This window comes from Pseudomonas sp. NPDC089392 (genome assembly GCF_044749595.1).
Taxonomy (GTDB): Bacteria; Pseudomonadota; Gammaproteobacteria; order Pseudomonadales; family Pseudomonadaceae; genus Aquipseudomonas.
The window spans coordinates 4,148-58,615 of sequence record NZ_JBIVIF010000040.1 but is presented as its reverse complement, the minus strand read 5'-3'; the positions used below and the strand labels follow the sequence as shown (position 1 = coordinate 58,615).

At 62.4% G+C, this 54,468-nt stretch carries 46 protein-coding genes; 20 read left to right on the top strand and 26 right to left on the bottom strand.

Features of this window, described 5'->3' with window-relative positions:
* The first annotated feature begins 286 nt into the window (after nucleotides 1-286).
* The 3 genes from ACIP1G_RS25585 to ACIP1G_RS25575 all read left to right on the top strand — a co-directional run bounded on the left by ACIP1G_RS25585 (nucleotide 287) and on the right by ACIP1G_RS25575 (nucleotide 2,639).
* Nucleotides 287-1,225: a 2-hydroxyacid dehydrogenase gene (locus ACIP1G_RS25585; protein ID WP_400741984.1), complete on the top strand. Its 939-nt coding sequence runs from the start codon at nucleotides 287-289 to the stop codon at nucleotides 1,223-1,225.
* Between the two features lie 50 nt (nucleotides 1,226-1,275).
* The gene (locus ACIP1G_RS25580; protein ID WP_400741981.1) at nucleotides 1,276-2,064 is read left to right on the top strand and encodes a PhzF family phenazine biosynthesis protein; all 789 of its coding nucleotides are present in this window, start codon (nucleotides 1,276-1,278) and stop codon (nucleotides 2,062-2,064) included.
* A gap of 167 nt (nucleotides 2,065-2,231) precedes the next feature.
* Nucleotides 2,232-2,639 (top strand): GFA family protein, encoded by a 408-nt coding sequence (locus ACIP1G_RS25575; protein WP_400741978.1) that lies wholly within the window; start codon nucleotides 2,232-2,234, stop codon nucleotides 2,637-2,639.
* A gap of 1 nt (nucleotide 2,640) precedes the next feature.
* Here the strand turns inward: ACIP1G_RS25575 and ACIP1G_RS25570 are convergent, their stop codons facing one another.
* Nucleotides 2,641-3,534, bottom strand: coding sequence for a LysR substrate-binding domain-containing protein (locus tag ACIP1G_RS25570; RefSeq protein WP_400741976.1), 894 nt, complete (start codon nucleotides 3,532-3,534; stop codon nucleotides 2,641-2,643).
* A gap of 165 nt (nucleotides 3,535-3,699) precedes the next feature.
* On the opposite strand from ACIP1G_RS25570, the gene ACIP1G_RS25565 reads away from it, so the two are divergent.
* From ACIP1G_RS25565 to ACIP1G_RS25550, 4 genes are all read left to right on the top strand, one after another.
* On the top strand, nucleotides 3,700-4,641 hold the full coding sequence (locus ACIP1G_RS25565; protein WP_400741973.1) for a DMT family transporter: 942 nt from the start codon (nucleotides 3,700-3,702) through the stop codon (nucleotides 4,639-4,641).
* A gap of 39 nt (nucleotides 4,642-4,680) precedes the next feature.
* A complete protein-coding gene (locus ACIP1G_RS25560) occupies nucleotides 4,681-5,019 on the top strand; it encodes an FKBP-type peptidyl-prolyl cis-trans isomerase (protein WP_019099528.1) in 339 nt (112 codons plus the stop codon).
* Nucleotides 5,020-5,615: 596 nt separating this feature from the next.
* On the top strand, nucleotides 5,616-6,278 hold the full coding sequence (locus ACIP1G_RS25555) for a histidine phosphatase family protein (protein WP_400741970.1): 663 nt from the start codon (nucleotides 5,616-5,618) through the stop codon (nucleotides 6,276-6,278).
* A 44-nt stretch (nucleotides 6,279-6,322) separates the two neighbouring features.
* Nucleotides 6,323-7,516, top strand: coding sequence for a D-amino acid dehydrogenase (locus tag ACIP1G_RS25550; protein WP_400741968.1), 1,194 nt, complete (start codon nucleotides 6,323-6,325; stop codon nucleotides 7,514-7,516).
* 121 nt (nucleotides 7,517-7,637) lie between these two features.
* Here the strand turns inward: ACIP1G_RS25550 and ACIP1G_RS25545 are convergent, their stop codons facing one another.
* The 3 genes from ACIP1G_RS25545 to ACIP1G_RS25535 all read right to left on the bottom strand — a co-directional run bounded on the left by ACIP1G_RS25545 (nucleotide 7,638) and on the right by ACIP1G_RS25535 (nucleotide 10,895).
* Nucleotides 7,638-8,366, bottom strand: coding sequence for an aspartate/glutamate racemase family protein (locus ACIP1G_RS25545; RefSeq protein WP_400741965.1), 729 nt, complete (start codon nucleotides 8,364-8,366; stop codon nucleotides 7,638-7,640).
* A gap of 16 nt (nucleotides 8,367-8,382) precedes the next feature.
* On the bottom strand, nucleotides 8,383-9,915 hold the full coding sequence (locus ACIP1G_RS25540) for an NCS1 family nucleobase:cation symporter-1 (protein WP_400741962.1): 1,533 nt from the start codon (nucleotides 9,913-9,915) through the stop codon (nucleotides 8,383-8,385).
* Between the two features lie 542 nt (nucleotides 9,916-10,457).
* The gene (locus ACIP1G_RS25535) at nucleotides 10,458-10,895 is read right to left on the bottom strand and encodes an Lrp/AsnC family transcriptional regulator (protein ID WP_400741960.1); all 438 of its coding nucleotides are present in this window, start codon (nucleotides 10,893-10,895) and stop codon (nucleotides 10,458-10,460) included.
* A gap of 133 nt (nucleotides 10,896-11,028) precedes the next feature.
* Between ACIP1G_RS25535 and ACIP1G_RS25530 the strand changes: the two genes are divergently transcribed.
* Both ACIP1G_RS25530 and ACIP1G_RS25525 read left to right on the top strand, forming a co-directional pair.
* Nucleotides 11,029-11,925 carry a DMT family transporter gene (locus ACIP1G_RS25530; protein ID WP_400741957.1) on the top strand — a complete coding sequence of 299 codons (897 nt, stop codon included), beginning with the start codon at nucleotides 11,029-11,031 and terminating at the stop codon, nucleotides 11,923-11,925.
* A 146-nt stretch (nucleotides 11,926-12,071) separates the two neighbouring features.
* Nucleotides 12,072-12,998: a class I SAM-dependent methyltransferase gene (locus ACIP1G_RS25525; protein ID WP_400741955.1), complete on the top strand. Its 927-nt coding sequence runs from the start codon at nucleotides 12,072-12,074 to the stop codon at nucleotides 12,996-12,998.
* A 123-nt stretch (nucleotides 12,999-13,121) separates the two neighbouring features.
* Here ACIP1G_RS25525 and ACIP1G_RS25520 read toward each other — a convergent pair whose 3' ends face one another.
* From ACIP1G_RS25520 to gcl, 8 genes are all read right to left on the bottom strand, one after another.
* Nucleotides 13,122-14,120 (bottom strand): sulfate ABC transporter substrate-binding protein, encoded by a 999-nt coding sequence (locus tag ACIP1G_RS25520; RefSeq protein ID WP_400741952.1) that lies wholly within the window; start codon nucleotides 14,118-14,120, stop codon nucleotides 13,122-13,124.
* A gap of 205 nt (nucleotides 14,121-14,325) precedes the next feature.
* Entirely contained in the window at nucleotides 14,326-15,147 is an 822-nt protein-coding gene (locus ACIP1G_RS25515; protein WP_400741951.1) for an ion transporter, read from the bottom strand.
* A 44-nt stretch (nucleotides 15,148-15,191) separates the two neighbouring features.
* Entirely contained in the window at nucleotides 15,192-16,064 is an 873-nt protein-coding gene (locus ACIP1G_RS25510) for an urea transporter (protein ID WP_400741949.1), read from the bottom strand.
* 191 nt (nucleotides 16,065-16,255) lie between these two features.
* Nucleotides 16,256-17,671 (bottom strand): pyruvate kinase, encoded by a 1,416-nt coding sequence (gene pyk / locus ACIP1G_RS25505; protein WP_400741946.1) that lies wholly within the window; start codon nucleotides 17,669-17,671, stop codon nucleotides 16,256-16,258.
* A complete protein-coding gene (locus ACIP1G_RS25500) occupies nucleotides 17,668-18,942 on the bottom strand; it encodes a glycerate kinase (protein ID WP_400741944.1) in 1,275 nt (424 codons plus the stop codon). The genes pyk and ACIP1G_RS25500 overlap by 4 nt, the downstream gene beginning before the upstream one ends.
* Before the next feature lie 244 nt (nucleotides 18,943-19,186).
* Complete coding sequence (locus ACIP1G_RS25495) at nucleotides 19,187-20,080, bottom strand: 2-hydroxy-3-oxopropionate reductase (protein ID WP_346645360.1); 894 nt, start codon at nucleotides 20,078-20,080, stop codon at nucleotides 19,187-19,189.
* A gap of 177 nt (nucleotides 20,081-20,257) precedes the next feature.
* Nucleotides 20,258-21,040 (bottom strand): hydroxypyruvate isomerase, encoded by a 783-nt coding sequence (gene hyi, locus ACIP1G_RS25490; RefSeq protein ID WP_400741942.1) that lies wholly within the window; start codon nucleotides 21,038-21,040, stop codon nucleotides 20,258-20,260.
* A 68-nt stretch (nucleotides 21,041-21,108) separates the two neighbouring features.
* Nucleotides 21,109-22,884 (bottom strand): glyoxylate carboligase, encoded by a 1,776-nt coding sequence (gene gcl, locus ACIP1G_RS25485; RefSeq protein ID WP_400741939.1) that lies wholly within the window; start codon nucleotides 22,882-22,884, stop codon nucleotides 21,109-21,111.
* A 256-nt stretch (nucleotides 22,885-23,140) separates the two neighbouring features.
* On the opposite strand from gcl, the gene ACIP1G_RS25480 reads away from it, so the two are divergent.
* Entirely contained in the window at nucleotides 23,141-23,581 is a 441-nt protein-coding gene (locus ACIP1G_RS25480; protein WP_325980097.1) for a heme-binding protein, read from the top strand.
* Nucleotides 23,582-23,704: 123 nt separating this feature from the next.
* On the opposite strand, the gene ACIP1G_RS25475 is transcribed toward ACIP1G_RS25480, so the two are convergent.
* Nucleotides 23,705-24,316, bottom strand: coding sequence for a TetR/AcrR family transcriptional regulator (locus ACIP1G_RS25475; protein WP_013973538.1), 612 nt, complete (start codon nucleotides 24,314-24,316; stop codon nucleotides 23,705-23,707).
* 132 nt (nucleotides 24,317-24,448) lie between these two features.
* Here ACIP1G_RS25475 and ACIP1G_RS25470 point away from each other — a divergent pair, with 132 nt between their 5' ends.
* On the top strand, nucleotides 24,449-25,363 hold the full coding sequence (locus tag ACIP1G_RS25470) for a DUF808 domain-containing protein (RefSeq protein ID WP_400741936.1): 915 nt from the start codon (nucleotides 24,449-24,451) through the stop codon (nucleotides 25,361-25,363).
* 153 nt (nucleotides 25,364-25,516) lie between these two features.
* Here ACIP1G_RS25470 and ACIP1G_RS25465 read toward each other — a convergent pair whose 3' ends face one another.
* A complete protein-coding gene (locus ACIP1G_RS25465; protein WP_400741933.1) occupies nucleotides 25,517-27,460 on the bottom strand; it encodes an LTA synthase family protein in 1,944 nt (647 codons plus the stop codon).
* Nucleotides 27,461-27,612: 152 nt separating this feature from the next.
* Between ACIP1G_RS25465 and ACIP1G_RS25460 the strand changes: the two genes are divergently transcribed.
* A complete protein-coding gene (locus tag ACIP1G_RS25460; RefSeq protein WP_400741930.1) occupies nucleotides 27,613-27,927 on the top strand; it encodes a hypothetical protein in 315 nt (104 codons plus the stop codon).
* 67 nt (nucleotides 27,928-27,994) lie between these two features.
* On the opposite strand, the gene ACIP1G_RS25455 is transcribed toward ACIP1G_RS25460, so the two are convergent.
* The 7 genes from ACIP1G_RS25455 to puuE form a co-directional block, all read right to left on the bottom strand.
* The gene (locus ACIP1G_RS25455; RefSeq protein ID WP_400741928.1) at nucleotides 27,995-28,777 is read right to left on the bottom strand and encodes an outer membrane protein OmpK; all 783 of its coding nucleotides are present in this window, start codon (nucleotides 28,775-28,777) and stop codon (nucleotides 27,995-27,997) included.
* 352 nt (nucleotides 28,778-29,129) lie between these two features.
* Complete coding sequence (locus ACIP1G_RS25450; RefSeq protein WP_400741926.1) at nucleotides 29,130-29,915, bottom strand: outer membrane protein OmpK; 786 nt, start codon at nucleotides 29,913-29,915, stop codon at nucleotides 29,130-29,132.
* 138 nt (nucleotides 29,916-30,053) lie between these two features.
* Entirely contained in the window at nucleotides 30,054-31,409 is a 1,356-nt protein-coding gene (locus ACIP1G_RS25445) for a nucleobase:cation symporter-2 family protein (protein ID WP_400741924.1), read from the bottom strand.
* Nucleotides 31,410-31,621: 212 nt separating this feature from the next.
* Entirely contained in the window at nucleotides 31,622-32,950 is a 1,329-nt protein-coding gene (locus ACIP1G_RS25440) for a urate hydroxylase PuuD (RefSeq protein WP_400741922.1), read from the bottom strand.
* Nucleotides 32,951-32,995: 45 nt separating this feature from the next.
* Nucleotides 32,996-33,499, bottom strand: a complete 504-nt coding sequence (locus ACIP1G_RS25435) for an ureidoglycolate lyase (RefSeq protein ID WP_346645350.1) — start codon at nucleotides 33,497-33,499, stop codon at nucleotides 32,996-32,998.
* 49 nt (nucleotides 33,500-33,548) lie between these two features.
* Nucleotides 33,549-34,064, bottom strand: a complete 516-nt coding sequence (gene uraD, locus ACIP1G_RS25430) for a 2-oxo-4-hydroxy-4-carboxy-5-ureidoimidazoline decarboxylase (RefSeq protein WP_400741920.1) — start codon at nucleotides 34,062-34,064, stop codon at nucleotides 33,549-33,551.
* Nucleotides 34,064-34,990 (bottom strand): allantoinase PuuE, encoded by a 927-nt coding sequence (puuE, locus tag ACIP1G_RS25425; protein ID WP_400741917.1) that lies wholly within the window; start codon nucleotides 34,988-34,990, stop codon nucleotides 34,064-34,066. The genes uraD and puuE overlap by 1 nt, the downstream gene beginning before the upstream one ends.
* Nucleotides 34,991-35,389: 399 nt before the next feature.
* Here puuE and uraH point away from each other — a divergent pair, with 399 nt between their 5' ends.
* Entirely contained in the window at nucleotides 35,390-35,743 is a 354-nt protein-coding gene (uraH, locus tag ACIP1G_RS25420) for a hydroxyisourate hydrolase (RefSeq protein ID WP_198749790.1), read from the top strand.
* A gap of 183 nt (nucleotides 35,744-35,926) precedes the next feature.
* A complete protein-coding gene (locus ACIP1G_RS25415; protein WP_400741914.1) occupies nucleotides 35,927-36,709 on the top strand; it encodes an RHS repeat-associated core domain-containing protein in 783 nt (260 codons plus the stop codon).
* Between the two features lie 109 nt (nucleotides 36,710-36,818).
* Here ACIP1G_RS25415 and ACIP1G_RS25410 read toward each other — a convergent pair whose 3' ends face one another.
* Nucleotides 36,819-38,168, bottom strand: coding sequence for an NCS2 family permease (locus ACIP1G_RS25410; RefSeq protein ID WP_400741911.1), 1,350 nt, complete (start codon nucleotides 38,166-38,168; stop codon nucleotides 36,819-36,821).
* 283 nt (nucleotides 38,169-38,451) lie between these two features.
* On the opposite strand from ACIP1G_RS25410, the gene ACIP1G_RS25405 reads away from it, so the two are divergent.
* Together ACIP1G_RS25405 and aqpZ are read left to right on the top strand one after the other, a co-directional pair.
* Complete coding sequence (locus ACIP1G_RS25405) at nucleotides 38,452-39,207, top strand: GntR family transcriptional regulator (protein ID WP_400741908.1); 756 nt, start codon at nucleotides 38,452-38,454, stop codon at nucleotides 39,205-39,207.
* A gap of 236 nt (nucleotides 39,208-39,443) precedes the next feature.
* The gene (gene aqpZ / locus ACIP1G_RS25400; RefSeq protein ID WP_400741905.1) at nucleotides 39,444-40,142 is read left to right on the top strand and encodes an aquaporin Z; all 699 of its coding nucleotides are present in this window, start codon (nucleotides 39,444-39,446) and stop codon (nucleotides 40,140-40,142) included.
* On the opposite strand, the gene guaD is transcribed toward aqpZ, so the two are convergent.
* The 4 genes from guaD to xdhA all read right to left on the bottom strand — a co-directional run bounded on the left by guaD (nucleotide 40,139) and on the right by xdhA (nucleotide 46,263).
* The gene (guaD, locus tag ACIP1G_RS25395) at nucleotides 40,139-41,443 is read right to left on the bottom strand and encodes a guanine deaminase (protein WP_400741902.1); all 1,305 of its coding nucleotides are present in this window, start codon (nucleotides 41,441-41,443) and stop codon (nucleotides 40,139-40,141) included. The two genes, aqpZ and guaD, sit on opposite strands and share 4 nt — an antisense overlap.
* Before the next feature lie 10 nt (nucleotides 41,444-41,453).
* Complete coding sequence (gene xdhC, locus ACIP1G_RS25390; protein WP_400741900.1) at nucleotides 41,454-42,299, bottom strand: xanthine dehydrogenase accessory protein XdhC; 846 nt, start codon at nucleotides 42,297-42,299, stop codon at nucleotides 41,454-41,456.
* A 117-nt stretch (nucleotides 42,300-42,416) separates the two neighbouring features.
* On the bottom strand, nucleotides 42,417-44,816 hold the full coding sequence (xdhB, locus tag ACIP1G_RS25385; protein ID WP_400741897.1) for a xanthine dehydrogenase molybdopterin binding subunit: 2,400 nt from the start codon (nucleotides 44,814-44,816) through the stop codon (nucleotides 42,417-42,419).
* On the bottom strand, nucleotides 44,809-46,263 hold the full coding sequence (xdhA, locus tag ACIP1G_RS25380; protein WP_400741894.1) for a xanthine dehydrogenase small subunit: 1,455 nt from the start codon (nucleotides 46,261-46,263) through the stop codon (nucleotides 44,809-44,811). Before xdhA ends, xdhB begins: the two co-directional genes overlap by 8 nt.
* 268 nt (nucleotides 46,264-46,531) lie before the next feature.
* On the opposite strand from xdhA, the gene ACIP1G_RS25375 reads away from it, so the two are divergent.
* The 4 genes from ACIP1G_RS25375 (at nucleotide 46,532) to ligA (ending at nucleotide 54,347) form a co-directional block, all read left to right on the top strand.
* Nucleotides 46,532-47,191 carry a GntR family transcriptional regulator gene (locus ACIP1G_RS25375; RefSeq protein ID WP_400741892.1) on the top strand — a complete coding sequence of 220 codons (660 nt, stop codon included), beginning with the start codon at nucleotides 46,532-46,534 and terminating at the stop codon, nucleotides 47,189-47,191.
* A gap of 3 nt (nucleotides 47,192-47,194) precedes the next feature.
* On the top strand, nucleotides 47,195-50,683 hold the full coding sequence (smc, locus tag ACIP1G_RS25370) for a chromosome segregation protein SMC (RefSeq protein WP_400741889.1): 3,489 nt from the start codon (nucleotides 47,195-47,197) through the stop codon (nucleotides 50,681-50,683).
* 205 nt (nucleotides 50,684-50,888) lie between these two features.
* Entirely contained in the window at nucleotides 50,889-51,776 is an 888-nt protein-coding gene (gene zipA / locus ACIP1G_RS25365) for a cell division protein ZipA (protein ID WP_400741887.1), read from the top strand.
* Nucleotides 51,777-52,016: 240 nt separating this feature from the next.
* A complete protein-coding gene (gene ligA, locus ACIP1G_RS25360) occupies nucleotides 52,017-54,347 on the top strand; it encodes an NAD-dependent DNA ligase LigA (protein WP_400741886.1) in 2,331 nt (776 codons plus the stop codon).
* Nucleotides 54,348-54,468 lie beyond the last annotated feature (121 nt).

Genomic DNA, 54,468 nt, shown 5'->3' with positions numbered 1-54,468 from the left:
CGGGCTTGCTCCCGGGAGTACGCGCTGCAGGCCCCATCCATGGGGCCTCAGCGCTTGACGGGCATCCATGCCCGTCACCTCCCTCCGCAAGCCCTGCGCTCGGCCTCCTGAAGTCGCAATCTGCGTCGCCTGGAATATCGCGCGCTTAGAAGCAAAAACAAAAGCCGGGCAAGAGCAAAAGCAAGAGCAAGAGCAACGGTACAGTACAGTTATGCCTCGTTTACTCTGTTGACTGTACTGACCAGTAACTCTGCATAATGCCCCCTCGAATTGACTCGGAGGTGGCATGCACAAGACAGTCCTGGTACTGGTGGAAACCGTCGATGATTACCTGCCCATGCTGGAGCAGGCCGGTTACCGCCTGATCCGTGCCCCCTCACCGCAATTGCGGGCCGATGCCATTCAGCGCCACGCCAACGAAATCGACGCCGTGCTCACCCGCGGCCCATTGGGCCTGACCGCCGCCGAAATCGACACATTGACCCACTTGCAGATCATCTGCGTGATCGGCGCTGGCTACGAGCAAGTCGACCTTGCCGCCGCTGCCGCCCGCGGCATCACCGTCACCAATGGCGCCGGGGCCAATGCCAGCGCCGTCGCCGATCACACCCTGGCCTTGCTGCTGGCACTGTTGCGCGACATTCCCCATGGTGATGCCAGCACCCGACGCGGTGAATGGAACCGGGTGATCAGCCCCTCGGTCAGTGGCAAGCGCCTGGGCATTCTCGGCCTTGGTGCGGTAGGCCTGGCGATTGCCAAGCGCGCCCACTTGGGCTTTGACATGCCCATCAGTTACCACAGCCGTACACCACGCCAGGATGTGCCCTACACCTGGTACGACAGCCCGCAGCACCTGGCCGATGCCGTCGACATCCTGGTGGTAGCCACCCCCGGTGGTGCCAACACCCAGCATCTGGTCGATGCTCGCGTGCTCCAGGCCCTGGGCGCCGAGGGTTACCTGGTGAACATCGCGCGCGCCAGCGTGGTTGATACCCAGGCCCTGGTGGCTGCGCTGCAAAAGGGCCAGCTGGCTGGCGCCGCACTGGACGTGTTCGACGACGAACCAGCCGTGCCTGATGCGCTCAAGTCGCTGCGCAACACCGTGCTCACCCCTCACGTGGCCGGCCAGTCGCCGGAAGCTGCGCGTGACACAGTTGCTCTGGTGCTGCGCAACCTGCAGGCATTCTTTGCCGGTGAGCCAGTGTTGACCCCAGTACGCCCGTAACCCTTTTCATACATCAGCCTGGCAGCGCCCAGGCAACAAGGAGTGTGTGCATGCAACTCGAAATCTTCCAGGTCGATGCTTTTTCCGCCGAACCGTTCGGTGGCAACCCAGCGGCGGTGATCCCACTGCAAAGCTGGCTGCCCGACGATGTGCTGCAGCGCATCGCCGAAGAAAACAACCTGTCGGAAACCGCCTATTTCGTGCGCAACGGCGAAACCTTCGACCTGCGCTGGTTCACCCCGACCGTGGAAGTCGACCTGTGTGGGCATGCCACCCTGGCCTCGGCCTATGTGCTGTTCGAGCAACTGGGTGAGCAGGCGCAGGTACTGCGCTTCAACACCCGCAGTGGCGAGCTGCGTGTCAGCCGCGGTGCCGACGGGCTGCTGGCGATGGACTTCCCGGCCAAACAGCCGGTTGCCGTGGACACCCCGGCGGGCCTGCTGCAGGCGCTGGGCCTGAACCAGGCGCAAGCGGTGTACCGCAGCGACGATTTTGTGGTGGTGATCGATGATGCCCTGTTGCTCGACACCCTCAAGCCAGACTGTGTTGCGCTGTCGGCCTTTGATGTGCGCGGTATTGCCGTGACTGCGGCAGGGCGTGGCTTTGATTTCGTCACCCGCTGGTTTGGCCCACGGGTTGGCGTGAATGAAGACCCGGTGACGGGTTCGGCGCACACCTCGCTGGCGCCTATCTGGGCCGAGCGCCTGGGCAAGCAGGTGCTGGACTGTGAGCAGGGTGGAACGCGCAAAGGGCAGTTGCAGTGTGAAGTGCCGGGCAATGGCCGGGTGATTATAAGTGGGCGGGCGGCGTTGTACCTGCGTGGTACCGTGTACATCTGACTTCAGCATTGTGCTGAATCTACTGGCCTCATCGCCCGCAAGCCAGCTCCCAGGTACTGCACAGGGCTTTAGGTCGATGCAAAACGGTGTTGGAGCTGGCTTGCCGGCGATGAGGCCAGAACAGGCATCTATAATTGCTGGCCCACCCCCTGTTCAAGGAGCCAGCCATGGCCCTGGAAAAACACGGCACTTGCCTGTGCGGCGCTACCCGGCTTACGGTCACCGTAGACAACACCCATATCAGCGCCTGCCACTGCAGCATGTGTCGCAAGTGGACCGGTGGTCCGCTGCTGGTGGTTGATTGCAGCAAGCCCCCGCTGATCGAAGGGCGTGCGCCCAGCGTCTACGACTCGTCCGACTGGGCGCAGCGGGCTTTCTGCGGGCAGTGCGGTACGCACCTGTACTACCGGCTGAAAGCCAACGACTTCCATGCCATACCGGTCGGCCTGCTCGACGGCGACCAGGACTGGGATTTCAACATGCAGATTTTCGTGGATGAGAAACCCGCCTGGTACTGCTTCGCCAACCAGACCAAGGAACTGACTGGCCAGGAAGTGTTCGAGCAAAACAGCTGATTCAGGCTTGTGCCAGCAGCCACTCGGCAAATACCTGGGCGGCGGGCGAGGGCAGGGTCTGGCGGTCATGCACCAGGTAGTCGGCCTGGCCCGTGCGTACTTCGAAATCGCACACCTGGCGGATCAGGCCGCTGTTGATGCGGTCGCGGGCCATGGACTCCCAGCCAAGGCCCACGCCCATGCCTTGCATCACCGCGTCGAACACCAGGTTCACCTGGTTGAAGGTCAGCGCATCGGCAGCGGCTTGGTAGCGCACGCCAAAATGGGCGAACCAGTCGTGCCAGTCCAGGCAGTTCCAGGCCGAGGCGTCGAGCTGGATCAGTGGCAGCGCCTGCAGCGCAGCCAGGCTGTCGACCCGGCTGTGGCCCCAGCTGTTGCTGGCAATCGGGTAGATCACTTCGTCGAACAGCTTGCTGGCCTGCAACGAACGCCAGCGGCCATGCCCGTAGAGAATACCGAAGTCGTAATCGGCGACCAGGCTCTCGTTGATATCGTTGCTGGCGTGGATGTTCACGGTCAGCCCGGGGTGCTGCTCGTTGAAGCGCAGCAGGCGCGGGAACAGCCAGTACTGGGCCACGGCATGGGTGCAGATGACGCTGACGTGGCGGCTGCCGTGGCCGCTTTTCAGGCGTTGAACATTGGCCAGCAGCTTGTCGAGCATCGGTTCGACAAAACCATGAAAATGCTCGCCCGCAGTGGTCAGCGCAATGCCCCGGGCGCGGCGTTCGAACAGTTGGGTGCCGAGCTGGTCTTCAAGCAGGCGAATTTGCTTGGATACCGCGCTCTGGGTCAGGTACAGCTCACCGGCGGCACGGGTAAAACTGCCCGTGCGGGCCACTGCTTCGAAGGCGATCAGGGTATCGAGCGGGGGCAGGTGGCGGCTGTAGCGGCTCATCGTTCATTCCTGTAGGAGCGGGCTTGCCCGCGAAGGGGCCCGCATGGTCACCATCATAATTTGCCCCGAGCCATTCCTCCAGGGAATGCCACCATGCAAATTGATCTTTTGCCCGACACCCCCGGCACAGGTAGCCTGCGCTCATCGTCAAACAGGAGCAGACACGTGAAACGCGGTGTGATGTATGCCGGCATGGCCGGTGCATTATGGGGCATGGTGCTGATGGTTCCCGAGCTGCTGCCCGAGTTCAACCCGATGCTGCTGAGCAGCGTGCGCTACCTGATGGTGGGCGTGATCTCCTTGCTGCTGGCCCTGCCCATGGCTCGCCAGCTGCGCCAGTTGACCGCAAGCGATGCGTGGATGCTGCTGCGCCTGGCAGTGATCGGCAACCTGGTGTATTTCGTGTTCCTGGTGGCAGCGATCCAGCGCCTGGGCGTGGCCCCGGCCTCGCTGATTGTCGGTGTGCTGCCGCTGACCATCACGTTGTATGGCCGCAATGACATCGGCGCGGTGCCCCTGGCGCGGCTGGTCGGCCCGCTGGCGTTGATCCTCGCTGGCATGCTGTGCATCAACCTGGAAACCTTCGCCTTCGCCCCCGGCGACATCGGCGACAAGCTGATGGGCCTGTTCTACGCGTTGGCCGCCTTGGCCTGCTGGACCTGGTACGCCGTGCAGAACAGCCGCTACCTGAAGCAGTGCGGGCATTTCGACAGCCACCAGTGGTCGGTGCTGTGTGGGGTGATGACCGGCCTGGCCAGCCTGTTGATGGTCGCCGGCCTGGCGCTGTGGCAGCCGCAGCAGTTGCAGGTGGAGGCGCCAATGTCGCGCTGGTGGTTGTTCTGGGCCGCCAGCCTGGCCTGTGCGGTGCTGGGCTCGTGGCTGGCCATGGCGTTGTGGAACGCTGCGTCCAAGCGGCTGCCGTTGACCTTGAGCGGGCAACTGATCGTGTTCGAGACCCTGTTCGCGTTGTTGTATGCCTTCCTCTGGCGGCAGACCGGGCCGAGCTTGTTGGAAGGGGCGGCGATCGTGCTGGTGATTGGTGGCGTGCTGTGGTCGATGCGCCAGCATGAACCGCCACGCGAACTTGCCAAACCCGTGCATTCCTGAGAAAAGGGCGGCTTTGTTTTTCAGCGTTGGAGTATGCCCGTGAGCCAAGAACTGCAGATCATCGACCTGGTCGAGGGTGATGGCAAAGCTGCCGTCAAAGGTGCCCTGATCACCACCCAGTACACCGGCTGGCTGGCCGACGGCAGCGAGTTCGATTCGTCGTGGTCGCGCGGCAAGCCGTTCCAGTGCGTGATCGGCACCGGCCGGGTGATCAAAGGCTGGGACCAGGGCCTGATGGGCATGCGCGTTGGCGGCAAGCGCAAATTGCAGGTACCGGCACACCTGGGCTACGGCGAACGCAGCGTGGGGGCGATCCCGCCGAATTCGGACCTGACCTTCGAGATCGAATTGCTGGAAGTGCTTACGCGGGATGATTGAGTTGGGGGCTTGAGGGGTACGGTTTTGGATGTGTGTGGTTGCTGACATCGAGCGCCGCCCGCGCGGCGCTTCGCAGCACAAGGCTGCTCCTACATCTGTTTCGGGCCAGTCCATCCTGTGAGGTCCCCGCTGTCCGCCTTGTTTGTTCCCTTCGATATCGAAGGGGAAGCAGTTGCTCTTCATCGATCTTCAGCCATGCACCAAGGCTGCAACCCACCTGGCACAGGAATAACTGGCCCGAAACAGATGTAGGAGCAGCCTTGTGCTGCGAAGCGCCGCGCGGGCGGCGCTCGATTTCAGCACCAGCAGAACTCCCAAGCCCTACATTCCAGCACCACCACAACTCCCAAACCCTACATCCCAGCACCACCCTGAAACCCCAGGTTCTTGCGTCATACACAATTCCGCAACACCCATCCCCTAATCTAGGCCTTGCCTAGGGAACGGCATTCACCTTCAGGGAGGAACCAAACGGGTTCAGGGCACTCTGACCCTCACTCGTTGCCAAGGATGGCATTCACTACAAGGGCGCCCTGCAACTGGCGGGGCGATGTGGCGGGTAAACCCGATTTTCTTTGCCACACGAGCCTGTCTTGATGAAGTTGCCAACATTCTTCCGCCGTCGCCGTCACTTGCTGCTGAGCCTGGTGCTCACCGCTGTTGCCGTACCGCTGGCGCTGGAAGCTGTCGAAAGCCGGGCGCAACCGGTGGATGGCACCCAGACCCTGGTGTTTCTGCGCCATGCCGAGAAGCCGGGCGAAGGCTTGGGCCAGTTGAACTGCCAGGGCCTCAACCGTGCGCTGGACCTGGCTACCGTGCTGCCCGAGCGCTTCGGCAAGGCTGACTATGTATTTGCGGCCAACCCCTCGCGGCATGTCGAGGAAGGCAGCAAGGACGAAAGCTACAGCTACATCCGCCCGCTGATGACTATCACTCCCAGTGCCATCCGCCTGGGCCTGCCGGTAAACATCGACTACGGTGCCAACGACACCGATGAGCTGGCCGAAGAGTTGCTCAGCGACAAATACCGCAATGCAACCATCTACACCGCCTGGTCCCACGGCTACCTCCCGGAATTGATCAATACCGTGGCCGGCAAGGCCCTGGGTGAAGAGCAGGTGATCACCGAGGACTGGAACGGCGATGACTTCGACACCCTCTATGTACTGACCCTGACCTGGCACGACGGCAAGGCCAGCCTGCTCAGCCGCAACGTCCGCCAGGGCCTCAATGACGGTGCACATAGCTGCCCGACCTGATCCGCTGTTACTGTTCGGCCAGGGCGCCGGAACAGGGATGAGCGATGAAGCAGCGGGTAACGGTAATCGGTGGCGGCGTGGTGGGCCTGGCAACGGCCTATGCGCTTGTTCGTGAGGGGTGGTCGGTCGACCTGGTCGAGGCTCGCGACAGCCTGGCCTCGGCCACCAGCTTTGCCAATGGCGGGCAATTGTCCTATCGCTACGTGGCACCACTGGCCGATGCCGGTGTGCCGTGGCAGGCGCTGGGCTGGCTGTTGCGGGGCGAGTCGCCGCTGCGCCTGCGTTTACGCCTGGACCCGGCGCAGTGGCGCTGGCTGTTGGCGTTCACCCTGGCGTGCCGGCGTAGTGTCAATCGCCGCAATGCCGCACAACTGCTGGAGCTGGCGCTGCACAGCCAGGCTGTTCTGGCGCATTGGCGCGAGGGCGATGGCCTGGGCGATTTTGCCTGGCGGCGCAATGGCAAGCTGGTGGCCTTTCGCAGCGAGCGTGCGTTTGCCCATGGCCGTCAACAGCTGACGGACCCGGCCAGCCAACAGGTGTTGGCGTCGACCGAGTTATACGCATTGGAGCCAGCCCTGGACGGTGCTCCGTTTGTTGGTGGCGTTTTCACAGCGGACGAAGAGGTTGGCGATTGCCACCTGTTCTGCCAGCGCCTGGCGGCGCTGTTGCGCGCCTCTGGCCAGTGCCGCTTCTTACTGGGCCGGCCAGTGACACAACTGGTACAGCACAAGGGCCAGGTTGTGGCGCTGCAGCTGGGCGATGAGCGGATGGATGTGGAACAGCTGGTGCTGTGTGCCGGGCATCGCGGCCCGGGCCTGGCCTTGCCGGGGGTGCAGCTGCCGATCTACCCGTTGAAGGGCTATAGCCTGACGGCACCGATCAGCGCCGGGCACCGGGCGCCGGAGGTGAGCCTTACCGACTATGAGCGTAAGATTGTCTATGCCCGCCTGGGCCAGCAACTGCGGGTGGCGGCGATGGTGGATATCGTCGGCTTCGACGAGTCGGTGGAAAAGCGCAGGTTGCAGAGCATGCGGCGGTTGGCGCTGGAGACGTTGCCGAAGGCGGCGGACTATGGCCAGGCGGTGGAGTGGGCCGGGATGCGGCCGGCGACACCGACCGGGGTGCCGATCATTGGCGGCACGGTGTACAGCAATTTGTGGCTGAACCTGGGGCATGGGGCCTTGGGGTTTACCTTGGCCTGTGGCAGTGCGCAGCGGTTGGCCAGGATGTTGAGTTAGCAGGACCGGCCTCTTCGCGGGTGAACCCGCTCCTACAAGGGACCCCACAGTATTCAGGTTTGTGGTGATCCTTGTAGGAGCGGCTTTAGCCGCGAAGAGGCCGGTACAGGCAAATAAAGGATTAGCGCCCGAAGCGCGTCGGCCAGCCAATCACCTTCTTCGCCCGCGGCGTGGCATAAGTGCGCACTTTAGAGGTGCTCAACCCCATCCGCACCAGCGATTCAGCAATGGTTACCGCCGCACTCACCCCATCCACCACCGGCACACCCGTACGCTGGCGGATCTGCTCGTCCAGCCCGGCCATGCCGCCGCAACCCAGGCAGATCACCTCGGCCTTGTCATCACGCACCGCGCGTTCGGCCTGCTCGACAATGGCTTCCACAGCCCGCTGCGGGTCGGCCTCCAGCTCCAGCACAGCCAGCCCGCTGGCGCGTACCGAAGCGCAGCGGTCATATAGCCCGGAGAGCTTCAGGCGGTCCTCGATCAGTGGCACGGTGCGGTCCAGCGTGGTCACTACCGAGTAGGCATGGCCTAGGTACATCGCCGTGCTGGCGGCGGCATCGGTGATGTCCACCACCGGCACGTTCAGCAGCTCCTGCAGGCCTTCGCGGCCGTGTTCGCCGTAACCGGCCTGGATCACGGCGTCGTAGGGGCCCTCGTAGGCCAGCACCCGGTCCATCACCGCGATGGCGGCCAGGTAGCTCTCAAAGTTGCCCTCTACCGACTCGGCGCCGAACCAAGGGGTAAGGCCGATGATCTCGGTACCGGGCGCGGCCACCGCGCGGGCTTGTTCGGCAATGGCTTCGGTGATGGCTTCGGTGGTGTTGACGTTGGCGATCAGAATACGCATGGGTAGTCCTCCCTGATTAATGGCTGCTGTGGTCGACGGCGATGCATTCGCCGCTGACGTCGTGGTATTGGCGCTTGCGTGGAGCGATCAGCAGGTAGATGGCGGCGGCGATACCGGCACCAATCAGCCAGGAGAACGGCGCCACGCTGTGGAAGTTGGGTACCAGGGCGAGGACGATGGCCAGCAGCGCGGCTGGCACGAACGCGGCCACGGCGCGCAGGTTGATGCCCTTGGTGTAGTGGTAGGCGCCGGCCGGGTCTTCGCTGTACAGCTGCGGCACGTTGATGCAGCCTTTGCGCAGCAACCAGTAGTCGGACATGATCACCCCGTACAGCGGGCCGAGCAGGGCACCCAGGCCGGACAGGAAGTACACGATCACCAGCGGGCTGTTGTACAGGTTCCACGGCAGGATCAGCACTGCCAGGGTGGCGCTGATCAGCCCGGCACGGCGGAAGTTGAGGTGGCGCGGTGCCAGGTTGCTGAGCACGAAGGCCGGGGCGACGAAGTTGGCCATGATGTTCACCGCCACGGTGACGATCAGGAAGGCCAGGCAGCCGAGCACCAGGAAGGGCGTGCTGGGGATTGCGGCGACGATCTGCGTCGGGCTGTCGATGATCTGGCCGTTGATCTGGAACTGCGCGCCGCACAGCACCACGGTGATCACGGCGAACACCAGGATGTTCACCGGCAGGCCCCAGAAGTTGCCCACGCGGATGGTCTTGCGGCACGGCGAGGAGCGGGCGAAGTCACAGAAGTTCAGCACCAGGGTGCCGTAGATCGCCAGCCACAGTGCGCCGCCGGCAAAGATGTTGCGCCACATCTCATAGCCGGTCAGCGGCTCGGCCACCGACCAGGCGATGCGCGCGTCGGCCTTGAAGTACATGAACACCGCCAGGCTGGCGACGGTCAGCAGGATCACCGGGCCGGCGAAGGCCTCGTAGCGGCGCACCATCTCCATGCCGTAGGCCAGGATCACCAGTTGCACCAGCCAGATCGCCACGAAGCACACCCAGCCCAGGCTCGACAGGCCGAGGATGCTGTCATGGTCGTAGGCCGCCATGTGTGGCCACACGGCGGTGAGCAGCACACGCAGCACCACCGAGGCCAGGTAGGTCTGGATGCCGAACCAGGCGATGGCGATGACTGCGCGGATCAGCGCCGGGATCTGCGCGCCATGGATGCCGAAGGCGATGCGGCTGATGACCGGGAACGGTACGCCGGTTTTCTGCCCCATGTAGCCGGACAGGTTCATGAAGAAGTACACCAGCGCCGCGCCGATCGCCAGCGACAACAGGATTTGCCAGCCACCCAGGCCGAGGGCGAACAAGCCCATGGCGAACGAATAGTTGGCGATGTTGTGCACATCGTTGGTCCACAGCGCAAAGATGCTGTAGCCACCCCAGCGCCGGCCTTCGCTACGGGTAGGCGCGAGGTCGCGGTTATGCAGGCGCGGGCTCAGGACAAGTTCTGGCGGGTGGCCAACAAGGGTGGAATCGGGGTGGGTGCTGGCGACGGATAGTTCAGGGGCAAGGTCGAGGCTGCTACTCATTCCGGCGGGCTCCTGATGCACATGGACTGCGATGAGCGGGCATGCGCACGGGCTCGCCATCTCGTCGGTGCAGCGTTGGCATCACAGGGTTCTGGGCGCGGCGGCCAACATTGGGTCGGCGTCGCGGGTTCTTGTGTATTTATGTTTTGATCGGTTTGTATACAAAACACGAACACACAAAAGCGAGTTCTGTGCCAAGGAACAGCCAACTTTCGGCGGGCCAGTATTTTGAATCTATCTTGTTGAAAGATAAGTTAATGAAATGCGGGAAATATAAGTTGACCAAATGAACAGGTTTAAATTTTAGAGGGATAATTAGTTGATCAATTGGTCAGAATTATTTGCAGGAAGTGTGTAACGTATTGGGGCGTTACCTTGAAAAGTGCACACAAAAATGGCACCTATGGTGACATTTTTGTGTACAAAAAATTGGTCAGCTTTTTCCTGTGCTCGCCTCTTCGCGGGTGAACCCGCTCCTACAAGGTGCCACGTACCCGATGTAGGAGCGGGTTCACCCGCGAAGAGGCCGGAGCAGGAAGAAATCAATCCATCGGCGGCAACCGCCGCTTCACCGGGCTTTTCTTGATGATCGCAGTGTTGGTCTCGGCCAGCACATTGATGCGGTCAAGCAGGGTGTCCAGCTGTTCCATCGAGCGCACATGCAGGCGGGCTATGAAGCAGTCTTCACCGGTGACTTTGTCGCACTCGGTGAACTCGGGGATGGCAATGATCTGCCGCTCCACCTCCTGCAACTGCCCCGGCAGCGGGCGGATGCGCACAATGGCCTGCAGTTGGTAACCAAAGGCACGCGGGTCGACCTCCACGGTGTAGCCGCGCAGCACACCACGCTCCTCCAGGCGGCGCAGGCGCTCGCTGACGCTGGGCGCGGACAGCCCGCTGATCTGCGCCAAGGCCTTGAGCGAGCGGCGCGAGTCTTCCATCAGTGCATTGATCAGAAGTTGGTCGATGCTATCGGTCATGCTTACCTCAACAGGCAATTCTGGTTAATTGCCTTGATAGTAAAGGCAAGCTTGCCGATCTGCCTTTGATATCCGCTGGATGGCGGGCAGGCTGCCTTTGCATACTAGTGCCATCGTCAACGGGAGGTGTGAGATGGACAGTTCATTGCGCCGTGGCTCGCTGGAAATGGTTGCTGCCATGCTGATTTCCGGGACCATCGGCTGGTTCGTGCTGGTGTCGGGCCAACCGGTGCTGGAGGTGGTGTTCTGGCGCTGTGTATTCGGAGCCGTGACCCTGCTGGTGATTTGCGCCGCTTTCGGCTTTCTGCGCCCGGGTGTAATAAGCCGCACGGCGTTCCTGCTGGCGATTGTCAGTGGTGTGGCCATTGTCGGTAACTGGGTGCTGTTGTTTGCCTCCTACTCGCGGGCATCGATTGCCATTGGCACGGCGGTGTACAACGTGCAGCCGTTCATGCTGGTGGGGCTGGCGGCGCTGTTTCTGGGCGAGAAGATCACCTTGGCCAAGGTCACCTGGCTGAGTGTGGCGTTTCTCGGCATGCTGGCCATCGTCAGTGCCCATGGTGCGGGGCAGGGGAGTGGTGAGGACTATTTGCAAGGCATTGCCTTCGCGTTGGGGGCGGCGTTTCTGTATGCCATTGCGGCGTTGATCATCAAGCGCCTGAGCGGCACGCCACCGCACCTGATTGCGTTGATACAGGTGAGCACCGGTGTGTTGCTGCTGGCGCCGTGGGTCAAGCTTGGCGGGTTGCCGGGTGAAGTGCCGGCGCTGGCCAGTTTGCTGACCTTGGGCATGGTGCATACCGGCTTGATGTATGTGCTGCTGTACAGTGCAATCCAGCGCTTGCCCACGGCGTTGACGGGGGCACTGTCGTTCATTTACCCGATTGCGGCGATATTGGTCGACTGGGTGGCGTTCGGGCATCGCCTGGCGCCGTTGCAGTGGCTGGGAGTGGGGTTGATTTTGCTGGCGGCGGCGGGGATGCAGCAGGGGTGGTGGTTCCGGTTTTCGCGGGTTGCCATCGAAGAGTGAGGTGACCTTGCTGGCCTATTCGCGGGTAAACCCGCTCCTACAGAGAGCGCACGGCATTCAGCCTTGTGGGGATCCTGTGGGAGCGGGTTTACCCGCGAAGAGGCCCGCAAGGTAGAATGCCGCTCTTTGCCAGCCTGCGACCCACCATGACCTCGCCAATCCACACCCTGGAGCAACACCTGCTCGCCGCCCTCGACCCTGCCCCGCAGGAAACCCGCCGCCTGTTCCACGGCCGTGGCCGCTGCTGGCCGGGCCTGGAGCAGGTCACCGTCGACTGGCTGCAAGGTGTGCTGTCGGTCGCGCTGTTCCGCGAACCTGCCGAAGGCCAGCTGGCCGAACTGGAAGCCATGCTGCGCAGCCTGGCTGAGCGCCCGCAGTGGACCGGCCAGGCCATCATCATCCAGCACCGCTACCTGCCCGACAGCCCAGGCCAGTGGCTGCTGGGCGAACCATGCCAGCAGCGCGAGGTGGTCGAGGACGGCCTTACCTACCTGCTGGACCTGGGTGTGCGGCAGAACAACGGCCTGTTCCTCGACATGCGCTATGGCCGTCGCTGGGTGCGCGAGCAGGCGGCGGGCAAGCGTGTGCTGAACCTGTTTGCCTACACCTGCGGTTTTTCGGTGGCGGCGATTGCCGGGGGGGCCGAGCAGGTGGTGAACCTCGACATGGCCAAGTCGGCGTTGTCGCGGGGCCGGGATAACCATCGCCTGAATGACCACGATGCGTCACGGGTGGCGTATCTGGGGCATGAGCTGTTCAAGTCATGGGGCAAGGTGCGCAAGTATGGGCCTTACGACCTGATCATCATTGACCCACCGACCTTCCAGCGTGGCAGCTTTGTGTTGACCCAGGATTACGCGAAGATCCTGCGGCGCTTGCCGGAGTTGCTGAGCGCGGGTGGGACGGTGTTGGCGTGTGTCAACGATCCGGGCATCGGGCCGGAGTTTCTGATCGAGGGGATGGCGGAGCAGGCGCCTTCGTTGGCGTTTGTCGAGCGGCTGGAGAACCCGCCCGAGTTCCCGGATGTGGACCCGGCGGGGGGGTTGAAGGCTTTGGTATTCCGTCAGGGTTGATGTTGCCTGTGCCGGCCTCTTCGCGGCTGAAGCCGCTCCCACAGGGACCACACGACATTCAGCCCTGTGGTGATCCTGTGGGAGCGGGTTTACCCGCGAAGAGGTCGGCCCTGCCTACATCAATTACTGCCCGGTGTAGATCTGGTCAAACACCCCACCATCATTGAAGTGGGTCTTCTGCACGGTACGCCAGTCACCAAAAGTCTTCTCCACCGACAGGAAGTCCACTTTCGGGAAGCGGTCGGTGTACTTGGCCAGTACCGTCGCATCACGCGGGCGCAGGTAGTTGTTGGCGGCGATCTCCTGGGCTTCTGGCGACCACAGGTACTTCAGGTATTCCTCGGCCACGGCCTGGGTGCCTTTCTTGGCCACCACCTTGTCGACCACGCTAACCGGCGGCTCGGCTTCGGCTGACACGCTCGGGTAAACCACTTCGAACTGATCGCGGCCGAACTCGCGGGCGATCATTTCGGCTTCGTTTTCAAAGGTCACCAGCACATCACCAATCTGGTTGGTCATGAAGGTGGTGGTTGCAGCGCGACCGCCGGTGTCCAGCACCGGTGCCTGCTTGAACAGCTTGCCGACAAAGTCGCGGGCCTTGGTTTCGTCACCGCCTTGCTTGAGCACATAGCCCCATGCCGACAGGTAGGTGTAGCGGCCGTTGCCCGAGGTTTTCGGGTTGGGCACGATCACTTGCACGCCGTCCTTGAGCAGGTCCGGCCAGTCTTTCAGCGCTTTCGGGTTGCCCTTGCGTACGATGAACACGGTGGCCGAGGTGAACGGTGCGCTGTTGTTCGGCAGGCGGGTCACCCAGTTGTCTGGCACCAGCTTGCCATTGTCGGCCAGGGCGTTGATGTCGGTGGCCATGTTCATGGTGATGACATCGGCCGGCAGGCCATCGATCACCGCCCGCGCCTGCTTGCTTGAGCCACCGAAGGACATCTGCACGTTGACCTTCTCTTTGTGCTCGGCTTCCCAGTGCTTCTGGAAGGCCGGGTTGTAGTCCTTGTAGAAGTCGCGCATCACGTCGTAGGAAACGTTGAGCAGGGTAGGGGCGGCCTGGGCGAGGTTGCCCAGGGCCAGGCCTGCGGCGAGCAGCGAGGCGGTGAAGAGTTTTTTCACGTTGCTTCCTTGTTATCGAGAAGGTGTTGGCAATTTGCCTGCGACTATAGCGGGTGGGTTTGTGGGGGTTAAAGAACAAAAAAGCCTTTGGTTATATCGTTGGCAGTGCCGGCCTCTTCGCGGGTGAACCCGCTCCTACAATGGCCGGCGATACGCTAACAATGTAGGAGCGGGTTTACCCGCGAAGAGGTCGGCACAAGCAACATCAAAGCTTGGGAAACAACCCATTCCCACACCGGGAACAGAACGCCGCGCCATGCTCGTGGGTCTTCTTGTGGCAGGTCGGGCAATCATGCTGCAACTGTTCCCCGCGCATGGCATTGGCCAGTTCAGCGGTAAAAATCCCGGTTGGCACGGCAATGATCGAGTAACCGGTAATCATCACCAGCGACGACAGCACCTGCCCCAGCGGCGTCTTCGGCACGATGTCGCCAAAGCCCACGGTGGTCAGGGTAACGATGGCCCAGTAGATGCCCTTTGGGATGCTGGTAAACCCATGCTCCGGCCCTTCGATCACATACATCAGCGTGCCGAACACCGTCACCAGGGTGGATACCGTCACCAGGAACACGATGATCTTCTGCTTGCTGCCGCGCAGCGCCTCCATCAGGTAATGGGCCTGCTTGAGGTATGGGCTGAGCTTGAGCACGCGGAAAATCCGCAACATCCGGATGACGCGGATGATCAGCAGGTACTGGGCATCGCTGTAGTACAACGCGATGATCCCCGGCACGATCGCCAGCAGGTCGACCAAGCCATAAAAGCTGAAGGCGTAGCGCAACGGCTTGGGCGAGCAGTACAGGCGGGTGAGGTACTCCACCAGGAAGATCGCGGTAAAGCCCCACTCGATGGCCGCCAGCAGTCCGGCGTAGCCTTGGTGCACCTCGTCGATGCTGTCGAGGATCACCGTCACCAGGCTGGCCAGGATGATCAGCAGGAGGATCTTGTCGAAGCGTCTTCCAGCCACGGTGTCGGTCTGGAAGACCATGATGTAAAGCCGCTCGCGCAGGCTTGCAGGGTTGTTCATTGGCTCATTCCGTATTGCGATGGGCTGAGCCTAGGGGCTGCGTTTCAGCTGTGCAAGCGGCTGGCGTCGCGCTGCCTGGGCTGGGCCAAGTGGCTGCCCAGGTGCATCAGCCAGCAGGCGGCGACAAAGGGCGCGGTCAGGCCGGGCACCGGCAGCAGCTTGAACAACGGTTGCAACAGCAGGGCCAGGGCAATGGCCAGCAGCGTTACCCAGGGCTTTTCACCCTGCCGGCTGAAGGCCAATGCCGCCAGTGCCGCGTTGAACCCGTACAAGCCCAGCCACGCAGCCTGCGCTTGATCGGCGAGCAGCGCCACGCCGCCGCCGATGGCTGAGCCGATCACCGCCCACATTGCGGCATAAGGGTTGGCAATGAACATCCCGACGATGATCAACAAACCGGCCAGGGGCTGGTCGAGTAGGAAGATCTGGCCCACGCCACGCGCCAGGGCGTACAGCGGGTCGGCTTCGACGAAGCCGCTGGGCGAGGGGCTGGCGAGCAGCAGGGTGGCCCAGCCCAGCAGCACGAATGGCGCGGTATAGGCAATCAGCAGCTTGCCGCCGCGCTTGCGCCATTGGTGAGTGATGATGCTGGACAGGCCGCCGGCGGCGATGATCAGTGGCGGCAGGATGGCCGACCAGGGCAGCACGGCGCTGATCAGGATACCGATGAGTACGCCGTTGTAGCAGTACAACCCGGCCTGGCGGTCGGCGCGGTCGTAGCCGCGGCGTTGCGCGGTGAGCAGGCCGGCGAGGGCGCCGAGCAGGGCACCGCCGACCAGGCCGGGGGCAGTCAGCAGGATGGCCAGCAGGCAGCACAGGCCGCACAGCGGGTTGCGCAGCAGCAGCACCTGGCTGAAACCGTTGAGTAACGCCGTGGCCCAATCGGGGCACGGGTTGACGAAATTTTTGGTGTACATGGGGCAGTCAGTGAGGTTGATGGGGAGCGGTGGGCCTCTTTGGGCCTCGGGTTTTCCGCAGTTGAAGTCGGCATACTGCTGTTTCTGTGGGAGCGGGTTTACCCGCGAAGAATCCAACTCGGTGTATGGCACCGGCTACGCCGGTGTTCGCGGGTGAACCCGCTCCCACAGGTTCACATTACGGCAACTCGTCAGATCAAAGTCTCGATCCGCAGCGTGTTAGTCGACCCCGGCTTGCCGAAAGGCACACCGGCGGTAATCAGCAGCGTGTCGCCACGGCTGGCCATGCCTTGCGCCTGGGCAATCTCCAGCGCAGTGGAAACAACTTCATCCACTTGACGCAGGCGGTCGTTGACCACTGAATGCACACCCCAGGCCACGCTCAGGCGGCGTGCGGTGGTCAGGTTTGGCGTCAGGTTGAGAATCGGTGCCCGTGGCCGCTCGCGTGCAGCACGCAGGGTCGAGGCGCCCGATTCGCTGTAGTTGACCAGCACTGCCACCGGCAGGATGCCGCTGATACGGCGGATGGCGCAGCTGATGGCGTCCGATACGGTAGCCTCGGCCTTCGGCCGGCCAACGTCGAGCTGGGCCTGGTAGTCCGGGCCGTTCTCCACCTGGCGGATGATCTTGCTCATCATCTGCACGGCTTCCAGCGGGTAGTCACCCGAGGCAGTCTCAGCCGACAGCATCACCGCATCGGCGCCTTCGGCCACAGCGTTGGCCACGTCGGTGACTTCGGCACGGGTCGGCGCTGGTGAGAAGCGCATGGATTCGAGCATCTGCGTGGCCACCACCACCGGTTTGCCCAACTGGCGGCAAGTACCGATGATGCGTTTCTGGATTTGCGGCACGCTTTCGGCCGGCACTTCCACGCCCAGGTCGCCACGGGCCACCATGATTGCATCTGCCAGTTCGGCGATGGCTTGCAGTTGTTCGACCGCCGAGGGTTTCTCGATCTTGGCCATCAGGTAGGCGCGGTCGCCAATCAGCTGGCGTGCCTCCACGATGTCCTCGGGGCGCTGCACGAACGACAGGGCTACCCAATCCACACCCAGCTCCAGGCCGAAGGCCAGGTCGCGGCGGTCTTTCTCGGTGAGAGGGGACAGGTCGAGTACCGCTTGCGGTACGTTGACACCCTTGCGGTCGGACAGCTCGCCACCATTCAGTACTTCGGTGTCGATGGCGTCGCTGTGCTTGGCGGTGACGCGCAGGCGCAGCTTGCCGTCGTCCAGCAGCAGGTCCATGCCCGGTTCAAGGGCTGCGATGATTTCCGGGTGTGGCAGGTTGACCCGCTGGTTGTCGCCCGGGGTTTTGTCCAGGTCCAGGCGCAGGGCCTGGCCGCGTTGCAACTGCACCTTGCCTTCGGCAAAGCGGCCCACGCGCAGCTTGGGCCCTTGCAGGTCCATGAGGATGCCCAGTGGGTAGTTCAGTTGCTGCTCGACTTCGCGGATCCACTGGTAGCGCAAGGCGTGGTCGGCGTGCTCGCCGTGGCTGAAGTTGAGGCGGAAGATGTTCACCCCGGCTTCGACCAGTTGGCGGATGTCGTCGATGTCTTTGATCGCAGGGCCAAGGGTGGCGAGGATTTTGACTTTTTTATCAGGCGTCATGATTGGGCAGTCTCGAGGATCAGGATGGCGCGGAAGTCGTTGACGTTGGTGCGGGTCGGCTCGGTGACGATCAGCGCATCCAGCGCGGCGAAATAACCGTAGCCGTTGTTGTTGTCCAGCTCGTCGCTGGCCGACAGGCCCAGGGCTTCGGCACGGGCGTAGCTGGCCGGGGTCATGAAGGCGCCGGCGTTTTCTTCCGAGCCATCGATGCCGTCGGTGTCACCGGCCAGGGCATACACGCCCGGCAGGCCCTTGAGGCTTTCGGTGAGGCTGAGCAGGAACTCGGCGTTGCGCCCGCCACGGCCGTTGCCGCGCACGGTCACGGTGGTTTCGCCACCGGACAGGATCACGCAGGGTGCCTTCAGTGGCTGGCCGTGCAGCACGATCTGCCGGGCGATGCCGGCGTGCACCTTGGCCACCTCGCGCGACTCGCCTTCCAGGTCGCCGAGGATCAGCGGGCTGAAGCCGGCCTGGCGGGCTTTGACGGCGGCGGCTTCCAGGGATTGCTGGGGCTTGGCGATCAGCTGGAAGTGGCTGCGGGCCAGCGCCGGATCATCGGCCTTGACGGTTTCCGAGGCTGGGTTGTTGAGCCAGTCGATGACCGCTTTTGGCGCTTCGATGTTGTAACGCTTGAGGATGGCCAGGGCCTCGGCCGAGGTGCTCGGGTCGGCCACGGTGGGGCCGGAAGCGATCACCGTGGCGAGGTCGCCCGGTACATCGGAAATGGCATAGGTGTATACGGTGGCTGGCCAGCAGGCCTTGGCCAGGCGACCGCCCTTGATCGCCGAGAGGTGCTTGCGCACGCAGTTCATCTCGCCGATGGTGGCGCCGGATTTCAGCAGTGCTTTGTTGATCTGCTGCTTGTCAGCCAGGGTCAGGCCCTCGGCAGGCAGGGCCAGCAGGGCAGAGCCACCACCAGACAGCAGGAAGATGACGCGGTCGTCTTCATTGAGGTTGCTGACCAGTTCCAGCACGCGCTTGGCTACGGCCAGGCCGGCGGCGTCGGGGACCGGGTGGGCGGCTTCGACCACCTCGATCTTTTGGCAGTTGGCGCCGTGGCCGTAACGGGTGACGACCAGGCCGGAGACTTCGCCCTGCCAGCTTTTCTCGACCACTTCGGCCATGGCGGCTGCGGCCTTGCCGGCGCCGATGACGATGACCCGGCCGCTACGGTCGGCGGGCAGGTAGGGTTCGAGGACTTGACGGGGGTGGGCGGCGGCGATGGCTGTGTCGAACAGGTCGCGGAGAAGTTTTTGCGGATCGACCGACATGGCAGGCTCCCAGATTATTGTTGTTCTGCAGAATCAAAAACGCCCCTGGAACTGCCTCCGTGCAGGCCGAACCAGGGGCGGGTGTTGCTCGGTGCCACCTGATGAGCCTGTGGTCGCAGGTTCATCGGTGATGGCTTCTTCGCGGGTGAACCCGCTCCCACAGGATTACCGCAGCCCTCAGGCCTGTGGAGTACCTGTGGGAGCGGGTTCACCCGCGAAGAGGCCTTTGAGGGTTACATCAAGATCACTTGTCGCCGCGGATCGAGAAGTTGGCCATGTGCTCCAGGCCTTTGATCAGCGCCGAGTGGTCCCAGTTGCCGCCGCCCAGGGCCTGGCAAGTGTTGAACACTTGCTGGGCGTTGGAGGTGTTGGGCAGGTTGATGCCCAGTTCCTTGGCGCCTTGCAGGGCCAGGTTCAGGTCCTTCTGGTGCAGGTTGATGCGGAAACCTGGGTCGAAGGTGCCCTTGATCATGCGCTCGGCATGCACTTCAAGGATTTTCGACGAGGCGAAGCCGCCCATCAGTGCTTCACGCACCTTGGCAGGATCCGCGCCGTTCTTGGCGGCGAACAGCAGTGCTTCGCTGACGGCCTGGATGTTCAGGGCGACGATGATCTGGTTGGCGACCTTGGCGGTCTGGCCGTCACCGTTGCCACCCACGCGGGTGATGTTCTTGCCCATGGCCTCGAACAGCGGCAGGGTGCGTTCGAAGGCTTTCGGGCAGCCACCGACCATGATGCTCAGGGTCGCGGCCTTGGCACCGACTTCACCGCCGGACACCGGGGCGTCCAGGTAGGCAGCGCCGGTGGCCTTGATTTTCTCGGCGAACACTTTGGTGGCGGTAGGGGAGATCGAGCTCATGTCGATCACCACCTTGTTCGGGCCAACGCCTTCGGCCACGCCGTTTTCACCGAACAGGACGGCTTCGACCTGTGGGGTGTCGGGGACCATGACGATGATGAATTCGGCTTCCTGGGCCACTTCTTTCGGGTTGGCCAGGGCCACTGCACCGGCGGCGATCAGGTCGGCTGGCGCGGCGTCGTGGTGGGTGGAAACGAACAGGCTGTGACCTGCTTTTTGCAGGTTCTGGGCCATGGGCTTGCCCATGATGCCGGTGCCGATGAAACCGATTTTAGCCATGAGAGATTACCTCGTTGTATTTGTTGAATCTCGATGGAACAGGCGGTGCAGGCCCCTTGTGGGAGCGGGTTCACCCGCGAAGCAGACACTGCGGTGGGTGGCACCGGCTTTGCCGGTGTTCGCGGGTAAACCCGCTCCCACAGTGTCTGGTGTTTCCCTGGGGCTTATGCTTGGCCCTTAGATTGCGTTATGGGTCTTCAGCCAGCCCAGGCCTGCTTCGGTGGTGGTCAGCGGCTTGTACTCCGCGCCCACCCAGCCCTGGTAGCCAATGCGGTCCAGGTGTTCGAACAGGAAGCGGTAGTTGATCTCGCCGGTGCCTGGCTCGTTGCGGCCGGGGTTGTCGGCCAGCTGGATGTGGTTGATCAACTTCAGGTTGGCTTCCATGGTGCGAGCCAGGTCACCTTCCATGATCTGCATGTGGTAGATATCGTACTGCAGGAACAGGTTGTCGCTGCCCACTTCGGCCTGGATTTCCAGGGCCTGCTGGGTGGTGTTCAGGTAGAAGCCGGGGATGTCGCGGGTGTTGATCATTTCCATGACCAGGCGGATCCCGGCGGCTTTCAGTTTGTCAGCGGCATACTTGAGGTTGTCGACGAAGGTCTTGCGTACGTCGGCGCACTGCAGGCCTTGCGGGCGAATGCCGGCCAGGGCGTTGACCTGGGTGTTGCCCAGCACCTTGGCGTATTCGATGGCCTTGTCGACACCGGCGCGGAACTCTTCGACGCGGTCGGGGTGGCAGGTGATGCCGCGCTCACCCTTGGCCCAATCACCCGCAGGCAGGTTGAACAGCACCTGGGTCAGGCCGTTGGCGTCCAGCTGCTGCTTGATTTCTGCAGCGCTGAAGTCGTACGGGAACAGGTATTCGACGCCGCTGAAACCAGCATCGGCGGCAGCCTTGAAGCGGGCCAGGAAGTCCTGTTCGGTGAACAGCATGGACAGGTTGGCAGCGAAGCGAGGCATGTTGTGTCTCCTAGCGTTGAAGGCCCCCGGCGCCCTCAGGTATGGGGCAGCACGGGGGCGTCAGGCGATCAGTCCAGCATCGAGATGGCGGTTGGCGCGTCGTTGCCGACCAGGGCCAGGTCTTCGAACTCGTTGACCGCGTTGATCTCGGTGCCCATGGAAATGTTGGTCACACGCTCGAGAATGACTTCGACCACTACCGGCACGCGGAACTCTTCGGCCATTTTCTGTGCCTTGAGCAGGGCAGGGGCGATTTCTGCCGGCTCGAACACACGGATGGCCTTGCAGCCCAGGCCTTCGACCACGGCAACGTGGTCGACACCGTAGGTGGCAGCGTCAGTCGAGTTGATGTTCTCGAACGCCAGTTGTACACAGTAATCCATGTCGAAGCCACGCTGCGCCTGACGGATCAGGCCCAGGTAGGCGTTGTTCACCAGCACATGGACGTATGGCAGGTTGAACTGCGCGCCCACTGCCAGTTCTTCGATCATGAACTGGAAGTCGTAGTCACCCGACAGCGCGACAACCTTGCGCTTTGGATCTGCCTTCACAACGCCCAGTGCCGCAGGGATGGTCCAGCCCAGCGGGCCGGCCTGGCCGCAGTTGATCCAGTGGCGAGGCTTGTACACGTGCAGGAACTGCGCGCCGGCAATCTGCGACAGGCCGATGGTGCTGACGTAGCAGGTGTCCTTGCCAAATACCTGGTTCATTTCTTCGTACACGCGCTGCGGCTTGACCGGCACGTTGTCGAAGTGGGTCTTGCGCTGCAGGCTGGCCTTGCGCTGTTGGCAGTCTTCCAGCCAGGCAGCACGGTCTTTCAGCTTGCCGGCGGCTTTCCACTCGCGGGCCACTTCAAGGAACACGTCCAGCGCCTTGCCGGCATCGGAAACGATACCCAGGTCTGGGGTGAACACGCGGCCGATCTGGGTCGGTTCGATGTCTACGTGGACGAATTTGCGGCCTTCGGTGTAGACGTCGACGGAACCGGTGTGGCGGTTGGCCCAGCGGTTACCGATACCGAACACCAGGTCGGATTTCAGCAGGGTGGCGTTGCCGTAGCGGTGTGAAGTCTGCAGGCCGACCATGCCGACCATCTGTGCGTGGTCGTCCGGGATGGTGCCCCAGCCCATCAGGGTCGGGATCACCGGTACGCCGGTCAGTTCGGCGAACTCGACCAGCTTGTCGCTGGCGTCGGCGTTGATGATGCCGCCACCGGCTACCAGCAATGGGCGCTCGGCGTCATTGAGCAGGGCCAGGGCTTTTTCGGCCTGTACGCGGGTGGCGGACGGCTTGTTGATTGCCAGTGGTTCGTAGGCGTCGATATCGAATTCGATTTCGGCCATCTGCACGTCGAACGGCAGGTCGATCAGCACCGGGCCTGGGCGGCCGGTGCGCATTTCATAGAAGGCCTTCTGGAAGGCGTAAGGCACCTGGCCTGGCTCCAGAACGGTGGTCGCCCACTTGGTGACCGGCTTGACGATGCTGGTGATGTCGACAGCCTGGAAGTCTTCCTTGTGCAGGCGGGCACGTGGGGCCTGGCCAGTGATGCACAGGATCGGGATGGAGTCGGCCGAGGCGCTGTACAGGCCGGTGACCATGTCGGTGCCGGCTGGGCCGGAGGTACCGATGCACACGCCGATATTGCCTGGGTTGGCACGGGTGTAACCCTCGGCCATGTGCGAGGCGCCTTCGACGTGACGAGCGAGGACGTGATCGATGCCACCGACTTTCTTCAGGGCCGAGTACAGCGGGTTGATGGCAGCCCCTGGGATGCCGAATGCGGTATCTACACCTTCACGGCGCATGACCAGAACGGCTGCATCGATTGCTCTCATTTTGCTCATGGTTTGTGCCTCTTTGATTTTGTAATTGTATACAACTTGCTTTGCGACAGAGTGTATTCACGGCTGGCCGCTCAGGTCAACGGGTTTTCGTCGGGTGAGGTCGGTTTCGTTCAAGCACCCGTGAAAACGGTGGTTTGCGGCATCGCATACGATCGTTTCAATTTATTGTATACAAAAATAGATTCAGTTGTGTTCTATTGGCTTATCGGTTTTCACCTGCCCTCAGGGCTTCTCACAACAAGAAGAGGACCTTTCCATGAACGCTTTGAACCTGAAAGTTGCTGTCAGCCTGGTGAATGCCGCGCTGGCGGCGGGCCGCAAGATCAATGCAGCGCCACTGACCGTGGCCGTGCTCGATGCTGGCGGGCACCTGCTGGCGCTGCAGCGCGAGGACGGCGCCAGCCTGATTCGCCCGGAAGTGGCCACCGGCAAGGCCTGGGGCGCGATTGCCCTGGGCAAGGGCTCGCGCCTGCTGGCGCTGGATGCACAGCAGCGGCCGGCGTTTTTTGCCGCGCTGAACGGGATGGGGGAGCGGCCGGTGGTGCCGGCGCCAGGAGGCGTGCTGATTCGTGATCAGGACGGCAAGGTGCTGGGTGCTGTAGGGATCAGCGGGGATACGTCGGATATTGACGAGCAGTGTGCGATCAGTGCGATTGAGGAGGTGGGGTTGCGGGCGGATGCCGGTGTAGCGGCTTAAGTCTTCATTGCCTGTTCTGGCCTATTCGCGGGTAAACCCGCTCCCACAAGGATTACCACAGACCTGAAGCTTGTGGAGTCACTGTGGGAGCGGGTTTACCCGCGAAGAAGCCAACGCCGAGGTTCAGGCTACCTCGGGCTCACAGCCCTTGAGCACCATGCGGATGATGGTTTCGGCCGCCGCGTCATAATCACTGTCAGCCAGCTTGGCCTTGCCCGTCACAGCAGAAATCTGCCAGTCAAAATCCGCATAGGTCTGGGTCGCCGCCCAGATGCTGAACATCAGGTGGTGCGCATCCACATGGGCGATCTGCCCGCGGTCGATCCAGCGCTGGATGCACTCGATATTGTGCCGGGCCTGTTCGTTCAGCTGTGCCACCTGGTTCGGCGACAAGTGCGGGGCGCCGTGCATGATCTCGCTGGCGAACACCTTGGAGGCATGCGGCAGGTCACGCGAAATGCGGATTTTCGAGCGAATGTACGCACTTAGCACTTCCTTTGGGTCGCCGTCGGCATTGAACGGCGTGGAAGCCTGCATGATCGGCGCGATGATGCTTTCCAGGACCTCGCGGTAGAGGTTGTCCTTGGATTTGAAGTAGTAATACACGTTCGGCTTGGGCAGGCCGGCCTTGGCCGCGATATCGCTGGTCTTGGTGGCGGCGAAGCCCTTGTCGGCGAATTCCTCGCTGGCCGCGCGCAGGATCAGTTCCTTGTTGCGCTCGCGAATGGTGCTCATGGTCAGGGATCTTCCTCGTGTCTGGCCACCTCTAAGAGGGATCGAGCATGGTAGCACCGGGCTTGACGGGCGCTCAAGGCAGCGGCTTTGGGCTAGAATCCGAGACACATACACATCTGGATACAAGCAAACATGGCAGGAAGCAGTCTACTGGTACTGATCGACGACATCGCCACGGTGCTCGATGACGTCTCGGTGATGACCAAGGTGGCGGCGAAAAAGACCGCAGGCGTGCTGGGCGACGACCTGGCATTGAACGCCCAGCAGGTCAGCGGCGTGCGTGCCGAGCGCGAGATTCCGGTGGTGTGGGCGGTGGCCAAGGGCTCGATGGTAAACAAGGCCATCCTGGTGCCGGCGGCGCTGCTGATCAGTGCATTCATCCCCTGGGCGGTGACGCCGCTGCTGATGCTGGGTGGTGCTTACCTGTGCTTCGAGGGCTTCGAGAAGCTGGCGCACAAATTCCTGCACAGCAAGGCCGAGGATGACGCCGAGCACGAAGCGCGCAAGGAGGCCGTGGCCGATGCCAATGTCGACCTGGTGGCCTTTGAGAAAACCAAGATCAAGGGCGCTGTGCGCACTGACTTCATCCTGTCGGCGGAAATCATCGCCATTACCCTGGGTACCGTGGCCGATGCGCCGCTGACCCAGCAGATTATCGTGCTGTCGGGCATTGCGATTGTCATGACCATCGGCGTTTACGGCCTGGTGGGTGGCATCGTCAAGCTGGATGACCTGGGGCTGTGGATGAGCCAAAAGGCATCGCGCCTGGCCCAGGTGGTCGGCAATGGCATCCTGCGGGCCGCACCGTACCTGATGAAGAGCCTGTCGGTGATTGGTACCGCGGCCATGTTCCTGGTCGGTGGCGGGATCCTGGTACACGGCATTGCGCCCCTGCATCACGCCATCGAGGCGTTCAGCGAAGGGCGCGGAGGGGCGCTGACCGGGGCGCTGCTCAACGGTGTGGCCGGGGTGGTGGCCGGTGCCGTGGTGCTGGCGGTGGTGGCGGTAGTCGGGAAGTTGTGGCGGGCGTTACGGCCGGCTACCTGAGTTGTTTGGCCGGGGCTTTGCCCCGGTTCGCGGGTAAACCCGCTCCCACAGGATTTCCACCACCTCATGACCTGTGCAGTACCTGTGGGAGCGGGCAAGCCCGCGAACACCGGCGAAGCCGGTGCCATGCACCGCGTTGTCGCTGCCACAGGTTCAGTGTTCAGCCACCGCACCTTGCTCTTGCGGCTTCCAGGCCAGCAGGCCTTTGCTGAAGTCGTTGGCAGCACTCTGGTAGTAGGCAATCGCCCGACGTACCAGCGGGTTGTCACTGCCCACGCTCGTTTCCCGGCTGTTACCCAGTGCGTCTTCATGCACGCGCATGCCGCCGCGTGGGCTGAGGATGGCCAGGTCCTTGCCGTCGAACAACCCCAGGTGCTGGTAGTTGCCGATCAGTACCCGTGGCGGCAGGGACTTTTCGCGCAGCAGGTCGCGGCCAAAGAAGGTCGAGGTGTAGCTCAGGTTCAGCAGGCCGAGCAGGGTGGGGGCAAGGTCGATCTGGCTGGCCAGTTGCGCATCCTCGCGGGGCGCGATCAGCTTGGGTGCGTAGATCCACAGCGGAATCTGGTAATTGCTCACCGGCAGGTCTTCCACGCCCGCGCTACCGGCGGTGTGGTCGGCGACGAAGACGAACAGGGTGTTGTCGAACCACGGCCTGTCTTTGGCTTCCTGCAGGAACTGCGCGATGGCGTGGTCGGTGTACTTCACCGCGCCTTCGCGGCCGTCACCCGATGGAATGTCGATACGGCCGTCCGGGTAGGTGTAGGGGCGGTGGTTGGAGGTGGTCATCAGCTGCAGCAGGAACGGCTGCTGCTTGGCATGGTCGGCATCGGCCAGCTTCAGGGCCTGGCGGTACAGGTCCTCATCGGCCATGCCCCAGGCGTTCTTGAAGCTGATTTCGCTTTCGTCCACGCTGCTCTGGTCGACGATGCGGTAGCCGTTGCCACTGAAGAAGGCGTTCATGTTGTCGAAGTAGCCGCGCCCGCCATAGACGAATACTGCGTCATAGCCGACCGCTTTCAATTGCTGGCCGAGGCTGCCATAGCCACTTTCGCGGCCGATGCGTTTGACGATGGAGCGGCCCGGGGTGGGCGGGATCGACAGAGTGATGGCTTCCAGGCCGCGGTCGGTACGGGTGCCGGTGGCGTAGAAATTGTTGAAGTACAGGCTCTGCTGGCGCAGCACGTCCAGGTTGGGCGTGAGGTTGCGCGCATCGCCGTTGCTGCCCATGTACTTGGCGCTGAAGCTCTCGATGGTGACCAGGATGATGTTCGGCTTGCGTGGCTCGCCGCTGGCCGTGATGTGGCGGCGGATATCCTCGGGCTCGCTGGCCTGGAACGTCGCATTGGGCTCGGCCAGTTCCTGGTGCATCTGCGCACCGGCTTCGGCAGCGTCGAGGCTGGCGTAGAACTGGGTGTAATCGAGTTCGTTGTTACGGAACGCGGCAAAGAACTGGTACGGACCGTTGCTCGCCAGTTCGCGTTGGTAAGCGTTGCCGCCTTGGCCGCGGGGGAACTGCTGGTCGACCAGCAGCACACTCAGCCCGCCCAGTACCGCCAGCAGCGCAATGCCGCCAAGGCGCTGGTGCAGGTTAGCGCTGGGCGCGGCAAACACCTGGGCCAGGGGTTTGCGCAGGATCACGGCAAGCAGCACGGCAACCACGGCGATGCTGCCCAGCAGTGTCGGCAGCGGGTAGGACTCGCGAATGTTGTCCAGTACTTCCTTGGAATACACCAGGTAGTCGACCGCGATGAAGTTGAAGCGAACCCCGAATTCGTCCCAGAACAGCCACTCGGCCACCGCGACGAAGAGCATCACGAACAGGCTGACGATCAGCACCCCGCCCATCAGCCGGCGATGCAGGCGTGTGCGCCACAGCGCGGCCGGGCACAACGCCAGGTACAGCCCCAGCGGCAGGGCGGCATAGGTGAGGAAGCTCAGGTCGTACAAGGCACCACTGAAGAACAACGAGAAGTACCCGCCTTGGACTTCATCCAGGTGGGTGACCAGCAATACCAGACGGGTCAGCAGGAAGATGCCGAACCATAGTGAGCAAACTAGCAGAAGATACCGCCAAGGGGCGGCCAGGGACGTGCGCATTAAGTAGGCCTGTTTTCTTTTTTTGGATACAAGAACGCAAGCATGCTAGATAGCAAAGTGAAAAAATTTTGTCAAAAATTCGCAGTCGTTGGGTGGAATATCGCAACTATTGTAAGTACCTTGATTTTTCCTACGGGCAGGGAGGTGAAATCATGTTTGGAAATGTACTGACTTACGATGTTTACCACCTGGCACTGTACTTGGGCATGGTGATGGCCTGGGGGGCGGTGGGGCTGTGGTTGCTGCAGCGTGGCGCGGGCGTGGAGGCGTTGTACCGGTGCTGCGCGATGTTCGGCCTGGCATTGATGATCAGTAGCGTCATGTTGGTGTTGGACATCTTCCGTGTCCTTGAACATTGGCAGGTGGAACTGGGGCTTATGCTGTTGGGCGTATTGTTGCCTTGCGTGGTTGTCCTGACTTTTAAGGCAGGTTTAAATTCAAGTAAGAGCGATCCTAATAAGTTGTAGGAGATTGCTTACATGTTGTGACGTGACAGCGCATTGTAAGTTCAAGGCGCTGTCACGTTTCAGCGCATCAGAAGTGCACTTTTACCAGGAAACTCATGGTGTTCTGGTCGGTGGTAAAGGCATCGCTGTCCTTGATGCCGTACTTGTTCTTCCAGTAGTCGTACTCGACACCCACGTACAACTGCTTCTCGCCAAGGTGCAATGCCTTGCCCAGGTCGTACTTGATCTGCGGGTTGAAGTGCAGGTTGGCCTGGTAGGTGCCGTGACGGTTCTCGTCGTTGTCCACCACCCAGTCCATGAAGCCGTCGATCAATACGTCGGAATCGCCGACCGGAATGGTGTACGACCACACCGGGGTGATCTGCCACACGTTGTCGCCAGCGCGGCTGCCGTCGGTGGTGCGGTTGTAGAAGTTCAGCTGGAAGTAATCGAAGCCGGGGATAGCCAGGTCGAAGCCAGGGCCGATCAGGTACGACTCGGTGTCACCCTCGCCAAACTCGTAGGTCATCGCCAGCAGCACGTCCTTGACCGGGCCGAGTTCCAGCTTCTGGTCGAAGATCTTGCCGAACGACAGGCGCGGGCTGATTTCACCGTAGTAGGTGTTTGGGCCGTTACCGGCGTCTTTCTGGCCCTGGTAGAAGATCTTGTCGACGAAGATGAAGTTGTCGCCGTACTTCCAGCCATCGGCGTGCTCGAAGGTAACGGTTTGCTGGATCGACGGGTTGACCTTGAAGTTCTTGCCCCACAGGTAGGTCAGGCTGTTGTTCTGCCACTGCAGCAGGTCGTCGGCGTGGGTGGCGCCGCAGGCCAGCAGGCCGCCGGCGAGAATCAGGCTGTTGATAGTACGCATTGCGAGTGTCGCTCCCTTGATTGATCTGTTGTCAGCGCTCGGTGTTGGCGCTTTTTTGTCTTTTGAGTCAGCTTTTTTCGATAGGCCACAGCTGTTTGGCAAGGGTTGAGCCAACTTTTCCGGGTTGGCAAAACCTTCCTGCTCGACTTCGTTCTGAACGGATGAAAAGGGTCTTTCAGGCTGGCAACACGTTGGCCAACCGCCCGTATTCATTGACTGAGCGGTCAGTAAACGCAGGCAGAATCCGTTCTGCCCTGATCGAGGGGGCGCGCAGATTACTGGCTTGCGCGCCGCGCCTCAAGTGCTCCGTCCTGGAGCGGGGTGTATCAAAGCTGTGCGTTTGGTCAACTTATCAGAAGTGCACCTTGATCAGGGCACTGGTGACGCTCTGGTTGCTGTCCAGGTTGCCGTTGCTGTCGATGCCGTACTTGTCCTTCCAGTAGCTGTACTCAATGCCCACGTACAGCTGCTTGGCGCCCAGGTTCAGGGCCTTGCCCAGGTCGTACTTCACCTGTGGGTTGAACTGCAGGTTGGCGTGGTAGGTGCCACGGCGGGTCTGGTCGTTGTCCACCACCCAGTCCATGTAACCGTCGATCAGAATGTCGGATTTGCCTACCGGGATGGTGTAGGAAAAGGCCGGGGTAATCTGCCAGACGTTGTCACCGGGGCGGCTGCCTTCGGTGTTGCGCAGGTAGAAGTTAAGGGTGAAGTAGTTGAAGCCAGGGATGTCCAGGTCGAAGCCGGGGCCGATCAGGTAGGCCTCGTTGTCGCCCTCGCCACGCTCGTAGGTCATGGCCAGCAACACATCCTTGATCGGGCCGAAGGCGAGCTTCTGGTCGAAGATCTTGCCGAACGACAGGCGCGGGCTGAACTCACCGTAGTAGGTGGTCACGCCTTTGCCCGGGTCGGGCTTGCCGTTGTAGAAAATCTTGTCGACGAACATGAAGGTGTCGCCGTACTTCCATTTGTTGGCGTGCTCGAAGGTCACCGTTTGCTGGATGCTGGGGTTGACCTTGAAGTCCTTGCCGTACAGGTAGCTCAGGCTTTCGCCATGCCACTGCAGCCATTCGCCCGCGTGGGCGGGGAGGGTGGCCAGCAGGCTGCTGCCCAGCAAGAGGGACGTGGTGATGCGTTTCATGTTGTGGTTCCCGGACTTATTGTTTTTGTTTGGTTTTTTTGGCGCGCAGGCGCCCCGGGCGGCCCATTCCGGCGGGCCGACGGTGTAGCGTTTACGGCTAAGTCGAGGCAGGGGCGGCAGTGCGCCGCCCCTTTTGGCTCAATGCTGGTGACAGGCTTCGTTGTGCACCGCGCGGTCGGCACCACCAAGAATGTTGAACAGTACGTTCAACACCAAGGCACTGACCGTGGCCATGGCGATACCACTGTGGGTGATGGGTTCCATCCACTGTGGCATCTGGGCAAAGAACTCCGGACGGACCACGGGGATCAACCCGAAGCCGACGCTCACGGCAACCAGCAGCTGGTTGCGGCGGTCGCCGATGTCCGCCTCCTGAAGAATCTTGATCCCGGTGGCGGTGACCATGCCGAACATGGCGATGGACGCGCCGCCCAGTACTGCAGGCGGGATCGAGGCAATCAGGAAGGCCGCCTTGGGCAGCAGGCTGAGCAGAATCAGCAGTGCACCGGCCACGATGGTGACAAAGCGGCAGCGCACCCCGGTCATCTGCACCAGCCCGATGTTCTGGGCGAACGAGGAGTGGGTGAAGGTGTTGAAGAAGCCGGCGATGAACGATGCACCGGCATCGCACAGCAGGCCGCGGCGCAGCATCCCAGGGGTTACTTCGCGATCGGTCACCTTGCCCAGGGCCAGGAACATGCCGGTGGACTCGACGAAGATGATCACCACCACCAGGCACATGGACAGGATCGGTGCCAGGCTGAAGGTCGGCATGCCGAAGTGCAGTGGGGTTACCACCTGCAGCCACGGCGCCTCATTCAGGCCAGTCAGGTCGACCATGCCGATGGAGCCGGCCAGGATGTAGCCCAGGCCCATGCCCACCAGCACCGACACGTTGACCCAGAAACCGCGCATGAAGCGGTTGATCAGCAGAATCACGGCCAGCACCAGGCTGGCCACCAGCAGGTAGATGGGCGCACCGAAGTTTGCCGCTGCTTCGCCACCACCGGCCCAGTTGACCGCCACCGGGAACAGTGACAGGCCAATCGAGGTGATCACCGTGCCGGTGACCAGTGGCGGGAAGAAACGTACGACCTTGGACATGAACGGCGCGATCAGCATGCCGAAGAACCCGGCGGCGATGGTCGCGCCGAAGATCCCCTGCAGGCCCACGCCGGGCATGCCGGCCATGGCCACCATGCTGCCGACGGCAGCGAAACTGGCACCCATCATCACCGGCATGCGGATGCCCACCGGGCCGATACCGAACGACTGGATGATGGTGGCGACGCCAGCGACCAGCAGGTCGGCGTTGATCAGGAAAGCAACTTCTTCTCGGGACAGCCCAGCGGCCTGGCCGATGATCAGCGGCACGGCGATCGCGCCACCGTACATCAGCAGAACGTGTTGCAGGCCAACAAGGATCAGTTGGAACAAGGGCAGAGGCTCTCGCGGCGGCGCAATAGGGATGTACGCCTTGCGTGACTCGGACATGCAGCACCTCGAGTTTTGTTTTTATTCTCGGATCCAAGCGCCGGCCTCAAGCGGCAGGCTCCCGGTTAAGAGAGCCTGGGGTTCCCGCTTGAGGCTGAACGCTCGATGCTTGCTTGTTGCGTATCTCTTGAAACAGAGGCCGGGCATGCCGGCCTCTTCGCGGGTGAACCCGCTCCCACAGGGGGGGGCGGTGTCATCCCGACAATTGTGTTTCAGTTGACCGGGGCGCCTTTGGCGATCCAGTCGCCGACGAGCTTGCGCTCTTCGGTGGTCATCTGGGTGATGTTGCCCAGCGGCATGATCTGGCTGGCGACCGCTTGCGCTTGAATGCGCGCGGCCTGGGCCTGGATCTGCTGCGGGGTGTCGAACATCACGCCGGCAGGGGCGGCGCTGAACAGTGGGCTGGTCGGTTTCGACGAATGGCACACGGTGCAGCGTTCCTGGATGACATTGTGGATCTTGTCAAAAGCGTCACCGCCAGCCTGGGCCGTGGCCTGGGCAGGGGCTTGCGCGGGTGCGGCCGGCGCTTCGGCAGCCTTGGCGGCGTCCTCGGCGCGCTGCTCGGCAGCGGTCTTGCCACCTACAGCGGTAGCCGGCAGCGGCTGGTACTCGACCTTCGCTGCGGCCTGCTCAGGGCTTACGGCCATCGGTTTCGGACCGGTGACATAGGCCAGGCAGATCATTGCCAGGGCGCCGACCGGCAGGGTCCAGGCGTACTTGTTGCTGTCGTGGCGGGTGTTGAAGTAGTGGCGGATCAGAACCGCGGCTACTGCGATGCCAGCCAGGATCAGCCAGTTGTACTGGCTACCGTAGGTGCTCGGGAAATGGTTGCTGATCATGATGAACAGCACCGGCAGGGTGAAGTAGTTGTTGTGGCGCGAGCGCAGCAGGCCCTTGGCCGGCAGTACCGGGTCAGGCGTCTGGTTGTTCTCGATCGCCGCCACCAGCTGGCGCTGGGCCGGCATGATGATGCGGAACACGTTGCCGACCATGATGGTGCCGATGATCGCGCCGGTGTGCAGGTACGCACCACGGCCGCTGAACACCAGGCTGAAGCCCCAGCACGCGGCAATGATCAGCACGAACAGCACACCGCCGAGCAGCGCTGGCTTCTTGCCCAGGGGCGAGTCGCACAGGAAGTCGTAGATGAACCAGCCAGCGATCAGCGAGCCGATGCCGATGGCCACGCCTTCGGCACCGCTCAGGGTGCTGCCAGGGGCCAGCAGGTACAAAGCCGGGTTCCAGTAGAACACCACGCACAGCAGGGCGATACCGGACATCCAGGTGAAGTAGGCTTCCCATTTGAACCAGTGCAGGTTCTCGGGCATTTTCGGTGGTGCGAGTTTGTATTTCTCCAGGTGGTAGATACCACCGCCGTGAATTGCCCAGAGATCACCCGACAACCCATCGCGCGGGTTGCTTCGGTTCAGGTGGTTCTCCAGCCAGACGAAGTAGAACGATGCACCGATCCAGGCGACACCGGTGATCATGTGAACCCAGCGAATGCTCAGGTTCAGCCATTCGTGAAGGTGTGCTTCCACAGTATGTACCTCTGCCGATCACCGCAAACGATGACCGACCTTTTCTTATTGGTGGGGATTGAGGATCAGCATCTGTTCCTCGGTGAAGTAATGCTCATCGCAGTTGTTGCCAGAACCACTGCGATCAACCACCAGGAAATCATCCCGCTTTTCGATCGTCAGCACCGGGTGGTGCCACACGCCGCGATGGTAATTGACGCCCTGCCTGCCGTTACTACGGAAGGCACGGACCAAGCCTGATACAGGTGCATCGCCAACCGGCGCGACCACGATCAGAAAGGGGTTGCCGAGCAGCGGGATGAAAGCCTGGCTGCCCAGCGGATGGCGTTCCAGCATGCGCACGGTCAGCGGCATGTCCTGCGCGTCGGCGCGGAAGATGCTGATGATCGCCTTGTCTTCAGGCTCGGCGGTTTCCACCGCGGCGAGCTTGTGAAAGCGCATGGTCGAGCCGTTGTTGATCATGAAGTGATCGCTGCCGTCGGTTTCGATCACGTCTCCGAATTGGGCGAAGGCTTCTTTGGTCAGGGGCTCGATCACTAGGGTGCGCATGCGGGTCTCTCTTATATGTTCGTTGTACTGAAATAGGTTCGGCTGTTGCTTACAGTTGCAGCAGGCGGAACAGGGCGATCAGGTTGATCTGCGCCAGGGCTTCCTTGAATTCGGCATCGGTGTCGTTGTGGATGCGTTTTTCGAAGGAGGCGAGGATCTGGTGCCGATTGCTGCCTTTGACCGCCATGATGAACGGGAACTGGAACTTGGCCTTGTAGGCGTCGTTCAGTTCAGTGAAACGGGCGAATTCTTCGGCGGTGCACTGGTGAATACCGGCGCCGGCCTGTTCGTTGGTGCTCGATTCGGTCAGCTCGCCCTGCACGGCGGCCTTGCCTGCCAGGTCCGGGTGAGCGTTGATCAGCGCCAGTTGGTCAGCGTGGTTGGCGCTGAGCAGGATGTCGCTCATGCGCTGGTGCAGCGCCTCGATCTCGTCCAGTTCGCCCAGTTGGCCCAGGTCGTAGGCCTTTTCGGCAACCCACGGCGAGTGCTCGTAGATGTCGGCGAAAGCCTTGACGAAGGCGTCACGGCCCAGGGTGGATGGCTTGAGGGTGTTGAAGGCGGTCATCAGGCGTTCTCTTTCTTGTACGGGTGGGTGGTGTGCCAGTGGCGGGCGATGTCCACGCGACGGGCGAACCAGACCTGGTCATGGCTTTTTGCGTAGTCGACGAAGCGCTTCAGTGCGGCCAGGCGCGCCGGGCGGCCGACCAGGCGGCAGTGCAGGCCGATGGAGAGCATTTTCGGTGCTTCGGCGCCTTCGGCGTACAGCACGTCGAAAGCGTCCTTCAGGTACTGGAAGAACTGCTCGCCGCAGTTGAAGCCTTGTACCTGGGTGAAGCGCATGTCGTTGGTGTCGAGGGTGTAGGGGATCACCAGGTGCGGCTTGCCGGTCGGGTTGTTCGGCTCCCAGTAGGGCAGGTCGTCGTCGTAGGTGTCGCTGTCATAGAGGAAGCCACCTTCCTCCATCACCAAGCGGCGGGTGTTCGGGCCGGTGCGGCCGGTGTACCAGCCCAGCGGGCGTTCGCCGGTGAGTTCGGTGAGGATGCGGATGGCCTCGAGCATGTGCTCGCGCTCCTGGGCCTCGTCCATGTTCTGGTAGTCGATCCAGCGGTAGCCGTGGCTGCAGATTTCGTGGCCGGCTGCGGCCATGGCACGGATCACGTCGGGGTGGCGCTGGGCAGCCATGGCCACGGCGAAGATGGTCAGCGGCACACCGCTGTCCTTGAAAAGCTTCAGCAGCCGCCATACGCCGGCACGGCTGCCGTATTCGTACAGCGACTCCATGCTCATGTTGCGTGCGCCCTGCAGTGGCTGGGCAGCGACCATCTCGGACAGGAAGGCTTCGGATTCCTTGTCACCGTGCAGGATGTTGCGTTCGCCACCTTCTTCGTAGTTGAGGACGAAAGACAGCGCGATGCGAGCGTTGCCCGGCCATTGCGGGTGAGGAGGGTTGTTGCCGTAACCGATCAGGTCGCGAGGGTAGTCAGCGCTCACTGCAGTCTTCCTTCTTGTGCGTTAGTGCGGGTGGTGGGCGGGCCGCGTCGGTATGTCGCACCACCGGATGGGCTGATTGTATACAACTTCTGAATTCTTTTGTAAGCCTGTTTTTCCGCATTTCTTCCCTTTTGTCGCCTCGCAGGGGCCTGGAAAAACAGTGCAAGAAACCTGCCTGATTGGTCAGCTAATGACATTAGGGTCGGCACCGGCCCTGTATTTGCGACCGATGGGTCGTTTCTGGGCAAGAATCGCGGGGTGCGACAGAAGGGCTCAAAAAATTGTGTACAATTTTGCGATGGAATGTCTTAATGGCGTCATTCCCGCACATCGCAGGCCCTATGCCGTGTTGATGGCCGTGTATTTTTTGCCCACAGATTGAACAAGAGGCGACAAGCAATGGGACGTTTGACCACACACGTACTGGATGCCGCGCATGGCTGCCCGGGCAGCTCGATCAAGGTCGAGCTGTACCGTGTCGAAGGCCAGCAGCTGGAGCTGGTTAATACCGCCCTGACCAACAGCGATGGCCGCGTCGACGCGCCACTGTTGCAGGGTGACGACTACCGTACCGGCGTTTACCAGCTGCAGTTCAGCGCTGGCGACTACTACCGCGCCCGTGGCGTGCAGCTGCCGGCCCAGGCGTTCCTGGATGTTGTCGTGCTGCGTTTTGGCATCGACGAGGCGCAAGAGCACTACCACGTGCCGCTGCTGATCTCGCCGTACAGCTATTCGACCTATCGTGGAAGCTAGTTGGTCGCTAGAAGAATCTTCGTAGGTCCTTTGGCCCGCTCTCACACTGGCGGGCTTTTTTTCGTCTGCTGTTTTTCAAATTCCCAGCTGGAACCAACTGAGTGACTGATATTTTTGTCAGTAGTTTCTTACAACTGTGCTTGAGATGATCGGTTTTTCCGGCGCATTTGAGGGTCTGGTCTGATGGACGCAAGAAATGTGTATACGCCCTATGGTTACCGAAGCACCAAAACGGCGCCAGCCGGAGCATTGGGCTTCAATGGCCAGTTTTTTCATGCTGCGCTGGAAGGCTACGCGCTCGGAAATGGGCACCGAATATACAACCCTCGTTTGATGCGATTTATCAGCCCAGACACCTTGAGCCCTTTTCTCAAAGGCGGTATCAACGCCTATGCCTATTGCCTGAATGATCCTGTCAATGGGCAGGATCCTAATGGGAAATGGACTTTTTTCAAGAATGCAGTTCAGACGATGAGTCGTTTGGTGACTCAGGCAGCGAGTCGTTTCATATCGCCTTCTCAGCAAGGGCAACTAACGAACAATCAGTCCTGGAATCTTGGCAATGAGATGTCGTACGCGATGCGAGAGGTGAAGGCTGGCAGGATCACATATAGGGTTGTGCAAAGCGAGGTCGGCTTCTCTATGCTCAATCCTTCAAAATTGCACAAGTTTGTCTACACAACTGAGAGAAAGCTCGTGGTTTTCAGTGGTATGGACGACGAAACGATGCCTAGTCACGGCAGTCTCGGTGAATTCTCGGGGCTTGGCTATGGCAAAAAAGGCCTTGGCGAGATAGTTATCGGCGCAGGTTATGTCATTAAAGACACAAACGGAGATATTTCTCTTAATAACCATTCTGGCCACTTTCAACCTGGCTTCGAGACCCTGTATTCCGTAGAGGAACACGTGAATGCGCTGGGTATTGAAGTATCGCTCGTGCGCAGCAACTTTGATCTTGATCCCTGAGAGGGGGGTGGCTGCACGTCGTTCGCGTTCAGCATCTTACCCGAGCAATCAGTGCAGCATGAGGCATTGACAAGGGGCGCCTAAGCGCCCTTTGTTCATGCGGTTGGGCTCAGAGGAACACAAACTTGGCAATGAAGATCGCGCACAGCACCCACAGGCTGGCCGAGATTTCCTTGTACTTGCCGGTACCCGCCTTCAGCGCCACATAGCTGATAAAGCCCAGGGCAATACCATCGGCAACCGAGAAGGTCAGCGGCATCATGATCACCGTGACGATCGCCGGAATGCTGTCGGTGGCTTCATCCCAATGAATGTGCGCCATGCTGCCCATCATCAGCATCGCCACGTAGATCAGCGCGCCAGCAGTCGCGTAGGCCGGAATCATCCCGGCCAGCGGGGCGAAGAACATCGCTGCGACGAACAGCAGGCCGACCACCACCGCTGTCAGGCCGGTGCGACCGCCTGCGGCTACGCCAGCAGCACTTTCCACATAGCTGGTCACTGGCGGCACACCCACTACCGCGCCAAACACGCTTGACGCACTGTCAGCCTTCAGCGCCCGTGACAGGTTCTCGATGCGGCCATCCGGCGCCACTAGGTTGGCCCGCTGGGCCACGCCCATCAGCGTGCCGGCGGTGTCGAACATGTGCACGAACAGGAAGGCCAGTACCACGCTGATCATGCTGACGTTGAACACACCGGCAACGTCCATGGCCATCCAAGTCGGTGCCAGGCTCGGCGGCATCGACATCACCCCGCCAAACTTGACCAGGCCCAGGCCCCAGCCCGCCAGGGTGACGCCGATGATGCTGATCAGGATCGCACCGAACACCCGCTTGTAGCTGAGGATGGCGATCAGCAGGAAGCACATGGCCGCCAGCAGTGGCCCCGGCTCATGCAGCGAGCCCAGCTTGATCAGCGTAGCGGGGCTATCGACGATGATGCCGGCGGTTTTCAGGCCGATCAGCCCGAGAAACAATCCGACGCCGGCCCCCATGGCATGGCGCAGGCTGACCGGGATGCTGTTGAGCAACCATTCGCGCACTTTCGACAAGGTCAGGAACATGAACAGAACGCCGGAGACGAACACGGCCCCCAGCGCGGTTTCCCAGTTGTAGCCCATGGTGCCGACCACGGTGTAGGTGAAGAAGGCGTTGAGGCCCATGCCCGGTGCCAAGCCTACCGGCCAGTTGGCGTACAGGCCCATCAGCAGGCAGCCCAGCGCGGCGGCGATGCAGGTGGCGACGAAGGCGGCACCATGGTCGATGCCGGCGTCGGCCATGATGTTGGGGTTGACGAAGATGATGTAGGCCATGGTGATGAAGGTGGTCACCCCGGCGATCAGCTCGGTCTTGACGGTGCTGCCGTGTTGCTTGAGTTTGAAAATCCGCTCCAGCCAGCTCTTTTCGAGCGGTGGGGCAAGATCCAGCGTAGGGGCTTCGGATTTGCGGCTTTCCACAGCGAGTACTCCTCAAGTCTTTCTTGTTGTTGTCGGGGCCAGTTCCTGAGCAATGCACTTGGTGGCCCCACGAGGGAAGGCAGACGTCTGACCGTTTTGTTGACTCGCAGGTCAAGAAGTTGCTCGGTGGATTATGCTTTTGTGTACAAAGAATGCAAATAATGTTTTATGTTTTGTGTGCGCAATGCGTCGTACAACGGCTATATAGGTAAAACGCCCCCTGCGGAATCGCCTCAGCCTGTGTACAATGGCGCCATACTTTCTCTTCGTGCCTCGAGAGCCCATGAACGAACAGCTGCAACCTCTGAAAAAACCTGCGCGTGCTGGCAAGGCTGGCCGCAGTGGTACCCAGGACGACATCGTCTACGCGCATATTTTCGAGGCGATCCTCGAGCAGCGTCTGGCCCCGGGCACCAAGTTGAGCGAGGAAGCGCTGGGCGAAATCTTCGGCGTCAGCCGCACCATCATCCGCCGCGCCTTGTCGCGCCTGGCCCACGAAAGCGTGGTGTTGCTGCGGCCGAATCGCGGCGCGGTGGTGGCCAGCCCGACGGTGGAAGAGGCGCGTCAGGTGTTCTTCTCGCGGCGCATGGTCGAACGTGCCATTACCGAGCTGGCCGTGCAGCACGCCACCTTGGACCAGCTCAACGAGCTGCGGCAAATGGTGCGTGAAGAGCGCGACAGCTTCTCGCGCGGTGATCGCGGTGCGGGTATTCGCCTGTCTGGCGAGTTCCACCTCAAGCTGGCCGAGGCGGCGGGCAATGCACCGCTGGTAAGCTTCCAGCGCAGCCTGGTATCCCAGACCTCGCTGATCATTGCCCAGTACGAAACCGGCACCCGCTCGCACTGCTCGTACGACGAGCACATGCAGCTGATCGACGCCATCGAGGCGCGTGATGCCGAGCAGGCCGTGAGCCTGATGATGCACCACATGGACCACATCGACAGCAAGCTGAACCTGGACGAGGAAAGCGCCTCGGACGACCTGCATGCGGTGTTCTCGCATTTGCTGAAAAAGCCCAAGGTATCGGCCAAGGGTTGATCGTTTGCCTGGGTGATTGAAGGGGGCTACCTTGCAGCCCATTCGCAGCACAAGGCTGCTCCTACAGGTAGCGCGTAACCCCTGTAGGAGCAGCCTTGTGCTGCGAATGGGGCGCGAAGCGGCCCCCAGCCATAACTGGCCATCAGCCAAACGTCTGCTAAATTCTTGTGAGCAAACCTTCATCAAGCAGTTGGGCTTGCGCATTCGTTGCGTTCAACTTCTTGAGGAATGGATTCATGAGCATGTCCCTCGGTAAACGAATGGGGGCCGAGCTGATCGGCACCTTCTGGTTAGTGCTTGGCGGCTGTGGCAGTGCGGTACTCGCAGCCAGCTCCCCTGTCGGTATCGGCGTTCTCGGTGTTGCTTTCGCTTTCGGCCTTACAGTGCTGACCATGGCCTTTGCCATCGGCCATATCTCCGGCTGCCACCTCAACCCCGCCGTATCGTTCGGGCTGGTGGTGGGCGGGCGTTTCCCGGCCAAAGAGCTATTGCCCTATGTAATCGCCCAAGTCATCGGCGCGATTCTGGCGGCGGGTGTCATCTATCTGATCGCCAGCGGCAAGGCGGGCTTCGAGTTGTCTTCCGGGCTGGCTTCAAACGGCTATGCCGACCACTCGCCCGGCGGGTATACGCTGGGTGCCGGCTTCATCAGTGAAGTGGTGATGACTGCCATGTTCCTGGTGGTGATCATGGGCGCGACCGACTCCCGTGCGCCGGCCGGCTTCGCGCCGATCGCCATCGGCCTGGCGCTGACCCTGATCCACCTGATCTCGATCCCTATCACCAATACCTCGGTCAACCCCGCGCGTAGCACGGGGCCGGCCTTGTTCGTTGGCGGCTGGGCCCTGCAACAGCTGTGGCTGTTCTGGGTGGCGCCGCTGATCGGTGCTGCAATCGGCGGCGCGCTTTACCGGGGCCTGGCGAAAGAGCCCTAGCGCTGGTGCACGCAACGCCCTGCAGCGTAGGTTTCGCGCACAGTGCGGTCGTCGCCCAGGGTGGTGAGCACGAACAGGGTTTCCTCGATGCTGTTGGACTGCTGAATGCGGTAGTCCAGCAGTGGCGTGGCCTTGTAGTCCAGCACCACGAAGTCGGCATCGTTGCCTGGGCGCAGGCTGCCGATACGGTCATCCAGGCGCAGCGCGCGGGCGCCGCCGAGGGTGGCCAGGTACAGTGACTTGTACGGGTGCAAGCGTGCGCCTTGCAGCTGCATCACCTTGTACGCTTCGTTCAGGGTGTTGAGCAGCGAGAAGCTGGTGCCGGCGCCAACGTCTGTGCCCAAGCCCACATTGACCTTGAAGCGCTCGGCCTGCGGCAGGTTGAACAGGCCGCTGCCAAGGAACAGGTTGGAGGTGGGGCAGAAAGCCACGGCCGAGCCGGTTTCGGCCAAGCGCTGGCACTCGTCGTCGCACAGGTGCACGCCGTGGGCGAATACCGAGCGCTCACCCAGCAGCTCGAAGTGGTCGTAGACGTCCAGGTAACCCTTCTGCTCGGGGAACAGCGACTTGACCCAGTCGATTTCCTTGAGGTTTTCCGACAGGTGCGTGTGCATGTACACGCCGGGGTGTTCCTTGAGCAACTGACCGGCCAGGGTCAGCTGTTCAGGGGTGCTGGTCGGGGCGAAGCGTGGAGTGACGGCATAGTGCAGGCGGCCTTTGCCGTGCCAGCGCTGGATCAGCGCCTTGCTTTCGGCATAGCCCGACTCGGCGGTGTCGGTCAGGTAGTCCGGGGCGTTGCGGTCCATCATCACCTTGCCGGCGATCAGGCGCAGGTCCAGGCGCTCGGCTTCTTCGAACAGGGCATTGACCGATTCCGGGTGCACGCTGCCGAACACCAGCGCGGTGGTGGTGCCGTTGCGCAGCAGCTCCTTGAGGAAGATCTTCGCCACCTGGTCTGCGTGGTCTTTGTCGGCGAACTGTTTTTCGCAAGGGAAGGTGTAGGTATTCAGCCAATCCAGCAGCTGCTCGCCGTAGGAACCGATCATGCCGGTTTGCGGGAAGTGGATGTGGGTGTCGATGAAGCCTGGGGTAATCAGCGCGTCCTGGTAATGCTCGACCGGGATGCCGGCATCCAGCGTCGGCAGCAGTTCGCTCGCGTGGCCAACGGCGCTGATGTGGCCATCGTCGACCACCAGCAGGCCGTCCTCGAAGTACTCATGGGAAGCCTCCAGGCCAACCTCGGCCGGGTCGGCGATGCTGTGCAGGATGGCGGCACGGTAGGCTTTGCGGGTAACGGTCATAACACACTCGTCAAATGGCTTGGCTGCGCCGGGAAGGCGGCAGCAACTGGGCAATGGGGCCGGCATTGGCGGCAGCGTCGTGCTGGCCGAAGCAGGCGTTGTAGGTGGCGATGATTTCGCCGGCGATGGACACGGCGATCTCGATGGGCAGCTTGCCCTTGACCTCGGCCAGGCCCATCGGGCAGCGCATGCGCGCCATCACGGGCTCGTCGTAGCCGCGCTCGCGCAGGCGGTGCTCGAACTTGACCCGTTTGGTCTTCGAGCCAATCAAGCCGAACCAGGTGAAGTCATTGCGCTTGAGAATGGCGGCGGTCAGCTCCAGGTCGAGCTGGTGGTTGTGGGTCATGACGATGCAGTAGCAGCCTGGCGGCAGGTCTGCGACTTCGTCGACCGGTTCCTCACTGACGACCTTGGTCACCCCGTTGGGGATGAGTTCGGGGAATTCCTGTTCACGCGAGTCGATCCAGCGCACCCGGCAGGGCAGCGCGGCGAGCAAGGGTACCAGAGCCCGGCCGACATGGCCCGCGCCAAACACGGCGATCTGGGCCTGCACGGCGGCCATGGGTTCGAACAGCAGCACGGTCACACCGCCACAGCACTGGCCCAGGCTGGCGCCGAGGCTGAAGCGCTCCAGGTGCGGCGTGGTGCGCTGCTCTTCGAGCATTTGCCGGGCGATGTGCAGGGCCTTGTATTCCAGGTGGCCACCGCCGATGGTGTCGAACAGGCCGCTGGCGCTGACCACCATCTTCGAGCCGGCGTTGCGCGGGGTCGAGCCGCGCTCCTCGATGATGGTCACCAGTACGCAGGCTTCGCCACGGGACTGGTGGTCGGCGAGGGCGTTGATCCATTGGTGCATGATGCAACCTCTCTAAGCCATGCTGCTGACCTTGTAGGAGCGGGTTTACCCGCGAATGCGGTGGTGAAGCCGCTATCGCATTCGCGGGTGAACCCGCTCCTACAAGGCCATGCGCTGTCAGTGGGTGACGGTTTCCAGTTCCGGTTCGGCAGGTTGCGCGGCAGCCACCGCCTTGCGCATCTGCTCACACCCCCACAACACCCGCTCCGGCGTTGCCGGCGCATCCACCTGCGGCTGCACGCGGTAGTCGGCGAGGCTGGCCACGGCGTCCTTGATCGCGCACCAGGCAGCAATACCGAGCATGAACGGCGGCTCGCCCACGGCCTTGGAGTGGAACACGGTGTCTTCCGGGTTCTTGCGGTTTTCCACCAGTTTCACCCGCAAATCCAGCGGCATGTCGGCCACCGCCGGGATCTTGTAGCTGGCCGGGCCGTTGGTCATCAGCTTGCCCTTGGCGTTCCACACCAGTTCTTCGGTGGTCAGCCAGCCCATGCCCTGGATGAAGCCACCTTCCACCTGGCCGATGTCGATCGCCGGGTTCAGCGAATCGCCCACGTCGTGCAGGATGTCGGCACGCAGCATCTTGTACTCACCGGTCAGGGTGTCGACGATCACTTCCACGCAGGCAGCGCCGAAGGCGTAGTAGTAGAACGGCCGACCACGCGCCTGGCTGCGGTCATAGAAGATCTTCGGTGTGCGGTAGAAACCGGTGCTGGACAGCGACACCTGGGCAAAGTAGGCCTGCTGCACCAGTTGCTCGAAGCTGACGATCTGGTCGCGCACGCGCACATGGCCGTTGCGGAACTCGACGTCTTCCTCGGTGACCTGGTAATGCCGCGCGGCGAACTCGGTCAAGCGCCGCTTGAGGATTTCGGCGGCGTTCTGTGCCGCTTTGCCGTTCAGGTCGGCACCGCTGGAGGCGGCAGTAGGCGAGGTGTTGGGCACCTTGTCGGTGTTGGTGGCGGTAATCTGGATGCGGCTGAAATCAACCTGGAAGATCTGCGCCACCACCTGTGCCACCTTGGTGTTCAGGCCCTGGCCCATCTCGGTGCCGCCGTGGTTCAGGTGGATGCTGCCGTCGGTGTAGATGTGGATCAGCGCACCGGCCTGGTTGAGGAAGGTGGCAGTGAACGAGATGCCGAACTTGACCGGGGTCAGCGCCAGGCCTTTCTTCAGCACCGGGCTGTTGGCGTTGAAGCGGCGGATCGACTCGCGGCGCTCGGCATAGTCGCTGCTGGCTTCCAGTTCGGCGGTCATCTCGTCGAGCATGTTGTGCTCGACGGTCTGGTAGTAGTGGGTGACGTTGCGCTCGGTCTTGCCATAATAGTTGGCCTTGCGCACCGCCAGCGGGTCGCGGCCCAGGTGGCGGGCGATATGGTCCATCACCTGCTCGATTGCGACCATGCCTTGCGGGCCCCCAAAGCCGCGGTAGGCGGTGTTGGACGCGGTGTTGGTCTTGCAGCGGTGGCCGTGCACGGTGGCATCGCCCAGGTAATAGGCGTTGTCGGAGTGGAACATGGCGCGGTCGACGATCGAGCCGGACAGGTCAGGCGAGTAGCCGCAGTTACCGGCCAGGTCGAAGTTGATGCCGTGCAGGCGGCCGTTGTCGTCGAAGCCCACGTCGTATTCGACGTAGAACGGGTGGCGCTTGCCGGTCATGGTCATGTCCTCGACCCGTGGCAGGCGCATCTTGGTCGGCTGGCCGGTCAGGCGCGCCACCACCGCACACAGGCAGGCCGGGCTGGCGGCCTGGGTTTCCTTGCCGCCAAAACCGCCACCCATGCGGCGCATGTCCAGCACCACCTTGTTCATCGGCACGTCGAGCACTTCGGCGACCAGCTTCTGCACTTCGGTGGGGTTTTGCGTAGAGCAGTAGACAATCATGCCGCCGTCTTCGGTCGGCATCACCGAGGAAATCTGCGTTTCCAGGTAGAAGTGCTCCTGGCCGCCGATGTGCAGGGTGCCCTGAATGCGGTGCGGGGCACTGGCCAGGGCGGCAGCGGAATCGCCGCGCTGGTGGGTGTGGCTGTCGAGCACGAAATGCTTTTTGCGCAGCGCCTCGACCACGTCCAGCACCGGCTCCAGGTCTTCGTATTCGACGATGGCGGCCATGGCGGCGCGGCGTGCGGTTTCCAGGTCACGGGCGGCGACGGCGAGTACCGGCTGGCCGAAGAACTCGACCTTGTCGATGGCCAGCAGCGGGTCGCCGGCCACCACCGGGCCGATGTCTTTCAGGCCGGGGATGTCTTCGTGGGTAATGGCGATGCGCACCCCCTCGAAGGCATAGCACGGCGTGGTGTCGATGCGCAGGATGCGCGCATGGGCACGGTCGGCGGTGCGCGCATAGACGTGCAGCTGGTTGGGGAATTCCAGGCGGTCGTCGATGTAAAGCGCCTCGCCGGACACATGCTTGTCGGCGCTGTCGTGCTTGACGCTGCGGCCGACCCCGGTGGCCAGGTCCTGGCTGAACAGTTCGGCCATCTCGGCCTGGCTCTTGGCTACGTGATGGTTAGACATAAGCGGTCACCCGGGTTTCGATGTACGGCGTTTGCTGTTCGATGAAGTACTTGCGCAGCAGGTTCTGCGCGGTCAGCAGACGGTATTCCTTGCTGGCGCGGAAGTCGCTGAGCGGGGTGAAGTCCTCGGCCAGGGCCTGGCTGGCGCGCTCAATGGCGGCCTGGTTCCACGGCTTGCCGCGCAATGCGGCCTCGCAGGCACGGGCGCGTTTGGGGATCGCCGCCATGCCGCCAAAGGCGATGCGCACGCCGCTTACCACGCCATCTTCGATGCTCAGGTTGAAGGCAGCGCACACGGCGGAGATGTCATCGTCCAGGCGCTTGGACACTTTATAGGCGCGGAACGCCCAGTCGTGGGTGGCGCGCGGCACGATGATCTTCTCGATGAACTCGCTGTCCTGGCGGGCAGTGATGCGGTAGTCGATGAAGTAGTCTTCCAGTGGCATCACCCGCTGGCGCTCGCCCTGGCGCAGCACGACCTGCGCATCCAGGGCAATCAGCAGGGGTGGCGAGTCGCCAATCGGCGAAGCGTTGCCGATGTTGCCGCCGAGGGTGCCCTGGTTGCGGATCTGCAGCGAGGCGAAGCGGTGCAGCAGGGCGCCGAAGTCGGGGTATTCCTCGTTGAGCGCGCCGTAGCAGTCGGTGAGCGGGGTGGCAGCGCCGATTTCCAGGTGGCTGGCGGTTTTTTCGATGCGCTTGAGTTCGGCCACGTGGCCGACATAGATCATCACCGGCAAGGTCTTGTGAAACTGGGTGACTTCCAGTGCCAGGTCGGTACCGCCGGCCAGCAGCCGCGCTTCGGGGTGCGAGCTGTACAGGTCGGCAAGGTCGGCCACGGTCAGCGGCACCAGGCAGCGCTTGTCGCCGCTGTTCAGCTCGCCGGTCTGGGTTGGCGCAATGGCTTTGAGGCGGCTGATGGTTTGCGCCTGTTGGGCGTCGAACTGGTCGCGGCAAGGCTGGCGGCAGCTCTGCTCGGCGGCGTCGAGAATCGGCCGGTAGCCGGTACAGCGGCACAGGTTGCCGGCCAGGGCTTCCTGAGCCTGGTGCAGGTCGGGGCCGCTGCTGTTCTTTTGCAGGGCAAACAGTGACATGACGAAGCCGGGGGTGCAGAAGCCGCATTGCGAGCCATGGCAATCGGCCATGGCCTGTTGCACGCTGTGCAATTGGCCCTGGTGCTTGAGGCCCTCAACGCTGATCAGTTGCTTGCCGTGCAGCGACGAAACGAAGGTCAGGCACGAGTTCAGGCTGCGGTAACGCAGGCTGTCGTTGCCCTGGTCGTCCTGGGTCAGTTCGCCGACCACCACGGTGCAGGCGCCGCAGTCACCGCTGGCGCAGCCCTCCTTGGTGCCGGGTTTGCCCAGGTGCTCGCGCAGGTATTGCAGCACCGTCATGTTCGGGTCCAGGGCGTGCTCACTATGCAGCTCCTGGTTGACGAGAAACTGGATCACGGGGATGGCCTCGCAATGGTTTTATTGTTGTTGGGCGGACTCTAAGCAAGAGCTGTCCAGCAGGTCAATATTTTTCTGACTCAAAGGTCAGGAAATTGCTCATATCCACACCCAGCCGCACACATTGGCCCTATCACAAGCATAGTTCGCGCCGGGCGGGAGGCTGCCCAGCGGGTCAAATAAACCGCGTGGCCCCTCTGCGCGATTACCGGCCAAGTACGCTACAATCGGCCCCTTGTGCCCAGTTCAATGATTTTGAAGGAAAACCATGACGTTCAAGGCCCCGGACAGCCTCTCCGAGCAGATTGCCGATTACCTGGCCGAACGCATCATCCGCGGCGAGTTGGCACCTGGCGAGCGTATCCAGGAGCAGAAAGTCACCCAGGCACTCAACGTCAGCCGTGGCTCGGTGCGCGAAGCGCTGCTGATTCTCGAACGCCGCCACCTGGTGGCGATCTTGCCGCGCCGGGGTGCCCACGTAACCGAGCTGGACGAGCGCAGCGTACGCAGCCTGTGCGAGCTGATGGGCGAGTTCTACATCCTGCTGGGTAACGCGGTTGCGCAAAAATGGCGCACCGAAGCCGACCTGCGCCCGTTCCTGGAGATCCAGCAGCGCTTGCAGCGGGCTCACGACCAGATGGATATCAAGGCCTTCGTCGCCGACAGCTTCGCGGTCATGCGTGCAGCCTATCCATTCGCCGACAACCCGTTCCTGCAGGAAACCGTGGATAACCTGCAGCCGGCCATGAGCCGTGCTTACTACCTGTCGCTGGACCAGCGCCAGGCCAACATGATCGACTACCTCGACCTGTTTGCCCGCCTGCTCGAAGCCGTGGTCGCCCGTGACCTGCCGCGCATTCGCGAGGTGCTCACCGCCTATGGCCAGCGCAGTTGCGAACTGGTGCTGGCGGCGCTGGCCCGAGGCTGACCGATGCGCTTGAAGTGCATTCGCCTGGCCGGGTTCAAGTCGTTCGTTGACCCGACCACGGTCAATTTCCCAAGCAACATGGCGGCGGTGGTCGGCCCCAACGGCTGCGGCAAGTCCAACATCATCGACGCGGTGCGCTGGGTGATGGGCGAGAGTTCGGCAAAGAACCTGCGCGGCGAGTCGATGACCGACGTCATCTTCAACGGCTCCAGTGGCCGCAAGCCGGTCAGCCAGGCCAGCATCGAGCTGGTGTTCGACAACAGCGAAACCACCCTGGTCGGCGAATACGCCGCCTACGCCGAAATTTCGATCCGCCGCAAGGTCACGCGCGACGGGCAGAACAGCTATTACCTCAACGGCGCCAAGTGCCGTCGACGTGACATCACCGACATTTTCCTGGGCACCGGCCTGGGGCCGCGCAGTTACTCGATCATCGAGCAGGGCATGATCTCCAAGCTGATCGAGGCCAAGCCCGAAGAGCTGCGCAACTTCATCGAGGAAGCCGCCGGTATCTCCAAGTACAAGGAGCGCCGCCGCGAAACCGAGAACCGCATCCGCCGCACCCAGGAAAACCTGGCGCGCCTGACCGACTTGCGTGAAGAGCTGGAACGCCAGCTGGAACGCTTGCACCGTCAGGCCCAGGCGGCCGAAAAGTACCGTGAATACAAGGCCCAGGAACGCCAGATGAAGGCGCGGCTGTCGGCCTTGCGCTGGCGCGACCTCGACGAGCGGGTACGCCAGCGTGAGGCGGTGATCGGCGACCAGGACGTGTCACATGAAGCGCTGGTGGCCGAACAGCGCAATGCCGATGCCAGCATCGAGCGGTTGCGCGACGGCCACCATGAATTGTCCGAGCGCTTCAACCAGGTGCAGGGCCGCTTCTACTCGGTGGCCGGTGACATCGCCCGGGTCGAACAGAGCATCCAGCACGGCCAGCAGCGCCTGCGCCAGTTGCAGGACGACTTCAAGGAAGCCGAGCGCACGCGCCTGGAAACCGAAGCGCACCTGGGCCACGACCGCACCTTGCTGGCCACCCTGGGCGAAGAGCTGGCCATGCTTGAGCCCGAGCAGGAAATGACCTTGGCTGCCGCTGAAGAAGCTGCCGCTGCCCTTGAGGAATCCGAGCTGGGCATGCATGGCTGGCAGGAGCAGTGGGACAGTTTCAACAGCCGCTCCGCCGAACCGCGGCGCCAGGCCGAAGTGCAGCAGGCACGCTTGCAGCAGCTGGAAGCCAGCCTGGAGCGCCAGGCCGAGCGCCAGCGCAAGCTGGGGGAGGAGCGTGAGCAACTGGGTAGCGACCCGCAGGATGCTGCCATGCTCGAACTGGCCGAGCAGCTGGCCAGCAGCGAAATGCTGCTGGAAGAGCTGCAATTGTCGGAAGAGCAAGTGGTCGAGCGCCTGGAAGGCGTGCGCGAGCAGCTGCAACAAGCAACCCAGGCCCAGCAGCAGGCACAGGGTGACTTGCAGCGCCTGGGCGGTCGCCTGGCATCGCTTGAAGCCTTGCAGCAAGCCGCCCTGGAACCGGGCGCAGGTGCTGCGGACTGGTTGCATGGCCAAGGCCTGGAGCAGCAGCCGCGCCTGGCTGAAGGGCTACGCGTGGAGCCGGGCTGGGAGCTGGCGGTGGAGACGGTGCTTGGCGCCGATCTGCAAGCCGTGCTGGTGGACGACTTCAGCAGTCTTGATTTTGCCGGCCTGGAGCAAGGCGAGTTGCGCTTGCTGCTGGCCAGTGGCGCCGGCGCCATGTTGCCCGGCAGCCTGCTGGAAAAGGTTGAAGGCCGTATCGACCTGGCGCCCTGGCTAGGCCAGGTCAAGCCCGTGGAAGACCTGGCCCAGGCGCTGCAACAGCGCGCCTCGCTGGGTGAAGGGCAGAGCCTGGTCAGTCGCGATGGCTACTGGGTTGGCCGGCACTTCCTGCGGGTGCGCCGTGGCGGTGAAGCTGAAGGCGGCGTGCTGGCACGCGGCCAGGAAATCGAACGCCTGGGCCTGGAACAACTGGCGCAGGAAGCGGCGCTGGAGCAACTGGAGCAGCAACTTCAGGCCCTGCGCGATCAGCAACTGGACCAGGAAGAGCAGCGTGAACAGCTGCGCCGCCGCACCCAGGAAGAAAACCGCCTGCACGGCGAGCTCAAGGCTAGCCTGTCGGCCAGCCGTGCCCGCGCCGAGCAGGTCGAACTGCGGCGTCGTCGCCTGCTGGAAGAACTGGCAGAACTGGAAGAGCAGCGCGCCCTGGAGCACGAGCAGCTGGGCGAAGCACGCCTGCTGCTGCAGGAAGCCCTGGAGCTGATGGCCCAGGACACCGAGCAGCGCGAGCAGTTGATGGCCCGCCGCGACACCCTGCGCGAAAGCCTCGACCGGGTGCGCCAGGAAGCCCGCCAACACAAGGACCACGCCCACCAGCTGGCCGTGCGCCTGGGTTCGCTGCGGGCCCAGCACGACTCCACCCGTCAGGCCCTGGAGCGCCTGGAGCAGCAGGCCGCGCGCCTGACCGAGCGCCAGGAGCAACTGAGCCTGAACCTGGAGGAGGGCGAGGCCCCGCAGGAAGAGCTGCGCCTGAAGCTGGAAGCGCTGCTGGAGCTGCGCATGAGCGTCGACGAGGAAATGCGCAAGGCCCGCCTGCACATGGACGAAGCCGACCGCGAACTGCGCGCCGCTGAAAAGCGCCGCACCCAGGCCGAGCAGCAAGCCCTGCTGCTGCGCGGCCAGCTGGAGCAGTTGCGCCTGGAGTGCCAGGGCCTGGATGTGCGGCGCAAGACCCTGCAGGAGCAATTGCTGGCCGACGGCTACGACCTGCAAGGCGTGCTCGCCACGCTGGAGGCCGAGGCGAGCGAGCAGGGTACCGAACAGGAGCTGGAGCAGCTTGAAGCACGCATCCAGCGTCTGGGCGCGATCAACCTGGCGGCTATCGAAGAGTACGAGCAGCAGTCCGAGCGCAAGCGCTACCTGGACGCGCAGGACGCCGACCTGGTCGAAGCATTGGAGACCCTGGAAAACGTCATCCGCAAGATCGACAAGGAAACCCGCAACCGCTTCAAGGATACCTTTGATCAGATAAATGCCGGATTACAGGCACTTTTCCCAAAAGTTTTCGGTGGCGGCAGCGCTTATCTGGAACTGACGGGCGAAGATCTACTCGATACAGGGGTGACGATCATGGCGCGACCACCGGGCAAGAAGAACAGCACCATCCATCTGCTGTCCGGTGGCGAGAAAGCACTGACCGCTTTGGCGCTGGTGTTTGCCATCTTCAAGTTGAACCCCGCACCGTTCTGCATGCTCGACGAAGTCGACGCGCCGCTGGACGATGCCAACGTCGGGCGCTACGCCCGTCTGGTCAAGGAAATGAGTGAAAGCGTGCAGTTCATCTACATCACCCATAACAAGATTGCCATGGAGATGGCGGATCAATTGATGGGGGTGACCATGCATGAACCAGGTTGTTCACGTCTTGTTGCAGTTGATGTGGAGGCGGCCATGGCCATGGTCGACGCGTGATGCGCGACGATAGAGGCACATTCTGTAGCGAAATGCCCCCGCCATGTGCGACAGACGGTGTAAAGTTGTCTTTGGTCGTGCTAGCTTAATGTCACTCGTTTTTTGCGTGGGTAAAACGCCTGTCAGAACATAGAGTTGGCGCCACGTGTTAAAGGGCTTTGAACCCTTTGTTTTCAAGCATATTTTTATAGAGGCACGGGATTACATGGAAATCGGTCTGCGCGAGTGGCTGATCCTCATCGGCATCATTGTCATCGCCGGTATTCTTTTCGACGGCTGGCGCCGCATGCGCGGTGGAAAAGGCAGGTTGAAATTCCGCCTGGATCGCAGTTATTCCAGCCTGCCGGACGAAGAGGGCGGCAGTGCCGAAGTGCTCGGCCCGTCCCGGGTGCTGGATGCTCACAAGGAGCCTGAGCTTGACGAAAGCGACTTGCCGTCGCTCAGCGCTTCTGCGCGTGATCGCGAGCGCGAACGCGAACCAGCCAAAGCCAGCAAACGCGGCAAGCGCGCCGCTGCTGCACAAGCCCAGGGCGACCTGAACCTGAGCGCCGAGCCGCGCGAGCCCGACCTGTTCGCCGACAGCGACGACGACTTTGCCGCCGACAATACCCGCAACAGCGGTGCGGCGCCTGCCAGCAGCAGCGTCAAGGAGTTGCCGCCGGCCGAAGAAGTGCTGGTCATCAGCGTCATCTCCCGTGACGAGGGCGGCTTCAAGGGCCCGGCATTGCTGCAGAACATTCTGGAAAGCGGCTTGCGCTTCGGCGAAATGGACATCTTCCACCGTCATGAGAGCATGGCCGGCCACGGCGAAGTGCTGTTCTCCATGGCCAACGCGGTCAAGCCTGGCGTGTTCGACCTGGACGATATCGACCACTTCAGCACCCGTGCGGTGAGCTTCTTCCTCGGCCTGCCAGGCCCGCGTCATCCGAAGCAGGCCTTCGACGTGATGGTGGCTGCGGCGCGCAAGCTGGCCCACGAACTGAACGGTGAGCTCAAGGACGACCAGCGCAGCGTGCTGACCGCCCAGACCATCGAGCACTACCGCCAGCGCATCGTCGAGTTCGAGCGCCGCGCGCTGACCCAGAAGCGCTGACAGATCCAGACGAAAGAGCAGCCTGAGGGCGTGCTGGTCGGTTCGGGTGTTGTTGTTGCCTGTACTGGCCTCTTCGCGGGTAAACCCGCTCCTACACAGGTACATCGCCGCCCTTGGGGTTTGTGATGCCCCTTGTAGGAGCGGGTTCACCCGCGAAGAGGCCGGCACAGGCTGCAAATACCTTGAACCCCATGCACCACCCCAGGCTGCTCTTTTGCTTTGCAAGAGAAGACAAAACCCATGACCGCCGAAACCCGTATCCACGAACTGCGTGCCGAGCTCGACCAGCACAACTACCGCTACTACGTGCTCGACGAGCCCAGCGTGCCCGATGCCGAGTACGACCGCCTGTTCAACGAGCTCAAGGCGCTTGAAGCCGAACACCCGCACCTGGTAACCCCCGACTCGCCCACCCAGCGCGTCGGCGGCGCGGCCCTGGCCGCGTTCAGCCAAGTGCGCCACGAAGTGCCCATGCTCAGCCTGGGCAACGCCTTCGAAGAAGCCGACCTGCGTGAGTTCGGCCGTCGCGTGGTCGACGGCCTCGACCAGCCCGGCGCGGTCGACTACAGCTGCGAACCCAAGCTCGACGGCCTGGCCGTGAGCCTGCTGTACCGCGACGGGCAACTGGTGCAGGGCGCCACCCGTGGCGATGGCACCACCGGCGAGGACATCAGCGCCAACGTGCGCACCGTGCGCAATATCCCGCTCAAGCTGCAAGGCGAGGGCTGGCCTGCGGTGCTGGAGGTGCGCGGCGAGGTGTACATGAGCAAGGCGGGTTTCGACCGGCTCAATGCCGCCCAGGCCGAAGCCGGCGGCAAGACCTTCGCCAACCCGCGCAACGCCGCCGCCGGCAGCCTGCGCCAGCTGGATTCGAAAATCACTGCCAGCCGCCCGCTGGAGTTCTGCTGCTATGGCGTCGGCCAGCTGTCCGAGAGCATCGGCGACAGCCACATCGGCATCCTTGAGCAGCTCAAGGCCTGGGGCATGCCGATCAGTCGCGAGCTCAAGCATGCGGCAGGCATCGAAGAGTGCCTGGCTTACTACCGCGACATCGGCGAGCGGCGCAACAGCCTGCCGTATGAAATCGACGGTGTGGTGTTCAAGGTCAACAGCCTGGCTGCTCAACGTGAACTGGGCTTCCGCGCCCGTGAGCCGCGCTGGGCGATTGCTCACAAGTTCCCGGCCATGGAAGAGCTGACCGAGGTGCTGGACGTCGAGTTCCAGGTTGGCCGCACCGGCGCGGTAACCCCGGTGGCGCGCCTTAAGCCGGTCAAGGTGGCTGGCGTGACCGTGTCCAACGCCACCTTGCACAACATGGACGAAATCGCCCGCCTGGGCCTGCGCATTGGCGACACGGTGATCATCCGCCGCGCCGGTGATGTGATCCCGCAGGTGATGCAGGTGGTGCTTGAGCGTCGCCCGGAAGATGCCCGCCCGGTAGCAGTGCCCAGCGAGTGCCCGGTGTGTGGCTCGCAGGTCGAGCGGACCCAGCTGGTCAAGCGCAGCAAAGGCAAGGAAACCACCAGCGAAGGCGCGGTGTACCGCTGCGTTGGCCGCCTGGCCTGTGGCGCACAGCTCAAGCAGGCGATCATTCACTACGTGTCGCGCCGCGCCATGGACATCGATGGCCTGGGTGAAAAGAGCGTCGAGCAACTGGTGGACGAAGGCCTGATCGGCTCGCCGGCCGACCTGTACAAGCTGGAGTTCGAGCAGATCGTCGGCCTGGAAGGTTTCGCCGAAGTGTCTACCCAGAAGCTGCTGGATGCCATCGAGGCCAGCAAGCGCCCGAGCCTGGCGCGCTTCATCTACGCCCTGGGCATCCCGGACGTAGGCGAGGAGACCGCCAAGGTGCTGGCCCGTTCGCTGGGCAGCCTGGCGCGCGTGCAGCAGGCGCTGCCGCAGGTGCTGACCTACCTGCCGGACATCGGCCTGGAAGTCGCCTACGAGATCCACAACTTCTTTGAGGACGAGCACAACCAGAAGGTGATCCAGCAGCTGCTCGATTGCGGCATGCAACTGCAGGACGAAGGCGAGCTGGCTGCCGAATTCGCCGCCAGCACCACCCTGGCCGGCATGATCGCCAAGCTCGACATCGCCTCGGTCGGCCCTACCGGCGCCGAGAAGCTGGTGGCCAAGCTCGACAGCCTGGAGAAAATTATCGCCGCCGACGGCATCGACCTTCGCCAGGCGCTGGCCGCCAAGCAGGCCGACGCGGTGCGTGAGTTTTTCAAGGATGAAGCCAACCAGAAGCTGGCGCGAGACATCGAAGCGCAATTGCTGGCGTTTGGCATGCACTGGAGCAGTGAGAAGAAGGTGGCCGAAGGCTTGCCGCTGGCCGGCCAGACCTGGGTGCTGACCGGTACCCTGGAACGCATGAGCCGCGACATTGCCAAGGACAAGCTGGAAAGCCTGGGGGCCAAGGTGGCCGGTTCGGTTTCTGGCAAGACCCACTGCGTAGTGGCCGGGCCGGGGGCGGGGTCGAAGTTGGCCAAGGCCAGCGAGCTGGGAGTGAAGGTGCTCGATGAAGATGCCTTCATCGCCTTCCTGGGCGAGCAGGGCATCGCCGTCTAAAAGCTTGCGCGCCCCCTGTAGGAGCGGCCTTGTGTCGCGATCGGGCCGCAACGCGGCCCCACCATCTCAGCGTCGCCACCAGTATCGCCGGGGCCGCTTCGCGGCCCGATCGCGACACAAG

Coding starts and splice junctions, on each gene's coding strand:
- ligA (WP_400741886.1), top strand. CDS start 52,017: ATGACCGCCGAAACCCGTATCCACGAACTGCGTGCCGAGCTCGACCAG.
- guaD (WP_400741902.1), bottom strand. CDS start 41,443: ATGACCGTTACCCGCAAAGCCTACCGTGCCGCCATCCTGCACAGCATC.
- ACIP1G_RS25530 (WP_400741957.1), top strand. CDS start 11,029: ATGGACAGTTCATTGCGCCGTGGCTCGCTGGAAATGGTTGCTGCCATG.
- ACIP1G_RS25555 (WP_400741970.1), top strand. CDS start 5,616: ATGAAGTTGCCAACATTCTTCCGCCGTCGCCGTCACTTGCTGCTGAGC.
- aqpZ (WP_400741905.1), top strand. CDS start 39,444: ATGAGCATGTCCCTCGGTAAACGAATGGGGGCCGAGCTGATCGGCACC.
- ACIP1G_RS25510 (WP_400741949.1), bottom strand. CDS start 16,064: ATGTACACCAAAAATTTCGTCAACCCGTGCCCCGATTGGGCCACGGCG.
- ACIP1G_RS25415 (WP_400741914.1), top strand. CDS start 35,927: ATGGACGCAAGAAATGTGTATACGCCCTATGGTTACCGAAGCACCAAA.
- ACIP1G_RS25375 (WP_400741892.1), top strand. CDS start 46,532: ATGACGTTCAAGGCCCCGGACAGCCTCTCCGAGCAGATTGCCGATTAC.
- zipA (WP_400741887.1), top strand. CDS start 50,889: ATGGAAATCGGTCTGCGCGAGTGGCTGATCCTCATCGGCATCATTGTC.
- xdhC (WP_400741900.1), bottom strand. CDS start 42,299: ATGCACCAATGGATCAACGCCCTCGCCGACCACCAGTCCCGTGGCGAA.
- ACIP1G_RS25470 (WP_400741936.1), top strand. CDS start 24,449: ATGGCAGGAAGCAGTCTACTGGTACTGATCGACGACATCGCCACGGTG.
- ACIP1G_RS25445 (WP_400741924.1), bottom strand. CDS start 31,409: ATGTCCGAGTCACGCAAGGCGTACATCCCTATTGCGCCGCCGCGAGAG.
- ACIP1G_RS25575 (WP_400741978.1), top strand. CDS start 2,232: ATGGCCCTGGAAAAACACGGCACTTGCCTGTGCGGCGCTACCCGGCTT.
- ACIP1G_RS25585 (WP_400741984.1), top strand. CDS start 287: ATGCACAAGACAGTCCTGGTACTGGTGGAAACCGTCGATGATTACCTG.
- gcl (WP_400741939.1), bottom strand. CDS start 22,884: ATGAGCAAAATGAGAGCAATCGATGCAGCCGTTCTGGTCATGCGCCGT.
- ACIP1G_RS25570 (WP_400741976.1), bottom strand. CDS start 3,534: ATGAGCCGCTACAGCCGCCACCTGCCCCCGCTCGATACCCTGATCGCC.
- ACIP1G_RS25495 (WP_346645360.1), bottom strand. CDS start 20,080: ATGGCTAAAATCGGTTTCATCGGCACCGGCATCATGGGCAAGCCCATG.
- ACIP1G_RS25405 (WP_400741908.1), top strand. CDS start 38,452: ATGAACGAACAGCTGCAACCTCTGAAAAAACCTGCGCGTGCTGGCAAG.
- ACIP1G_RS25545 (WP_400741965.1), bottom strand. CDS start 8,366: ATGCGTATTCTGATCGCCAACGTCAACACCACCGAAGCCATCACCGAA.
- ACIP1G_RS25465 (WP_400741933.1), bottom strand. CDS start 27,460: ATGCGCACGTCCCTGGCCGCCCCTTGGCGGTATCTTCTGCTAGTTTGC.
- ACIP1G_RS25450 (WP_400741926.1), bottom strand. CDS start 29,915: ATGAAACGCATCACCACGTCCCTCTTGCTGGGCAGCAGCCTGCTGGCC.
- ACIP1G_RS25460 (WP_400741930.1), top strand. CDS start 27,613: ATGTTTGGAAATGTACTGACTTACGATGTTTACCACCTGGCACTGTAC.
- ACIP1G_RS25500 (WP_400741944.1), bottom strand. CDS start 18,942: ATGTCGGTCGATCCGCAAAAACTTCTCCGCGACCTGTTCGACACAGCC.
- ACIP1G_RS25455 (WP_400741928.1), bottom strand. CDS start 28,777: ATGCGTACTATCAACAGCCTGATTCTCGCCGGCGGCCTGCTGGCCTGC.
- ACIP1G_RS25535 (WP_400741960.1), bottom strand. CDS start 10,895: ATGACCGATAGCATCGACCAACTTCTGATCAATGCACTGATGGAAGAC.
- ACIP1G_RS25580 (WP_400741981.1), top strand. CDS start 1,276: ATGCAACTCGAAATCTTCCAGGTCGATGCTTTTTCCGCCGAACCGTTC.
- ACIP1G_RS25525 (WP_400741955.1), top strand. CDS start 12,072: ATGACCTCGCCAATCCACACCCTGGAGCAACACCTGCTCGCCGCCCTC.
- ACIP1G_RS25435 (WP_346645350.1), bottom strand. CDS start 33,499: ATGCGCACCCTAGTGATCGAGCCCCTGACCAAAGAAGCCTTCGCCCAA.
- uraD (WP_400741920.1), bottom strand. CDS start 34,064: ATGACCGCCTTCAACACCCTCAAGCCATCCACCCTGGGCCGTGACGCC.
- smc (WP_400741889.1), top strand. CDS start 47,195: ATGCGCTTGAAGTGCATTCGCCTGGCCGGGTTCAAGTCGTTCGTTGAC.
- ACIP1G_RS25475 (WP_013973538.1), bottom strand. CDS start 24,316: ATGAGCACCATTCGCGAGCGCAACAAGGAACTGATCCTGCGCGCGGCC.
- pyk (WP_400741946.1), bottom strand. CDS start 17,671: ATGACGCCTGATAAAAAAGTCAAAATCCTCGCCACCCTTGGCCCTGCG.
- uraH (WP_198749790.1), top strand. CDS start 35,390: ATGGGACGTTTGACCACACACGTACTGGATGCCGCGCATGGCTGCCCG.
- hyi (WP_400741942.1), bottom strand. CDS start 21,040: ATGCCTCGCTTCGCTGCCAACCTGTCCATGCTGTTCACCGAACAGGAC.
- ACIP1G_RS25540 (WP_400741962.1), bottom strand. CDS start 9,915: ATGAGTAGCAGCCTCGACCTTGCCCCTGAACTATCCGTCGCCAGCACC.
- xdhB (WP_400741897.1), bottom strand. CDS start 44,816: ATGTCTAACCATCACGTAGCCAAGAGCCAGGCCGAGATGGCCGAACTG.
- ACIP1G_RS25550 (WP_400741968.1), top strand. CDS start 6,323: ATGAAGCAGCGGGTAACGGTAATCGGTGGCGGCGTGGTGGGCCTGGCA.
- ACIP1G_RS25480 (WP_325980097.1), top strand. CDS start 23,141: ATGAACGCTTTGAACCTGAAAGTTGCTGTCAGCCTGGTGAATGCCGCG.
- ACIP1G_RS25515 (WP_400741951.1), bottom strand. CDS start 15,147: ATGAACAACCCTGCAAGCCTGCGCGAGCGGCTTTACATCATGGTCTTC.